Raw genomic sequence first — 56,256 nt, 5'->3', positions numbered from 1 at the left:
ATGCAAGGACATTCCATCCGCTACTGGATATGACAACAGATAACTCCCAGGCCAGTATGGATGAATTTGCGGGCGCACTTCATCAGGTGCTCGCTGAAGGTCAGGTGGGGCAAAATCAGTACGATAACAGTGATACCTCTGAAGCGATGGCAATAACGTTGACGCAGGTAAAGCTGCACAAACTTATTGAGAAATATGTTCCGGATGACAAGCGGGAGCAGGCGACAGGCATTGTTGATGAGATGATTGACGGTAAAGTGGCATTTCCGAGAAGAGCGTACGCGGCTGGGGCACAGCAGATGCTGGATATCGCGCACCAATATGGCACCCGTGAAATCGTGGCGGATGCACGTGATTATCTTAACCAGCTAAAGAGCGGCACCGCGCGGCCACAGAATGAGCTGGCCAGAATGTTCGAAGCGACAAAATTGGGCAGTGACATGAACGCCATCTTCAGCGTGTTTGCCGATGCGATTCGTTCTACCCCGAATCCGGGCAACAAAGCACAACCCTCAATCAATGACGCCCTTAAACAGCTGGAGGTTTATCGCCAGCAGTGGCAGACGTTCGCTGATAAATACATAGCTTAAACAGTGACGATCCTGCGGCTGGCGGCTCTCTCGTGGCAATAAAGGCCAGCCTGAGAGCCGCGTCTGCAAGATAACTACGATGGGGCTGTTTAGTCAGATGAGACACTCTGATAAACCCGGCTAGAAACAAAAAGCACTCATTACACATTTACAAATTTAAATGTGTAAATATAATGGCACCTCTTACTTATCAGAGGAATTTTTGTCATGCCGTCACTGTTTACCCCCCTGAACCTGGGCGATCTCACACTTCGTAACCGCATCGTATTGCCGCCACTGACGCGTTGCCGCAGTGATCAGCCGGGCAATATTCCCGGCGATATGATGGTGGAGTATTACCGTCAGCGTGCCAGCGCGGGCCTGATGATCACCGAAGGCACTCAGATTGAACCTCGCGGGCAGGGTTATGCATGGACGCCGGGGATCCACAGCGACGCCCAGATCGCGGGCTGGAAAAAGGTTACAGAGGCGGTACATCAGGAAGGCGCCACGATTTTCTGTCAGCTCTGGCACGTTGGTCGCGTCTCTCACAATGAACTTCAGCCGGGTAATCAGGCACCGGTCGCCCCTTCGGCCATTGCCGCCGATAACGTGCGGGTGTTTATCGAAACCGGACCCGGTAAGGGGATATTAACTGCACCCAGCGAACCACGGACACTGACCAACGCGGAAGTAAAAGAGATCGTGGCGCTTTATCGACGTGCGGCAGAAAATGCAAAAGAGGCCGGTTTTGACGGTGTGGAACTGCATTCTGCCAACGGTTATCTGATTAACCAGTTTATTTCGGAGCACACCAACTTCCGCACGGATGAATATGGCGGCTCAGCAGAGAATCGTCTGCGCTTCCTGCGTGAAGTTGTTGGGGCGGTCAGCGCGGTATTTGGCAGCCATCGCGTTGGCGTGCGGTTTGCGCCGCTGTTTTCGAGTACCGACGAAGAACGCGTCTATCTTGGCCTGGTTGAAAGCGATCCCCAGGCGACCTACATCCGCGCCGCGCAGCTGCTGAATGAACTGGAAGTTGGCTATCTTTCTATTGCCGAAGCAGACTGGGATAATAGTCCGGATACGCCAGAAAGTTTCCGGATTGCGCTTCGGGAAACATTCCGCTCTCCGATCATCTATTCTGGTCGCTACACGGCGGAAAAAGCACAGCGTATGCTGGATAAAGGCTGGGGTGACCTGGCGGGTTTTGGCCGCTCGTTTATTGCGAATCCCGATTTGCCGGCACGCATTAAAGCAGGTTTTCCGCTGAATCCTGTTGATCACGCCTCCCTGTATGGCGGCACTGAGAAAGGCTATACTGACTATCCTGTTTTTCAATCCTGATCTTATGTGAGGCGGCATGTCCCCCGAAAATGCCCTGAAGTTACTATCCAATCCGACCCGGGTGGCAGTGCTGAAGTGGCTTAAAAATCCTGACGAAGCGTTTGCCGGCTATTCGCAGCTCTATCCCTTCGCTCAGTATGGCGTCTGTGCCACCCTCATCCAGGACAAGGCGGGCTTATCACAGCCCGCTACTTCGTTATGTCTGAAAGCCCTGCACAATGCGGGACTGGTCGAAGCCAGCAAAGTAGGAAAGTGGACCTATTATCGCCGTGCTGAACCGCGTATTCGTGAAATAACCGACGTGGTGACACAATCGCTACAGGCGCTTTAAGGCGCCTGCCGTTTCAGCACTTCTCTGTTTTCTCGTCTGCGAATGCAGAGCCTTCACACTTATAGTAAACGCCTGCACATATCCCCCGAATTTCTGACTCGTCTTCACCCACGCGGCTTGACGAAGCTGCCCGCTTAACTTAAAACTAAAGCCGTCAGGGGAGTCTCGCCAGAGAGACTGAGAGGCTAATAGCGCAGCGCGCGGCTTAGCGACCCTTAGAACCTGACCCAGTTGATACTGGCGTAGGAAGACGGGTATCGCATCCGATACTTGCCGCAGGCGCGCGTTCGCGACGCCTTTGCCTATTCCCTCTGTATCACGGGTCGTCGTTAACCGATAACGAGGCCATAGTGAAACATCTCATTCTTAATCACTCTCTTCCTATCCGGTGGGCACAATGAGCCGCTGGTCTGTGCTGGGCAGCGGCGTTGCCGGGCTGTGTGTCGCCACGTTACTGCTGGAACGGGGAGAAGCCGTTGAAGTCATTACGCAACCTGACTGTCGTGCCGCCTCGCACTGGGCGGGTGGCATGCTTGCGCCCTGGTGCGAAGCAGAAAGCGCGCCGCCACAGGTCATCGAATGGGGCCAGCATGCTGCCGGATGGTGGACGAAACGCGTCGACGGCGTGGAGCAGCAGGGCACGCTGGTGGTTGCGCCACCGCGTGACAATCGTGAACTGACGCGCTTCGCCAGCATGACGCAGCAGCATCAGTGGGTCGCGCCCGGTGACATCGAACCAGCGCTGGAAAATCGCTTTACCCGAGGCCTGTTCTTTGCCGCAGAGGCGCATCTTGATCCGCGTCGCGCACTGCAGCAACTGCACGTCAAACTGCAGGAAGCTGGCATACCTTTTCACAGTGGTAAACCCGGCGGCAAAATCATCGACTGCCGCGGCATCCATGCTCTTAATCAGCAGCCCGCTCTGCGCGCCGTGCGGGGCGAAATGCTGATCCTGCATACGCATGACGTTCAGCTCTCCCGTCCGGTCCGTCTGCTGCATCCGCGCTTTCCCTGCTATCTGGTGCCGCGTGCCGGAGGCCACTTCATGCTCGGAGCCACCATGGTCGAAAGTCACGACAGCAGCCCGATCAGCGTCAGGGCGATGATGGAGCTGCTGAGCGCGGCTTACAGTCTGCATCCGGCGCTGGCTGAAGCACGGATCGTAAAGAGCGGCACCGGCCTGCGTCCCGCCTACCGCCAGAACCTGCCAGAAGTCCGCTATGAAAATGGCCGTTTCTCGTTAAACGGGCTGTACCGCCACGGCTTTTTACTGGCCCCGATTATGGCTGAAAAACTCATGCTGCAACTCACCCAGGAGATGACTCATGCGAGTTCAACTTAATGGACGCACGATTGAAACCAGCGCCATAACGCTGGCGGAACTTATGGCGGAGCAGCAGATCGACCCGCGTACCGTCGCCACCGCGTTGAACGGTGAGTTTGTGCCGCGCAGCCGTTATGTCAGTCAGCAGCTTGAAGCGGGTAGCCAGCTGGAAATCCTGTCACCGATGCAGGGAGGTTAAACATGTTCTATCAATTCATTCCACAATCCCGTTTTCTGCTTGGAACTGCCGGTTATCCGTCACCGGACATTCTGCATCAGGCGATCGACGCATCAGGTGCGGAGATTATTACCGTCAGCCTGCGTCGTGAAGGCAGCCAGGGCGGTGCCTTTCGCACGCTGTTGCAGCAGCTCAACAAACGGATTCTGCCGAATACCGCGGGCTGCCATACGGTGAAAGAGGCGGTGACGACGGCACAGATGGCGCGTGAACTGTTCGACACGCCGTGGATCAAGCTGGAGGTGATTGGTCATGCCGACACGCTTCAGCCCGATCCCTTTGCGCTGGTTGAAGCCGCGCGGATCCTCTGCGCTGACGGCTTCCAGGTCTTTCCCTACACCACCGAAGATCTGATTGTCGGTGAGAAACTGCTGGAAGCGGGTTGTGAAGTGCTGATGCCCTGGGGTGCGCCGATCGGTTCCGGCCAGGGGCTGCGCAATATCGAAGGGCTGCGTTCTATGCGGGCGTGGTTTAAAGATGTGCCGCTGATAATTGATGCGGGCATCGGTGCGCCAGGTCAGGCGGCGCAGGCGATGGAGATGGGCTTTGACGGTGTGCTGCTTAACACGGCGGTGGCAAAAGCGCGCGATCCGGTGCGGATGGCGGGTGCCTTTGCTGCCGCGATCCACGGCGGGCATGAGGCGTTTGAGGCGGGATTGATGGAGCAGCGCGACATGGCGTCAGCTTCCACACCAATTTTTGGTCTGGCACAGTTCTGAGGAGCAGCAATGGATCGTTATCAGCGTCAGACCATGTTGCCGGAGATTGGTGAAGCGGGGCAACAGCGCCTGAGGAGAGCAAGGGTGCTGGTGGTAGGCGCGGGCGGACTTAGCGCGACACTGTTGCCGTTACTGGCCGGCGCGGGCATGGGGTTTATTCGGCTTTACGATGGCGATCGGGTTGAGCTGCACAACCTCCACCGGCAGACGCTGTTTGGCGTCGGGGATGTGGGTCAGCCCAAAGCAATCTGTGCGCAGCGCGCGCTGGCGCAGCGAAATCCTGACTGCCACGTTGAGGCGCATCCCCAGATGTTGAGCGCCAGTCAGCTGCCACAGGCGCTGGAGGGAATCGATCTGGTGGTGGATGCGGCGGATAACTTCGCCATCACCTATCAACTCTCCGACGCCTGCTCTCCGCGTGGTCTGCCGCTGATCTGCGCCTCGGTGCTGGGTCGCAAAGGCTATGTCGGTGGATTCTGCGGCGGTGCGCCCGGTTATCGTGCGCTGTTTCCTCAGTTGCCGATGGCTTCGGGTAACTGCAACACGGCTGGCGTAATGGGGCCTGCGGTAGCGACGCTGGGCGCAATGCAGGCGCAGATGGCGCTGAGCGTGTTACTGAAACTGACGCCGTCGCCGCTCGGCTGCATGATCCACTGCGACTTTGTGGCCTGGCACATCAGGCAATTCCGCTTTGACGATGCACCCGAACCCGATGCGCCGGGCATCCCATTTATCGATAAGCCGATGCTCAGTGAGGACGATTGCATTGTGGAACTGCGCAGTCCCGAAGAAGCGCCGGTCAGTGTGGCCGAACGGGTGTTACGCATTCTGCCGCAGCAGATAGCGGCCTGGCAGCCGCCGTCCGATCGGCGCGTGGTGCTGGTGTGTACCAGTGGCATGCGTGCTGCTCAGGCGGCAGAGAACCTTGCCGAACGGGGGATCACGCGGCTGGCGCTGATGGCGGCAAACACGCTGTAGCCTGCCGTTCTAAACAACCTCGACCAGCTGGAACGTCTCGAAAATCAGCTCCATTTCCTTATGGAAATAGCCTTCACGTTCAAAGTAGCGCTGATGCTCCTGCCGCCAGTGGTCGAGGCTGAGATCGCCTTCACCCTCCAGCATCGCCATTTCTGGCGTGACGCGGTCAAAACGCGTCAGGAACAGTCCGGTGGTGCGGATCACGCAGGCGGGCTGCTGATCGCCATTCAGAACAATGCTGTGGCCGCCTGGCTGCGGCAGTGCTTCCTGATCCTGCCAGCTGCGTAACGAACCACAGGTGGCGACCTTCTTTCCGGCAATAATCAGCGTTGCCAGCTCGCTGGCTAATTCCGGGGAATCACCAAATGCATCTGCGAAGGCACCAGGATATTTGTCCTGCAGTTGTTCCAGCGTCATCGACATACGAAAATCCTTAATGAAATAAGCGCCTGACCGGCGTGAATAGTGGCCAGCGATGCCGTTAAAATGATGTAGCAGCGGTATAAATGCTGTTGATAGCGCTACAGCTTACCCGGCCTGCTCATGGGAAAACAGGCTTAATTTTCAGGAGATTGGGTTTGCGTGCGTGCGGTATGGCAGAGAAGAGATACAGTCTGGCGCGGCCAGCTACAGCCGCGCATAAAAATTAACAAATCAGAAAGCTCGCCCAGTGTTCAATGTCGTCACCGCTACTGATATCGGGTTGCACCAGACCGTTCACCATGAAGGTTGGTGAAACGTGAATACCATTCTGGCGGCTATATTTGCAGTGCCATTTAATCGCATTCTGCAGATCGGGCTGATCAAATGCGGCGCTGGCATCCACGCCGCTGTACTCTTTCAGTCGGGCCAGAATCTGGTTCGGCGTCGCATCCCGGTTCGGGCCGGTGCAGTGATCGGTAAACTCAAACTCTTCGCGATGATCGGCGACGGCCTTCATCACCTTCTTCGCCGCCTCTTTACTGCCGCTGGCGGCGGCAAGGATATAACGCACAATTACGCCGGAGTAGAGGTGCCACGGCTGTGATTGCAGGCGAATCTTCAGGGTCATCTTCTCTTCACCCACGTGCGCCAGTAACGCGTCGAGTTTATTGAACGCGCGTACCGAAAAAGGGCAGGTGGGTTCCAGAAAGACTTCAAAAATTGCGGGACCGTGGCCCCAGCTCAGGACATCCGCATGCTGACTCATCGAAAACTCCTTAAAGATAAACAAAACGGGAATTGTCCTTACCCTGGCAAATCCTAATCACATCAGCCAGTTAAGAATCAGCTGGAATTGTTACAAAAAACAGCAATCAGCGGCTGACCCGCGCGTAACAGGCGACAGCCAGGGCCATTAATCGTTAGAATTATCGACTTTGGCATTCTCAACAGCTGGCCCTGCTTCGTCACTTGCGAGAAGCTATAGTTATCTGCAGAGTTTGCTCACCCGAAGGGTAAAGCCATTTCTGCTTTTTGCCTGCTGATCGTCTGCCTGGGGCCGATAAGCGTCAGAAGAGGTTGATTTTGTATACCGATCTTACCTGGAAAATTCTCCATCGCGTCATTAACAAGACGATCTCTGACATGCTGGATGAGCAGCAGAGTATTGACGTGTTATCACTACGCGCGCGGCTGCATGAGCTGGCTGAAAAAGAAGAGGATGAGGTCATGGTGCTCTGTTACTGGCAGGCGAGTAAAATTCTGCTTCGACTCCCCACCACCGTAACAGCCAGTCAGTTGATGGTTGCTGCACGTCACGCTTTTCGCACACCGATGGATCATGATCCGATCTGAAAGGTGCCTACCCTGCAATGAATCTGACTTAGCTTCTGGCAGCTTTTCACCTTATTCTTCTCCTGAACGCGGTTTTCCCTAATCTCTGTTAAAATTATCCCTCTGCGCAACTTTGCAGGATGCATGTTCGGGAGAAGCTATGTTGTGGATTTGGAATGCCCTGATTGTTCTGGTCACCGTTATCGGCATGGAGATAACGGCTGCGCTGGCGCACAAATATATTATGCATGGCTGGGGTTGGGGCTGGCATCTGTCACATCATGAGCCGCATAAGGGCTGGTTCGAGGTTAACGATCTCTATGCGGTGGTGTTCGCGGGCCTGTCGATTTTACTTATTTATCTGGGCAGCACGGGCATCTGGCCGTTGCAGTGGATTGGCGCAGGGATGACGCTCTATGGCCTGCTCTATTTTATCGTCCATGACGGTCTGGTTCATCAGCGCTGGCCTTTCCGCTATGTGCCACGCCGGGGTTATCTGCGCCGGCTTTATATGGCGCATCGCCTGCATCATGCCGTACGCGGCAAAGAAGATTGTGTTTCGTTTGGTTTTCTCTACGCGCCGCCGCTGTCAAAACTGCAGGCGACGCTCAGGGAACGTCACGGCGTTAAACGGGGCGCTGCCAGAGATAAGCCGGGCGCAGAGCAGGACGCGCCATCCGGGAAGTAACCGCCTGACCGGATGCCGCCACCAGCATGGCCAGTTTCTCTGGCGTGCTGGTGGACTGACGTTGTTGCCACGCCTCTGCACCCGCCTCAACCACTTTCATACCAATCTTACGATAAACCTGTTTTGCTGTCGCAATCGCCCACGCTGAACGCAGCGGTAAACCGGGCAACCCAGCCGATGCCGATCGATAATAGGGCTCTGCCGTCTCCACCAGCCGGCGGGCAACGCGGCTGAGTGCCTGACGATTGCGCGGATCGGCCAGCGTCTCCCGCGTCAGCCCCTCTTCAGCCAGCCACTCTGCGGGCAGATAACAGCGTCCCGTTTCAGCATCTTCAACAATATCGCGGGCAATATTGGTCAGCTGAAACGCCAGACCGAGATCGCAGGCGCGATCCAGCGTCGCGTTGTCGCGCACGCCCATAATCTGCGCCATCATCAGGCCGACCACACCCGCCACGTGATAGCAGTAGCGCAGCGTATCATCCAGCGTCTGATAGCGGGTCTCATGGACATCCATCGCAAAGCCTGCCAGGTGATCAAAAGCGTAAGCAGGCAGAATATCGTGCGCCATCGCGACCTCCTGAAAGGCGGCAAAGGCGGGCTCATGCATCTGCGATCCGGCATAGGCCTGACGGGTTTTCATCTCCAGCTGCGCCAGGCGCTGTTCGGCGGATTGCGGTGACGGCGTATCGTTGCTGAATCCCAGCACCTGATCGTCAATGACATCATCACAGTGACGACACCACGAGTAGAGCATCAGCACACTGCGTCGGGTTTTGGCATCAAACAGTTTCGATGCCGTGGCAAAGCTTTTCGAGCCCACTTCCATGGTTTCTACGGCATGATCAAGTAGTGACGGACTATTCAAGCCAGATCCTCCAGCATTAATCCTGCGGTGGCCCTGGCCGAACCAATCACCCCTGGAATGCCCGCGCCGGGATGGGTGCCCGCGCCGACCAGATAAAGATTATTGATGTTCTTATCGCGATTGTGGGGCCGGAACCAGGCGCTTTGCGTCAGAATCGGCTCGACCGAGAATGCCGAGCCCTGATACGCATTCAGTTCATCGCGGAAATCAAACGGCGTGAACATGCGGTGCGTCACCAGCTGGCTGCGCAGGCCCGGCATGTAGTGCTGTTCCAGATAGTCGAAGATGCGATCGCGCAGACGTGGTCCTTCAACCGCCCAGTCGATATCGGCGGTGCCGAGGTGCGGCACCGGTGCCAGCACGTAATAACTGCCGCAGCCAGCGGGTGCCAGTGACGTATCGGTCACGCATGGCGCGTGAAGGTAAAGCGAAAAGTCCTCTGACAGAGCATCTTTGTTAAAGATCTCATCAATCAATTCACGGTAGCGCGGGCCAAAGCAGACCGTGTGATGCGCGAGCTGATCGTGATGATGACTCAGTCCAAAATAGAGTACAAACAGCGAGTTGCTCATGCGCTTGTTCTGCAGAGATTTTCCCTTTGCCACAGCGGCCGGATGCTGACTCAGCAGTTCGCGGTAGGTGTGAACCACATCCGCATTAGAGGCAACCGCGCGGGTCGGGAATACCCGACCATCTTTCAGGTGCACAGCGGTAATTTTATTTTTCTGCGTCTCAAGTCGGGCTACGCTGGCATTCAGCTCCATTTCGCCGCCCAGATCTTCAAACAGTTTCACCATGCCCTGTACCAGTGCGCCCGTGCCGCCACGCGGGAACCAGACGCCCCATTCACGTTCCAGCGCATGAATCAGGGTATAGATTGACGAGGTGGCAAATGGATTTCCGCCTACCAGCAGCGAGTGGAAAGAAAACGCCTGACGCAGATGCTCATCTTCAATATAGCTCGCCACTTTGCTGTAGACGCTGCGCCACGCCTGCAGTTTTGCCAGCTGAGGCGCGGCACGCAGCATGTCGCGGAACGACAGAAACGGCACGGTCCCAAGTTTCAGATAACCTTCCGCAAACACCGCACGGGAATAGGCCAGAAAGCGACGATAGCCTTCAACGTCACGCGGATTAAATGCGCTGATCTGCGCTTCCAGCGCGGGCTGATCGTTGTCATAACTGAATACCTTGCCGGACTCCCAGCAGAGGCGATAAAACGGTTTCACCGGCAGCAGTTCGACATAGTCCGAGAGCTTTTTGCCTGCCAGGGTGAACAGCTCCTCAATAGCACTGGGATCGGTAATCACCGTCGGGCCGGCATCGAAGGTAAAGCCCTGATCCTCGTAGACATAAGCGCGGCCGCCAGGCTTGTCACGCTGCTCCAGCAGTCGCGTAGGGATCCCTGACGCCTGAAGGCGAATGGCCAGCGCCAGACCCCCAAAGCCTGCACCAATTACTGTCGTTCTGTTCATTGCATCGCCTGTTGACGGTGAGGAGTCATAATAGCCTGTAGCGCAGCCAGTACGGGAACCGGCGGCTTGCCGCTTAAGATGCGCAGCCGATCAGACACAGTGAGTTTTCCCGCATAAAAACGGGCAATCAGACCTTCGGGAAGGCCGTAAAAACGTTGCATAACCTGCCAGCGCTGGTCTGCCGGACCCGCCAGAAACAGCATCCGGTTCAGCATGCGGAAGAAGCGCTGCTGCTGCCAGGTGTGACCGGCAAACTGCTCAATGGTGGCGTACAGGGTCTCTGAGGTGAACGACTGCATCTGCGCCAGCCGGTCAGCCAGTGCGACCGCCAGTGGCAGCGAGTAGCCGGTGGTAGGATGGAATAACCCGGCACGCAGACCGCTGCAGGGCAGATCGCGCGTCCGCCAGAATGCGTCCACGTCGCCGGTCAGCGTAATCGGTAACGCACCCTGTTCTTCACGCAATAGCTGTTTTAACTGCCAGCCCTGCTGAGCGGCATAGTCACGGATATTCTGACGGGCACGATCGCCTTCCAGCGTGGCGTTATCAATATAGTGGGTATCTTCAATCAGCAGCGTATCCGCCGAAAAGGGCAGGCTGTAGACAAAGCGATAGCCTGACTGCTGGTCCACGGTCGCGTCCATGATGACTGGCGCGGTCAGGCCGTGGGGCGCACTGAGCTGCCACTCCTGACCCACAAACGCCTGGAAGCCCATGCGCAACGCCGCATCGGATTGGTAGCCACGACCATCGATCACCGCGTCAGTTTCCAGTACCCGGCCATCCTCCAGCGTGACCGAGCGTGAAGCAATGCTCGCCACGCACGTATTCAGTAGCAGGTCAGGCGCAAACCGGTCGCGGATGACCTGCGCGAAACGCTCTGCAGTGACACAAAAATAGCCGCTGTTAAGGGAACGGTTTCGTTGCGGAAAGCGCACCTCATAACCGGGCCAGTGATGAACCACCAGCGGGGCAATCCAGTGATGCTGTGTGACAGTGAGGTCTTCCGCATGAAACGACCAGGTATGATGCGCGCCAGGCTCACTTTCTGCATCAATAAGCAGCATACGCAGTGAAGGACGCTGCTGGCGCAAACGCAGGGCGATTAAGCCATTAGCCAGCCCTGCGCCCACCAGAATCAGATCATACCGCGGCATAATCTCTCCTGGTGATGACCGGTTTGCGGGTGTGCATCGCCTGTTCGACGATGTCCGCTGCGAGGGCGCTACCGCCCGCCTGACAAAGCGCATCGCGCAACGTTTTCATCTGCTGGCCGTAGCTTTCATCAGCCAGCAGGGTCTGAAGCTGACGGGCCAGCGCGTGGCTGGTCGTGAAGCGTGAAGCGCGACGTCCGATACCGTGCCAGACCACTCTGGCCGCGACGCCTGGCTGATCAAAGGCCAGCGGAATCGCCAGCAGTGGCGTCAAATGGTTAACGGCATCCAGCACGGTATTCATGCCGCCGTGGGTAATCGCCAGATCGGCCTGCGCCAGTGCGGCAGCCTGATCGGCAAAATCGACCACCTGAACATGGCTTGACAGCGCCAGTTTTTCCGCCTGAAACGATGACAGGCGACCGCAGTGCGCCAGCAGCAACTGCGCGTCGATCTCATGACAGGCGCGAACGATGGTTTTAAACAGGCCGTAGCGATGTCCCTGCAGCGTACCGAGTGACGCAAAAATGCGCGGTTTATCGCCGTGCGGGAAGTAGCGTGGCTGCGACGCGGCAGACGCTGTTACCGCTGCACGCAGCGGACCCACCGAATGAAAGTAGTCGGGCAAAGACTGTCGGGGGAAATCGAGTTCCGGCATCAGCTGGCTGATCTGCGCCAGGGGTGAAAAGCAGTGATGCAGCTTTTCCCGTGGTGTTAATCCCATCGCATGGGCGCTGCGGGCGATAACGCGATCGTGACGGCGCATCAGCCAGTCATAAATCTTTTCACTGGCGCGATAACGTTCGCGTGTCTGATCGGTATTTGCATAGTCAAACGGCATCACGGCCAGCGGAAAATCGGGTTCACGATTCAGTGGCAGCGCACAGGCCACAGAGACGTAGGGCAGGTTCAGAGACTCAGCTGCCAATGCACCGGCTGGCTCCATCTGATCGACGATCACGCCATCAATCGCCAGCGTCTTCAACACCACCGGTAGTTCACGGCAGAGCATCTCTGTGCTGCGGGCCATCTCATTGATTAATTTAAGCATCGACGGACCAAGAGGATGCGCTGCCAGCTGCAGGGTGTGCGCAAGACTGCCTGCCGGATGCGAGGCGAGACCCAGCGGGAAAAAACCGATCCGGCTGTCAGTAAGTAGTGCGCTGACATCCGTCTGCTGGAGAAAGGTAATCTGATGTCCGCGTGCGATTAAGGCCTGGCTCAGATGCGCAAGCGCCTGGACATGGCTATAAAAGGGCGGTGCAATGACCGCAAAGTGGCTCATGCAGCATCCTTAACTGACGGCAGCGAGTTTTTTCTCAAACCAGGCCTGAACAAAATGATGAGTGGCATAACCGTCCTGGCAGGCCGAAAGCAGATGCTCGCTGGCACAGCGCAGGTGATCGCGCAGTCGCGTTTCAACTGCCTGGGGTCCCAGCAGATTAACCAGCGTCGATTTCCCGTCATCCTGATGGGCATCTTTGCCGGTATCCGCCATGCCGTCGGTGAGATCGTCTAACAGCTGAAAAGCCTGACCAAGATTCAGCGAGAAGCGATGCAGTTGTTCGCGCGCCTCTTTTGGCGTTTCCGCCACAATAGAGGCCATCTGCATAGAGGCGCAGAAAAGAGTGCTGGTTTTAAAATGATTGGTCATCAGAATCGCGTCGGCACTGCGTGGCTTGTCGCCTTCTGATAGATCCTTGAACTGACCCTGCACCAGCCCCTGCATCCCGACCGCGTGGGATAGCTCCGCGACCGCATCGGCTCTGGCGGCTGCCGTTAAGCCTTCAGCCATTGCCACCACGCCAAACGCTTTACTCAGCAGCGCCACTGCGGCCAGAATCGCGACATGTTCACCATACTGGCAGTGAATGGTCGGTCGTCCGCGACGCAGCTGCGCATCATCCATGCAGGGCATGTCATCCAGAATCAGGGAGGCGGCGTGCACCATCTCAACTGCGCAGGCGAGATCCAGCAGCCCGACAGGGGTGGCGCTACAGCCGAGATCGCGCGCGGCCAGCAGCAGCAGCAGCGGGCGAATGCGCTTTCCCGGTGCCAGCGCACCCTCGCGCATTGCCGCGCCGACTAAATCACGTTCATTCTCAACCGGTAAAAGCTGATCAAGCCGTTGCTCAATGTCGTTCAACAGGCTGGCTGCATCACTGTGGCTGAAATTGACGTGTTGTTCTGCACAGACCGTCATCATGGCTGTCCTTATCTACAGAGGAAGTCACAGCAGGTCGAAATGATTCGATGCCATCTTCAATAATCGTACCCGGCTGCCACAGCATAGTTGGCAGGTTTTCAAAGAACGGCGGGTAAATCTATTACAACTAAGCGTAGCTTACAGTGATAAAAATGTCGGCGAATTCAGCAGCATTCCGTGTTTTGACGCGCCATCCTGACCACGATATTGCCTGAATCAGCCCAGCAATGCGCGCAACTGTTTCATCACGCTGGCGACATCCTCATCTGATAAGGCGCCATCTTTAGCGAAGCGCACAATCCCTTCCGAATCAATCACCACGACGGACGCGCTTTCCGGCTGAAGATGCCAGCTATGGGCAGTGACGCCACTGCTGTCGATAATAAATTGCTGCCAGGGTGCTGCTTTTTTGCTGGAGGCGATGCTGCGCACCACAAAAATGGCACTGCCGGGCAGGGCATCATCGGTATTTACGATGGTGGTGGTCTGGAAGCGGTCACGCGGCAACCGGGCATGCTGAATGGCTTCGATTAAGGAGGCACTCTGATCTTTGGCGGAAAGCCGGCCAGCCACATGAATCACCAGACGCACTCTTCCGGTCAGTGTCTGACTGTTCCAGCGCTGATAATCGATGTCACCCTGATTCAGCACCATTTCGCCTTTATCGGCAATGTAAACCGGCGGGACAGGCTGACCGGGTGTCAGAGTGTGGGCAGTGGCAAAGCCGGAAAACAGCAGGGCAATCATCAATCCATAATGGCGCACGGGTTCCTCACTTCTATTCGTTTTGCGGCGGGCGAGGCGAGCTATCTCATCAGCAGGCAGAAGATTAGTACCACATCTATGTTTCAGATCAATAAAAGCATTAAAGATTTGGGCTGAAAATGCAGGGAATAGTTTGTTAACAGGAGGTGGAAAATGAGTACGGCACTGATGACCTTACCTGAGTTTGCTCGCTACATTGGCATTGCTACGCCGACGCTGGCGCGTGCCTTTTGCTGTCGGGGATCGCTGGCGGGTGTGCCGCTACCGCAGGCGCTGGATGATGCACCGCTGACACAGCGCCACTGGCTGCGCGACGATGTACGTCAGTTTGATCATGCTTATAAGCGGGTGCAGGCGATGCAGCAACGCCATACGCTTTGATCTGTGTGGAACCAAAAAGCGCGGGAAACGTCCCGCGCTATGTTATGCAACGTTGTCTGGCCTGACCAAAAAGCAGACCAGATTGGCATCCCTGTCGCCCGTGATCTCCATGCTGCTATTCAGCCCGCTCACCGCATCGCCACGACTGAGTCGCTGATCGCCAATGCGAATAATCCCTTCCAGCACGGTCAGATAAGCCACAAAGCCCGGCATCGAGGGCACGTCCACCGTCTGGTTGCGCTCCAGCAGCGTATCGTAGATATAGACTTCCTGGCGCAGTTCCAGCGGGGCGTCAGACTCTTCCGGCCCGGCCAGTTCGGTCCAGCCGTTAGTCATGATGCCCTGATCGCGCTCCAGTACCTGAGTCATCGCTTCACCGCCTGGCTGTGAAGGCCGGATAACGGCCTGCAACAGCTCTGCCTCATACAGCGGCACTGACTCTTCGTACTGAACGCCATCACCGGCATTCACCACCATCACTTTTTTTGCAGAGAGCTGAGTACGTTCGCCGTTGCTGTCCTGATGCTGCATTGAACCGCGCCACAGGTAGGTAAAAACTTCTTCATCCTGATGCTGCTGCATCGGGAGCCGGGCATCCAGTTTCAGCGACATCAGGTCAACAGTGAGTAACGGGCTAAGCGCCTCGTCAGGTCGCTGACGACGAACGGTAAAAGGACCGTACTCAAAGAGTTGTTCAGGATTAGCTCGCACAATGTTCATGATTTATTCTCAGATAAAGGAAGGCATAACAACGATAATAGACCTCAGGCGCAGAATGAGAAGCCGGATGATTTGCCCGGCTTCGTCAGTTATTTTGAATAAAAAATCATGCGGGGTGCCACTGGCTTATTTGCCCTGTTCGTCGCTCTCACCCAGGAAGAAATACCAGAGTGGGATCGACAACAGTCCGGTAAAGACCGTGGAGTAGAGCAGGATCATCATCGCCTGGGTGATATACATGGTCAGTGACCAGTGGCTGAAGGGGATCTGATACTGATCAATCACGCCGCCAATCATCGCATTCGCCATCACTGAAATCACAATCAGGGCCAGCAACGTGACGCTGCGAAGAAAATAGCGCATCTCTTTGCGCTTTCCGGCGAAGCGTGACTGGACGATAGCCAGCGGCGATTGCTTATCTGGCGCAATGTCTTCCGGGATGACCGACGCACGCTGCGCGCTGCGCCAGCGCTGAATATCCAGCAGAATCAGCGCCACCAGGCTGATGCCCATAACAGGCAGCGCATAACCCAGCGCCAGCGTCACTATCAGGCTGGTGCCCTGTGCATAGCGCGGCAGTGCAAGCCAGGCGGACAACAGCGTCTGCGATGGGCTGAGCTGGGGAAGCGCCGGGCGGCGAATCCACCACATGCGGTAGCCCAGCACAATCATCGCACAAAGTCCAAAACCGAACAGGGCCAGAATCAGCTGATTAGGCAGACCAAACAGTACACCCATGTGCGCATCAACGCCCCAGCGGGTCAGTTTTGCCACCAGCGGGAAGCTGGCGAATTCAACGCGGTCGACCACACTGAAATCAGCCGGATTGATTGAAACCGCATCAACCTGGCTTGGCCAGCTGCGATCAATCTCCGACACTGTCCAGGCCTGTTCTGCGTTTTTAGGCTGACGCAACTCCAGTTTGGCGGCGTGCAGTCCGGCCTGGCGTGCTGCTGCCAGCGCCTGATCCCAGCTGGCATTTGATTGATTCAGGACCACCGGCGCGGCGGTTCTGGCTGGCATGGCCATGCCGGACATCGTCATTCCTTCCATCGCACCGCGATGGTCAGCATGCGGATCGGCAGCCTCAGCGGGCGCGTCACCGTTTAGTGCGGTGTTAACCTGCGGCGTTTTCCAGCCAAAGTCGCTGCGCATCTTTTCGATATTGTTGCCTGCCCACTGTGACCAGGTCAGTCCGGTTACCGAAAAGAAGACCAGCCCGATAGCCAGCAGCAGGCCCAGCGTAACGTGCCAGTGACGCGTTGCCGCAAAACCGCTGCGCACTTTTCTGCGGGTGCGCGGTGGGCGGGTGCCTGACCATAAAACGATCCCGCCCAGCGCGGCGACCCACAGCCAGGAGGCTGCCAGTTCGCTGTAGTTACGGCCAAAATCGCCCAGCAGCAGGCCGCGATGCAGCTGATCCAGCCACATGCGCAGCGGCAGCACACCGCTGGTGCCATACACCGTCATATCGCCTTTCACCTGCAGCGTGTAGGGATCGATAAACAGCGATCGCGATTCTGATGGGCCAAGCTGAGGCTCAGCAAACTGCACGCGGGTTGTATCCTGCGGACCCGGCGCGGGACGCACGGCATAGATACGTGCTGATTCACCCGCTCGCGCACGTGCGGCGGCAATCTGGGCTGACAACGGCTGCGCCTGACCCTGTGCGTCGGTGGTCAGGGCATCGTGGTAGATCGCCTGTTCCAGCTGCGGTGTCAGAACATAGAGTGTGCCGGTGAGCGCGGCGACAAAAATAAACGGCGCGATAAACAGGCCGATGTAAAAATGCAGGCGGCGAAACAGATTAAACAGCGTGCCGCGCGGTGCAGGGATAATTTCCTGAGAAGAGGACATAGCATTCCACACTTTTCAAAAGACACAGGCGACTGGGTGACGTTGTCACACAATCGAATCAGTAAGCAGTGAGTGTGACGCGAAAGCAGGTGGCGCTCGGGGTCGGTGGAGACGCAACATCCATCGCCACGGGGGCGGATTAATTGCAGAGGGCGGCGGGGCGCGGCTGATCAGGCTCATCCACCAGATGAACGGGATAAAGACCCAGAGCATCAGCGGTACATGCACCAGTAAATCGCAGTAGCCACAGGCAAAACCAGGATCCATCATCATCCCATGGTCCGCCATCGACATCATCTCGCTGTGATGATGCATCATCGGCATCTCTGCGCTCATGGCAGATGCACGTTGCATCGTTTCGTGATGCACAGCCAGATTTTTTGAAATCATCGGGGCAACAAACAACAGCAGCACGGCCAGTATCGCAATACCGGCAGTGAGTCGATGTCTGAGTGAAGATTTCTGCATGATTTCAACGGGCGCAAGGGGTGAAAATGACGGGCGGCAGTGTAACGCGAAGGGGATAAAAGGGTTAAATAAAGTGGCATCTGTTGCGAAAAAATTCGCACTCTTTGAACATATTCACTTTAATTCCAGCATCATTTAACTTAGATGTTACCCGTTAAATACATACAAATAACATTGATGGGTCGGTTGCATTAAACCAAACCCATAAAGGACTGAAGATGAAAATTGTAATGCTGGATGGTGACACACTGCCTGTCTCTCTGCCGACCGGGCAACAACAGGCTGCCTGGGAGATTCGCGCGCAGACACCGGTCAGTGACATTGTCTCTGCGCTTTCGGGTGCGACGATTGCGATTACCAATAAGGTGCCGTTGAGAGCCGATACCCTGGCGCAGCTTCCGGAACTGCGCTTCATCTGTGTTGCGGCGACGGGTTATGACTGCATTGACCTCAACGCGTGCCGTGACCGCGGCATCGTGGTCAGTAATGTGCCCGGCTACTCTACCCAGAGCGTGTCGGAGGCGGTGATCGCCGCCATTTTCGCCCTGCGTCGTCAGATAATGGCCTATGCCGTTAATACCCGCCTCGACTGGCGGCAAGCGCAGCACTTCTGCCTGCATCATCAGCCGATAGGAGATATTGGCGGCGCCACGCTGGGTATCGCGGGCAAAGGTCATATCGGTCAGGCGGTCGGCAGGCTGGCCCAGACGCTGGGAATGAAGGTGCAGTACGCGGAGCGCAAAGGCAGTGAACGGGTGCGTGAGGGCTATGTCAGCTTTGAGCAGATGCTGACCACCAGCGATATTATTTCACTGCACTGCCCATTAAGTGACAGCACCCGTCAGATGATTGACCGTAAGTCGCTGGCGAAAATGAAACCGCATGCGCTGCTGATTAATACCGCGCGCGGTGGACTGATTAACGAGGCGGATCTCGCTGAATCATTAAAGCAGGGGCAGATTGGCGGCGCGGCGCTGGATGTCCTGAGTAGCGAACCACCCTCTGCAGATAACCCGCTACTGGCAGATTTGCCCAATCTGCTGCTGACGCCGCACATTGCCTGGGCGAGCCGCAGCGGCGTAGAAAATCTGGTAACTGGCGTGATGGCCAATATCGCGGCCTTTATTCAGGATGAGCCGGTTAATGTGGTGAGCTGAGCGGGGTGGAATGGTTTTTTAAGGCCCGCCATTCGTTGATATTCAGAGCAACCTCGTAGAATTCAGGAAAAGCGTTTTAGGGGTTCAATCATCAGAGTATTGATTTCGTTATTTCAATCCGTACCTGAAACGTTCGTGCGCTACAGGATTTAGCGCCTTTCACTGGCTGAATCAGCCGTTGTCAGCGCTTCAGGAACAGAAAGGATTCTGGTCAGTGAAAAAGAAAAACAGCGCGCCCACGCCCCATGCTGCGACATTCCGGCAATTTCTGACTCAGCCGGATATTGCCCGGGATTTCCTGTCGCTGCACCTGCCGCCGGAACTGCGCGAATGCGGCGATCTCAGCACATTGAAGCTGGAGTCGGGGTCGTTTGCCGAGGATGACCTTCGGCAATACTTCAGCGATGTGCTTTACAGTCTTAAATTATGGCTGGCAATGGATATAGCCATGTACTCATCGAGCATCAGTCATAACCTGACAAACATATGGCATTTCTGCTGATGCGCTATGCCGTGGCTGCCATGCAGCCCCACCTTGAAGCTGGGCATAAGAGATTGCCGCTGGTGATACCCATAACGTGGGCAGATGCACTCGCTATCCTTATTCGACCCGATGGCTGGATGAGTTCGACGACCCGCTGCTGGCGGACAGGCTTTACAGCCATAGTTTTCCGCTGGCCGATGTCACGACGATTCATGACGATGAGATCATGCAACACCACAGCATGGCGGCACTGACCCTATTGCAGAAACGTATCCGGCAGTGGGATCGGGCAGAGCTAATGGACAGGCTGGTATCCATTTTGATGGCAGGCGATCACTTTTCATCGCAGGTGATATCACTGGTAAACTACATTGTGCAGGCGGGCGAAGCATCAGACGTCAAAACCTTTGTACTGGAGCTGGCACAGCGTGTGTCCCAACACGAGAACGCACTTATGACTGTCGCACAACAGCTTGAGCAGATAGGGCTTGAGAAGGGCATTGCACAAGGTCGCATCGAAGGTAAGGAGACCGGGTTTCAACGAGGAAGGCAAAGCATGCAACTCAGAATTGCCCGCACTATGCTGACGAGCGGTATGGATCGCAATACCGTCATGCCGATGGCCGGACTTATAGAAGATGAGCTGGCAAAGATTTCGCCTTAAGAATTTTTTGAGGGCTGGTTAACGCTGCCGACTCAAATCGCCAGCGTACTGCACTGAAGATATAAAATCAGCTTGCCGGAATCATGGGAACACTATCGTTTTCATCACGGCAAGCCGGTTATTTGCGCCCTCAGAATCAAAATATCGAGCGTCCCAGCTTTTCCGTCAGCAATTCCAGCATAGCGGTACCCGCCAGCGAATTACCGGCACCGTCCAGCCCGGGTGACCAGACGGCAATGCTCATCTCGCCAGGGATGACGGCAATAATTCCGCCACCTACGCCCGACTTTGCAGGCATTCCGACACGCCACGCGAATTCGCCTGCGCCATCATACATCCCGCTGGTGATCATCAGTGCGTTAATCTGCCGTGCCTGACGCGGTGTAATCATCTGGCTGCCATCCAGTGTTTTACCCTGATTAGCCAGATAGACGAAGGTGCGCGCCAGTTCAACGCAGTTCATCGACAGCGAGCAATAGTGGAAATAGGTCTGCATGACGCTGGTGACATCGTTATCGAAATTACCAAATGACTTCATCAGCCAGGCGATCGCGGCGTTGCGGGCAGAATGCTCAAATTCAGAGCGGGCAACGTGGCGATCATAATTGATATCAGGCTGCTGGCTCAGCTGGCGCACAATTTCCAGCATTCGCTGGCGCGGTGCCGTCAGGCGGGTTTCCAGAAGATCGCAGATTACCAGCGCCCCGGCATTAATAAACGGATTACGCGGCTTACCCAGCTCCAGCTCCAGCTGCACCAGTGAATTAAATGGCTGGCCTGATGGCTCTTTGCCCACCCGCTGCCAGATTTCACTGTCGTCATAGCGGGTCAGCGCCACGGTCAGCGATAGCGCTTTGGATATCGACTGAATCGAAAAGCGCGCCTCCGCATCGCCCGCCTGAAAGAGGGTACCGTCACGCAGGCAAACGGCTATGGCCAGATTGTCGGCCGCGACATCAGCCAGCGCGGGGATATAGTCAGCGACTTTTCCCTGATGGACCAGCGGACGCACCTGATCCAGGATTTCCTGCAGCAGAGCATTATTCAGTTCAGACACGCACTTTTCTCCCGTCGGTTTTCACTGACCAGCAATGCGCTATGCATTTGCGCCCGGCCAGTCATCTGTTATGAGTCGCTGAGCCGTATTTTCAGCTGATGGGTTTTGACTGGGCTGCCAGCGGAGCCAATACCATCTGTAACAGGCTCAGCAGTGCCAGCACGCTGAAGGGCAGCGTCCAGTTACCGCTCTTCTCATGGAGCACGCCAAAAAACAGCGGGCCCAGGGCTGCCAGCGCATAGCCCACACATTGCGCCATGCCTGAAAGTTGTGAGGCCTGACGGTGATGTGTGGCGCGCAGATTAAACAGCGTGAGGCAGAGCACCAGTGAAGCTCCGGCGCCCAGTCCGGCCAGTGTCAGCCAGATCACCGCCCAGTGCGGATTAAGCAGCAGACCTGACATACCGAGGAAAATACCCGAGGAAGCAATGAATGCAGTGAGCCTGGCATCTTTTACCCGCTTCAGCGCAATCATACAACCCAGGTTAGCGACAATCGCAATCGCCTGATACCAGAACAGCAGCCAGCCTGCCTGCGCCTGAGTGAAGCCATTATCCTGAGCAAATACGGCAAACCAGTCGATCAGGGTATAGAACGCCAGCGATTGCAGTGCCATAAAAAGGGCGATTTGCCAGCCACCGGCTGAGCGCCACACATGACGAGGTGCACCCGATTCGTCAGCTGGCGCTAAAGTTGACTGCCGCTGACGTAAAAGCGGCAGCCAGGCGAGCAGCGCAACCAGTCCCGGCAGCGCCCAGACAACCAGTGAGAGTCGCCAGTCCGCCGTTGAGAGCTGGCTCAGTGGCACGGCAATGCCGGACGCCAGGCTGGCGGAAATCGACATGGTGGCGGCGTAGAGGCCAATGTATCTGGCGGTATGGGCGGTGAAATCGCGCTTAATCAGCGGCGGCAGCAGTACGTTAGCAGCGGCAATGCCTGCGCTCAGCAGCAGCGTTCCGCTCCATAACGCCGCTTCAGCGGGCAGCCAGCGCAACAGTGAACCGGCAGTAATCAGGCACAGTGCGCCCCACAAACTGCGTTCCAGCCCGACCCGATTTCCCAGCCAGGCGGCGGGGGGGGCGAGCAGGGCAAACAGCATCAGTGGAATAAAGTTAAACAGGCCTGCTTCGCTGGCGCTGAGGCCAAAAGTCTGGCGGATATCCTGCAGCACCGGGCCGACGGCGGTAATCGGTGCACGAAGATTCGCTGCGGTGAGCAGCAGGACGAACAAAAAAAAGCTGGCGCTGGAAAACGCAGCGAGGGGTTTAGCTTGCTGTTGTACAGGCATCATGGCAGGGATCATCACATGCAGCAGTGTTGCGGGGGCGTTGGTTGACGTTAACGCTTACGCATCAGAATTGATGTCTGGGCGCTACTTTACTGACCGGTTAGCGGCCTGTAAAGCCTTGTTATGTGATGAAATAGCGTAAATGCGATCTCGCCACAGCGATCGCTATATAGCTGATTAGTGGAACTCAGGCTCGGGGAAGTGACCGCAGTCGTTCTGGCTGGGATTAGAGCCGGGCTGGCAGGTCTGCTGCCGGGTTTCGGCTGCGGGAACCGGTTTTTCAGCGTGCCACGGGGCGCTACAGGCACTGAGAAGAGAAACCACAATCATCACACTGACTACGCGCATATCCGCTCCTTATTAACCGTCATGAGCAAGGTCACGTCGGTGATCGGCGGTTGGCAGGTCAGGGACGTCTTACCTGAGTGTGGTCGCTAAGGAGATATTGTCAATTAAAACAGCGCAAACATCAGCGCTACAGGAAAACTCATCGGCCAGGTGGCACCCACCAGAAAGGCGCTCAGCAGTTTGATGCTCAGCTTATCTTTGGCGATGAAGAAGGTGATCAGCGTCGCGACCAGTGCAACAACGGCATAGAAAATTAGCATACCCTGGTACAGTGTCATTGATATCTCCGCAGCGTCATTATGGTTTTCGCTGCGCATAATGCGGAGTTTTGTGATCCAGATCAAGCGAATCAGGATTTAGCATCTAAAGAAATTATCGGTCAATGCGGCTGATTTGCTCTCTGACTTCCATGAAGATAACAGGCGATTTCAGGCTGAAAACCGTGCCGGAAAATGTCGGTCGGACCTTTGCTGTTGCCGCGATCCTGTCTGAACAACCCCTGGCGAACGATTGCTGACTGACCGTGGCCAGGACGTAAAAAAGCCCGCGATGGTGGGCGGGCCTGATATTGAAGTGCATGACTACACAGCGTGCGCGTTTTAACTCTGACGATAGAGCGCCATCACCGCTTCCAGATCCGGCGTGCGTGGGTTGCCGCCGGTGCAGACATCATCCAGTGCCGCCTGCGCCAGTGCAGGAATATCTGCCTCCTGCAAGCCGGCCTCACGCAGCGAACGCGGAATGCCCACATCGCGGCAGAGCTGACGAACCGCAGCGACAGCTGCTTCCAGGGCTTGATCCAGCGTCAGCGTGTCGACCTGTTTAACTCCCAGGGCGCGAGCGATATCGCGATATTTTTCGCCTGTTGACGGCGTATTCCACGCCATAACCTGTGGCAGCAGAATGGTGTTCGCCACGCCGTGCGGCACGTTATAAAAGGCACTCAGCGGATACGCCATACCCTGCACCAGACCGAGCCCAACATTGGAGAGGCCCATACCGGCCACATACTGCCCCAGCGCCATCTGCTTAACAGCATCAATATTTTCCGCCACCGATTCACGCAGCGAGTGGCTGATAATTTCAATGGCTTTGAGGTGCAGCATGTCAGTCCTGGGCCAGGCACCGCGCGTTATGTACCCTTTAATCGCATGAGTTAATGCATCAATACCGGTGGCAGCTTTCAGCGAGGCGGGCATGCACGCCATCATCTCCGCATCTATAATCGCCACTTTTGTAATGTCATACGGAACGACACAGATAAACTTGCGACGATTCTCTTCGTCGGTAATGACACAGTTAATGGTGACTTCTGCCGCGGTACCTGCCGTCATCGGAATTGCGATGGTGGGCACGCACGGATGACGGGGTGGGCTGACGCCTTCCAGGCTGCTGACATCTTCGAATTCAGGATTGTTGATAATAATGCCGACCAGCTTTGCTGGTGTCCTGCGGTGAACCACCGCCGATGGCGATGAAGGTAGCACCTGATTCCCTGAACACGGCGGATAGTCGGATTCGGTACGACCTTATCGTAAACCGCCCAGGCAAGCTGAAGCTGTTCCAGCAGGTCAGTGACCCGCTTCAGCGCACCTGCTGCAACCAGCGCTTTGTCAGTGACAATAAGCGCTTTACGCATCCCGCGACGTTATACCTCTTCATGCAAATGACGTAATGCGCCAGCACCAAACCAGGCGGTTTCATTCAGAATCATACGTTGGACCATCAAAACATCTTCTGTTAACAACTGGTTTTCTACGATCCGTGATCCGCTGTGCAGGCTCTGCACATAACCTCTTAGTTTCAGGTAAGGACATTTAATAAAAATCAATGGATTAGTCAAAAGTGATGCGCGCATTTCATTCAGACACGACTTTCGTCTGATGGGGTTGCGATGAGGGGCGGTGAATTATGCACATCGTCCGTTGTATGCAACACTTCTTTATCGCAAATCCGTCCGCCCATGAGGAATGAAGCCATGACCCGATTCGTAATGAATAAGAAGGATGATCTCGTCGACAGCGCGTTAGATGGCATGATTTACGCCAGTCCGTGGCGCAATCTGGTGCGGCTGCAGGTCGATCCCCACATTCGCATCGTGATGCGCAGGGACTGGAAAAAACAGCAGGTCGCACTGATCTCTGGTGGCGGTTCCGGCCATGAGCCTGCCCATGTTGGTTTTATCGGTAAAGGAATGCTGACGGCGGCCGTCTGTGGCGATGTGTTTGCCTCACCCAGCGTTGATGCGGTTTATAACGCCATCATAAATCTTACCGGTGACGCAGGATGTCTGCTGATTGTGAAAAACTACACTGGCGACCGACTCAACTTTGGGCTGGCGGCTGAAAAGGCCCGCAATGCAGGGTTCAGCGTCAATATGGTGATAGTCGGTGATGATGTGGCCTTACCAGATAATCCTCAGCCACGCGGTGTGGCAGGCACGCTGCTGGTGCATAAAGTGGCAGGTTTTGTCGCCGAACGGGGTGATGATCTGGCGGTGGTAACCGAGGCTGCAGAGGCCGCCAGTCGAGCTATCGCCACCATGGGGGTAGCACTTTCCAGCTGTCATCTGCCGGATGAACAGACCGGCCAGCGGGTGCCCGACGGCAGCGTGGAAATGGGGCTGGGGATACACGGCGAGCCGGGCGTTGACGTCATGCCGACTCAGAACAGTCAGCAGATTGTGCAGCATCTGCTGGAAAAGATATCGACAGGCAAGGATCAGCCCTGTGCGCTGATGGTGAATAACCTCGGCGGGATGTCGGCGCTGGAGATGAGCCTGGTCACACGCGATCTGATTGAGTCGCCGCTCAGCCAGGGCAGCCGTTATCTGATTGGCCCGGCATCGCTGATGACCGCGCTGGACATGAAGGGCTTTTCCGTTACCTGCATGACGCTGACGCCGCTGTTCGAAGCGGCGATCTGCGCCCCGGTCGAAGTGACCGGCTGGGTTCCGGTGGTTGAGATCACATCGCTGCAGCCGGTTAACGCGTCCCGGGAGACGACAGCGCATCCGGTGCAACCCTCCGAAAACCCGGCAGTCGCTGCTTTTGTGAACCGCATCTGTGAAACGCTGATCGCCAGTGAAAGCGAACTGAATAAACTGGATGCGCAGGTGGGTGACGGGGATACCGGCTCGACCTTTGCTGCTGGTGCGCGTCAGATACAGCGTGAATGCGCCGAAAACCAGCTGCCGCTGAATGTTCTGCCCGACCTGCTCGCAGTAACGGGTGAGCGACTGGCGACGGTTATGGGCGGTTCCAGCGGCGTGTTGATGGCTATCTTCTTCACCGCCGCCGCGCAGCACCTGTCGGAAGGAGATGACTTACCGGTCGCTTTACAACAGGGTCTGGAAAAAATGAAGCAGTATGGCGGGGCTAAACCGGGCGATCGCACACTGATTGATGCGCTCCAGCCCGCGATTGAGGCGCTGGTAGCGGGCAAACCGCTGGCAGCCGCAGCAGATGCGGCGCAGCAGGGTAGCGATGCAACCGCCAGCATGGGAAAAGCAATGGCAGGCCGATCATCTTATCTCAACAGCGCGAACCTGAATGGCGTGCCCGATCCCGGTGCGGTTGCAGTTGCCAGCGTTTTCAGAGCATTAAAAACGCTTTAGCTAAATTACGGTGCTAAACGTGTCTGCAAAAAGGCCAGTAACTGGCGGTTTATTTCGCTGCGCTGACGGTGCTGCGGGTAAACCGCATTAAGGGAGAGCGGTGGTGGCTGGCAGCCGTCCAGCACCGTCACCCGTTCACCCCTTTGCAGGGCTGACTCACCGATAAAAGCGGATAGTAATACCAGTCCGAGTCCCGCCAGGGCGGCATCACACAGCACGTCGTCATTGTTACTCACCATGGGGCCCTGAACCGCCAGCCATTTCGCTTTGCCATTAACCTGCAGTTCCCAGCCATTCTGTCCTTCCCGTCCATAGCGCAGACAGGCGTGTTGCAGTAAGGCGTCGGGCTGCTGCGGCGTGCCGGCCCGCTGCAGGTAGTTAGAGGAGTGCAGCAGATTACCCGCTTCAGCTCACCCAGCGGGCGGGCAATCAGGGTGGAATCTGCCAGAGTGCCGATGTGAATCGCCATATTGAGGCCCTCGCCAATTACATCAACATAGCGATCGGCTAGCTCAATCTGAAACGGCAGTGCCGTATGATGGCTCAGAAACTCCGCAATCAGCGGTAACAGGTGGCTCATGCTAAACGACATCGGCAGATTGATGCGGAAGGTACCGCGCAGCGCCTGCTGCTGCTTTGACACCGCCAGTTCGGCTTCCTGAATCTCATCCAGAATGCGCTGAGCATGTTGCGCAAACAGCAGACCCGCATCCGTCACTGACAGTGTTACGTATCAGCAGATGTACGCCTGATAACGCTTCCAGCGCGGCCATGCGGCGGCTGACAAGCTGTTTCGATAACATCAGCTGCTCAGCTGCTGCAGTGAAGTTACCAGCATGTATCACGGCGATGTAAATCCGGAGATCTTCAGTCTGCCTGGTGTCCACTTATCGATGACAGTGACGAGGTTTCAGGCGAAAACTCAGCTGCAGGTGTTAACTTATATCGGGTAATGCGTCGCAGAGCAACGCGTCAGCACCCTCAGCCAGCGCGACAGCGATCATAGATTTGCCGTTTCGCAATATTTAAACGGGCGGTCAGCCGGGCTAATCGCGTTAAAGCCGTTATAGTAAGCAGGCAGTGATGTAATCCATCCGGAACTAACCTGATAAGGAGTGGCTGGTGAAAAAATTACTCTGCGTAACGGTGCTTGCCGTTTTGCCAATAACCACGCTGGCAGCGTCGGTGTTTACGCTGCAATCACAGGATTTCAGCGATAATGCGCTACTGGATAAAAAGTTTGCCGGTGCCAATAAAAGTAATCCTTCCTGCACCGGTGAGAATATCTCTCCCGAGCTTAACTGGTCTGCGATTCCGGCGGGTACCCGCAGTCTGGCTCTGCTGATGACCGATCCGGTCGGGGCCAAAGGGTTGGGCGTGACACATATGGTGGCCTATAACATTCCGGCCAGCCGTTCGTCGTTCGCGCAGGGTGCGCTGACAGAGGGCAAGGACTATACCGGCGGAAAAAATACCCCCGGGACACTGCACTATTACGGGCCTTGTCCACCGAAAGGCAGCGGCCTGCATCACTATAACTTTGTGCTGATCGCCACTGATTTGCCGGTGGGCCAGCTGAAGGCGGGGTTAACTCAGGCAGAGCTGGTGGCCCAGCTGAAAGGTCACGCCCTGGGCGCGGCCAGCACGGTCGGCCGCTTCAGCAACGAATAAGCATTGAGTTTTCAGAGGCAGCGACCTGTAGCCTGCCTCTGCGCGCAGCGGGTCAGTCGCCGCTGAACATCTCACGGATGCGCATCGCGATGTGATCGGTATGGGTCTCCAGCGCGAAGTGACCGCTATCCAGCAGCTCGACCACCGCCTGTGGATTATCGCGCTGCCAGGCCACGGCGCCGGGTGGAATAAAGAAAGGATCGTGTTTGCCCCAGATCACCAGCGTCGGGAGCTGCTGCTGGCGAAAGAATGCCTGAAATTCCGGGTAGCGTTTGAGATTGCTGGCGTAATCCAGGAACAGTGCCTGCTGAATATCTTTGTTTCCGGGACGCTCCATCAGCAGCGTGTCCAGCGTATAACTTTCCGGGGCGATCTGCTGCGGATCGCTGACCCCATGCAGATACTGCCATTTAACCCCTTCGGCTGTCAGGATGGCGTCGCGGATCACCTCACCGTTTTCCTCGCTGGGTTCCGCCCAGTATGCGCGAACCGGTGCCCAGGCGTCTCCCAGTCCCTCCAGATAGGCATTACCGTTTTGCGATATCAGCCCGCTGACGCGATCCGGATAGGCCAGCGCGAGCCTCAGGCCTGCAGGTGCGCCATAGTCGAAAACATACATTGCGTAGCGTTTCAGCCCGAGTGCATCGACAAAGGCAGTCAGCGTCTGACCCAACGCGTCGAAGGTCCAGGAGTAGCCACGCTCAGCGGGGACGTCAGTAAAACCAAAGCCGGGCAGGTCGGGCGCAATGAGATGGAATTTATCTGAGAGCAGCGGGATGAGGTTGCGGAACTGATGAGAAGATGTGGGGAAGCCGTGCAGCAGTAGCAATACCGGCAGTGATGGATCGCCCGCTTCACGATAGAAAACATTAATGCCGTCGGCCTGCTGATAACGATAAGAAACAGAATGTGTGTTCATGATATTTTCCTGTAACTTGTTAAATGATGTTTATAGGGTTACAAGGGCTTATTATGCAGCGATAATGTAACCTGTCAAATTGATATTTAGTGGTTACATCAGGACGTCTGTAACTACTCATCTGCTTTTTTATCGGTTACAGTGGTGTCAGAAGATTTCAACAATGAGGGCGACATCATGGCAGAAACGCAATCACACTCCGGCCAGGGGCCGTGGTTTCTGGCCGATCATCCGGCGCTGGATTTTATCAACACAGAAGCTATCGCAGAGGGGCGGCCACACGATTTCTGGCAAAGCGATCGGGATGTTGAAGCCTGGCTGCAACAGGCCGGACTGCTAACCGACGGATCTGCGCCGCAGTATGAGCCGGGCGCGCTGGTGCAGGCCGCACGTCAGTTACGTCAGATTGTTCGTGACGCTGTGCAGCAGCATAAAGCAGGTGAGAATGTGAGTACCGAGGCGCTGAATGTCTGGCTGGGCCAGGCGACGAGTCACCTGCAACTGAGCGTTGAGCCGGGTTCGCTGACTATCCGGCGCGTTTACGCCAGCCAGAACGTGAGGCAACGGCTGGGACAGGTTGCAGAACAGGCTGCAATGCTGCTCACGCAGGAAGACTTCAGCAGAGTCCGCGCCTGTGAACATCCCGACTGCACTCTGTGGTTTTACGATCGCACCAAAGCGCATCGCCGTCGCTGGTGCAGCATGGCGCTGTGTGGCAATCGGGCGAAAGTCGCACGGTTCAGGGCTGTCAAATCCAGGGCGGAGTGAGTTCCGGCGGCAGATAAAAAAAACACCCTGCAGAGCAGGGTGTCAGAAACGTTATTTAGCCGCGGTCGTGGCGGGCTTTTGCCGTTTACGCAGCTTATCAATCAGTCGATGCGCTTCCGCTTTAGTTGCTACCGCAGGTGAGGAGCCGGTCAGCGGCTGACGCGCCGTTTCACGTACCGTCAGAATGGTCACCAGGCCAATCACGCCTGCGCCCATCATGTAGTAAGCGGGCATCATGTTGTTTTTGGTGGTATCCACCAGCCACGCGGTAATTAGCGGTGTCGTACCGCCGAACAGTGAAACCGACAGGTTAAAGCCGATAGCCAGTGCGCTGTAACGAATATCCGTCGTAAACAAGGCTGGCAGCGTCGAAGGCATGGTGCCGCTGAAGCAGGTGTGTAGCACGCCCAGAATCAGCAGGCCGCCAAACACCGCCCACATGTTACCGGAACCAATCAGCATAAAGCTCGGAATGGCGAGCAGGATTAGGCCTACTGCACCAAAGCCAATCACCGGACGACGACCAATGCGATCGGTCCAGCGCCCCCACAGCAGCGTCAGCGGCATCATCACGAACATCGCCACCATCACCAGCAGCAGACCACTCAGCTCTGGCAGTCCCAGCACGCCAGTCAGGTAACTCGGCATATACGAGGTCAGCATGTAGTTAGAGACGTTGAACAGCAGCACCAGACCGATACATTTCAGCATAGGCGCACGATACTTGCTCAGCATCTGCATCAGCGTCAGGCGCGGTTTGCTCTGCTCCAGCGCTTCCTGCTTTTCCATGTGTTGCTGGAATGCCGGCGTCTCTTCCAGCTTCAGACGCACATAGAGGCCGAACAGACCCAGCGGCGCGGCAATAAAGAACGGCACACGCCAGCCCCAGGACATCATCGCCTCGTTCGACATCACGGTAGTCATCACCGTGACCAGGCTGGCACCCAGCAGATAACCGCCAATGGTACCGAACTCCAGGAAGCTGCCCATAAAGCCACGGCGTTTGTCGGTGGAATACTCCGCGATAAAGGTCGCTGCACCACCATATTCACCGCCTGTCGAGAAGCCCTGAATCAGGCGCGCGACCAGCAGCAGAATCGGGGCCATAATCCCTATCGACGAATAGGCCGGGATCAGCCCGATGCAGAATGTCCCGATCGACATCATAATCATCGTCATCGCCAGCACTTTCTGGCGGCCGATGCGGTCACCCAGCGGGCCAAACACCAGGCCGCCAATCGGACGCACCAGGAAGGCCGCCGCAAACGTACCAAAGGTGGCAATCAGCTGCACCGCGTTGTTGGCATCCGGGAAAAAAACTTTGCCGATGATGACGGCAAGATAGCTGTATACGCCAAAGTCGAACCATTCCATCGCGTTACCGAGTGCCGCTGCGCCAACTGCGCGTTTCAGCATGTCGTTATCGATGACGGTAATGTCGTCAACAGTCAGCTCTTTGGGCTTCCTGTTCCAGAAATGTTTCTTTGGGTGTTCAGATGATGTGTTTCTGGTGTTCATATTCTCCTCAGGTACTTCAATGAAGGAGTCTTATAGCTTTCGCAGCCGCAAATAATGTTCAGAAGAAACCGTGGAAATGAAAGCTATAAGAAGCCGAATAATTTGTAAGTGAAGCGGCAGAAATCGCAGCCGGTAAACCTTAGACTACGAATGTAAGGTTTTGCAAGTTTTCAGCCGAAATAACTGGCTTTGCTGGCAAAACCAGCACACTACACTTACTCACGCCTGCTTACGCTCATAAACATTTGGTCATATCCCGCGTTTGTGGCTCAGATGCTGTCTGGTTCTGATTTCATCAGCCACGCCTGCGCTCATTAATCAGTTTCAAGCCGTTAATACGATCCAGCGCCTGCAACAGCTGTTCCGTGCTGGCGGTCAGGCTGATGCGAATATAATCCCGCCCGGCGGGGCCGAATCCGTGACCCGGTGCCACCAGCAAATGACACACTCTCAGTAACAGGCTGGCGAACTGCTCGCCAGTAAAACCGGGTGGCGCAGGCAGCCAGAGGAAAAAGGTGCCCTGACGAGCGCGCACCGGCCAGTGCATCGCTGCCAGCCTGGCCAGCACCACGCGCCGCCGCTGGTGATAAGGATCAGCCAGACGACTAAGTTGCTCAGCAGAGAGCGACAGCGCGGTGATGGCGGCATCCTGCACCGCGCCAGACACCGTGCTATAGCTGTGAGTATGCAGTTTTTTAAAAGCCGCAATAATCGAGGCGTTTCCCACCGCAAAGCCCACACGCCAGCCTGCCATTAACGCGCTTTTCGACAGGGTGTAAATTTCCACCCCCCAATCTTTAGCATCGGGCTGGGTCAGCAGACTCAGCGGCTGCTCGTCCGACTCACTGCCCAGCGTGGCGTAAGCGAAGTCATGGATCAGCGGAATATGGTGCTGGCGGGCGAAAGCCAGCACAGCAGCGAACAGCGCAGGTGTCGCCAGTGCACCGGTGGGATTATGGGGATAGTTGAGCATAACCAGACCGGCGCGCGCGGCAATCTGCTCCGGCACCAGAGAAAAATCGGGCAGAAAAGCGTTGCGCGCCTCCAGCGGAATGCCATAAAAATCGGCACCAGCCTGGCGTGCTGCTGAGCGATAGATTGGATAACAGGGATCGGTGGAGATTAACACCTGGCCCGGGTTGAGCAGGGCGCGTGGAAAGCCATTAACGCCAATGTGTGCGCCCTGAAACAGGGCAACTTCGGTATCGGGGTCGAGTGTGACGCCATAGTGACGCTGGTAAAAGTCTGCGATAGCCTGACGCAGGGCAGGCTTGCCCCAGAAGGAGGGATACTCATGATTTTCCGGCCGTGCCGCGGCAGCCTGTAAGGAGTCGATGACCGCAGGTGGCGTGGGCTGGCGTGGGCTGCCCGATGAGAGATCGATAAGCGATAACTGTAATGCATCCAGTTCTGCTGCCTGCTTCTCAAGTAAGCTGAAAAGATTCTCTTCCAGCCCTGCGACCAAATCTGAAGTTGCAAACTCCGCCATAACCGTCCCGCAATAAAGAGTGTGAAGCGGAAAAGAATGACACAGTCAGGTTTCATTTCTTTAGCAGAAATAACGCTGAAGATTGCAGGTATCTGGATATTCAGCCTGTGACTATCGTTAGCATAAATAAGCCAAAGTCGTGGCCGGTTTTGCCTGTTCCTGATTGTAAGGGCTGTGATTAAATCAATCGCTCTCACAATAATGAATCAGGAAGGACTATGCGCATTACATCACGGGGAATTATTTTTTCACTGGCGGTTGTCTCGATTTTTATCTCTGCTGCGCAAGCCGCAGACCAGAAGAAAATACGCATTGGTTTTAATCCGGGTCCGTATAAAGAGCAGTTTGAAAAAGGCGTGGCGCCTCTGTTAATTAAGCAGGGATATAAGCTGGAATATAAAGACTTCAGTGATGGCATTCAGGTTAATGATGCTGTTCATCGCGGCACGATTGACGCCAATATCATGCAGCATCCGGTCTATCTGAAGTCGGTTAACGATCGGCTTGGCATCGATAACGTCGGTATTGTGCAGGTGCCGACCCCGCCAATGGGACTCTATTCTGAACGCGCAAAAACGCTGACTCAACCTGCGCCAGGCAGCACGGTCTCTGTGCCGAACCAGCCCTCAAATGAGTATCGGGCTGCGCTGTTACTTCAGATCATAGGCTGGCTTAAAATCAGCCCGGAGAGTGATGCCGCAACCTTCTCGCAGAAAAACATTACGGAGAACCCCTACAAAATTGTGCTGAAAGAAATGGATAATGCCCAGCAGGTGCGCGCACTGCCTGATGTGGATTATGGTGTTATTCAGGGTAACTTCGCGGTCTCCAGTGGGCTAAAACTCAATTCCGCGCTAAAACTGGAAGCACCAACCAGCCAGTTTATTAACGTGGTAACGGTAGCGGGTAAAAATAAGCAGGCTCAGTTTGCCCGAGACATTATTGCTGGCTATCACTCGCCGGAATTCAAAACGTATATCACCAGTAATGCGCAATATACGGGCTATCTGTTGCCAGACTATTTCAAATGAGTCAGGCGGCCATTGTGTTTCACCAGGTCAGCAAAATTTTTGCACGTAACGGGTCAGAAGTGCAGGCGCTGCAGGATATTAATCTGCACATCAATCAGGGCGATATTTTTGGCGTTATCGGCACCAGCGGTGCCGGAAAAAGTACGCTGCTGCGCCTGATTAATCATCTGGAAACGCCGACAACCGGAACGGTGGAGGTGCAGGGTGAAGCGTTACCGGGGATCAGCAAAAAGCGGTTAATTGAAGTTAAAAAGCAGATTGGGATGATCTTTCAGCACTTTAATCTGCTCAATGCCCGTACCGTATTTCATAACGTGGCCATTCCGCTGATATTGCAGGGGCGGAGTAAAGATTTTATCGCCACCCGCGTGGCGGAACTGCTGGCGTTTGTAAACCTCAGCGACAAAGCCAACAGTTACCCGGACGAACTCTCCGGCGGTCAGAAACAGCGGGTCGGGATTGCCCGTGCGCTGGCGACCAACCCTGCCATACTGCTGTGCGATGAGGCGACGTCGGCGCTGGATCCCCAGACCACGGTGCAGATTCTGCTGCTGTTACAGGAAATCAATCAGCGTTACGGCATCACCATTGTGCTGATCACTCACGAGATGTCGGTAGTGCAGAAAATCTGCAACCGGATGGCGGTGATGGCGCACGGGCGCATTGTTGAACAGGGCGATGTCCTGAGCCTATTCGCCGAACCGCAGCAGGCGGTGAGCGCCAGCTTTGTGCAGTCGGTCATTCACGATCGCCTGCCACAGCAGACGCTTGAATTACTCAGCGAGCATCCGGCAGCCGACGCCTTGCGGCTGGAGTTTGTCGGCAGCACGGCACAGCAACCGGTGATCAATCAGCTGATCCGCAATTATGAAGTAGAGGTGAATATTCTGTTCGCCAGCATGACGGAGGTGCAGCGCACCATTCTGGGTTTCATGATTGTGCAGATCAAAGGTGAACCCGCGCAGCGCGAGGCGGCGATTCAGTTTCTCATCGCGTCCGGAGTAAAAATCAGTGATGTCTGAACTCTTTGAAACGGCTGTAACCGGCGATCAGTTCATGACGGCGATGCAGGACACGCTGCTTATGGTGGGGCTGTCGCTGGGCTTTGGTTCGCTGCTGGGGCTGCCGCTGGGCATTATTCTGGTGGTCTGCCGTCCGGGCGGAATACAGCCGCAGCGTCTGGTGCATCAGTTGCTGAACCCTGTCGTAAATATCATCCGTTCGCTGCCGTTCATTATTCTGCTGATCACTATCCTGCCGCTGACGCGCCTGCTGGTGAACACGACGATTGGCACGGCGGGCGCCATTGTGCCGCTGGTGATCTTTATTGCGCCTTATATCTCGCGGCTGGTGGAAAGCGCGTTGCTGGAAGTTGACGAAGGCATTCTGGAGTCAGCCAACGCGATGGGGGCCACCACACTGCAGACTATCTGGTATTTCATGCTGCCGGAGGCCGCTTCTTCACTGGTGCTGGCGCTGACCACCGCCACCATCGGACTGCTGGGCGCAACGGCGATGGCGGGCACGGTGGGTGGTGGCGGCATCGGTGACCTCGCCATTACTTACGGTTATCAGCGCTTTGACGCCTTTGCCACGATTTCGACCGCGCTGGTTCTCATCATTTTTGTCCAGCTTCTGCAAACCCTGGGGACGCGTATTTCACGCCGTATCCGACGCGAGTAAACCATGAAGAAGAATGATTTAGCGGTAATGCACTGGGGCACCTATCACGTCACCACCGACGGCGATGCGCTGACTTCGGTCAGGCCGGTGGCGTGGGACCGTAATCCGTCCGCTATCGGGCAGTCGCTGCCGGGCGCAGTGCAGAGTGAAACCCGGGTCAGAAATCCGGCTGTCAGGCTCGGCTATCTGAACAACAGAAGCGCTTCACGCAGCGGACGCGGTAAAGAGCCGTTTGTTGAGGTCAGCTGGGAAGTGGCGCTGCAGCTGGTGGCGGAAGAACTGGCACGGGTGAAAACCGGGCATGGCAATGAAGCGATCTATGCCGGTTCATATGGCTGGTCCAGCGCCGGGCGATTCCATCATGCCCAGAGCCAGCTGCACCGCTTCTTTAACCACTATGGCGGCTACACCGCCAGCTCCAACACCTACAGTATTGCAGCCGGTGAACGTACGCTGCCACACATCATCGGCAATCTGGATGAGTTACAACGTCACCATACTCACTGGCCGGTGCTGGCAGCGCATTGCGAACTTTTTGTGGCGATTGGCGGATTGCCGCTGCGCAACGCGCAGGTTAATGGCGGTGGGGCTAATGATCATGCGCTGGCACACTGGCTGACCACACTGAGGCAGAATGGTACCCGCTTTATTAACATCAGTCCGGTCAGAAACGATCTCGCTGGGGTGGCGGATGCGGAGTGGCTGGCAATCAGGCCCGGCTCCGATACGGCGTTGTTGCTGGCCATCGGTCAGGTATTGATTGCGGAATCTCTGCATGACGCGGCCTTTGTAGCGCGCTACACCGTGGGTTTTGAAACCTGCGCGGCTTATCTGCAGGGTGAGCATGACGGTCTCGTCAAAACGCCCGAATGGGCCGCGCCGCTGACCGGGCTGGCAGCCGACCAGATTCGCGGGTTAGCACGGCAGATGGCGGCTCACAAAACGATGGTCAATATTGCCTGGTCAGTGCAGCGTGCGCGGCAGGGCGAGCAGGCGTTCTGGGCCACCGTCGCCATCACTGCGCTACTGGGGCAGATTGGCACGCCCGGCGGCGGACTGGGGTTTGGTTACGCCTCAACCAATCTGGCGGGTGCCGCCCGGCGACAGTTCTCCGGGCCCCGACTGCCTGCCGGCCATAACGCAGTGCAGCAGACTATCCCGGTAGCACGCATCGCTGACATGCTGCTTAATCCCGGCGGTCTCTATGCGTTTGACGGACAGCAGCTGGCCTATCCAGACATCCGGCTGGTCTACTGGGCGGGCGGCAACGTCTTCCATCATCATCAGGATATCAACAAGCTGATACGCGCATGGCAGCAGCCGGATACCGTGATTGTGCATGAGCAGTTCTGGACGGCGCAGGCCAGATTTGCCGATATCGTGCTGCCCGCCACCACCTCGCTGGAACGTGAGGATATCGGCAGCGCCAGCAACGACGGCTTCATTATTGCCATGCCACAGCATCTGCCGCCGGTTGGAGCGGCAAAATCGGATTACGCCATCTTTGCTGAGCTGGCGCAGCGGCTCGGTTTTGCTGATGTCTTTACTCAGGGGCGCGATGAGCGCCAGTGGCTTAAAGCCATCTACGAAGACTCCCGGCCACGCGCAGCGGCGCAGGGCATCGAACTACCGCCGTTTGAGACCTTCTGGTCACAGGGCGTGGTGGAATATCCCGCGCCTGACACACCGCAGATCCTGCTCAAGGCCTTTCGCGATAACCCGGAATTAGCCCCGCTCAGTACGCCATCGGGAAAAATCGAACTCTTTTCGCAGCGGGTGGCTGACTTTGGCTATGAAGAAGCGCCCGGTTTTGCCTTCTGGTATCAGCCGGAATATCAGGCTCAGCAGCAGGAGAAGCAGCAGTGGCCGTTGCATCTGCTCTCAAGCCAGCCGCGAACCCGGCTACACAGCCAGTACGATCATGGCCGGGTCAGCCGGGCCACTAAAATTGCCGGGCGCGAGCCGCTCTGGATGCACCCTGAGGATGCGGCTGCGCGCGGCATTGAGGAGAACAGCATCGTGAAAGTGTTTAACGGGCGCGGCGCGCTGCTGGCGGGCGTGCATCTGACGCAGGATATCCTGCCGGGGGTGGTACAGATGTCGACCGGGGCCTGGTATGACCCGCTCGAACAGCAGGAGGGCAAGCCGCTGGATAAACATGGCAACCCTAATGTGCTGACCCAGGATCGGGGCAGTTCACGACTGGGCCAAGGGTGCAGCGCACAGACCTGTTTTGTAGAGATCGCGCTTTATCACGAGACCCTGCCTGAAATCACTGCATGGTCGCCACCGGAATTTGTGATCCCGACCACAGAGTAATCTGCGGGCGGGGACTTCAGGGACGGTGGGATATTCCCATCCGCCGCATATCCATAGCAGGATTAGTTGGTAGTTAACGCATAACTGAAATGGCAAGGTAAAACCATTCTATGCCAACAGAGTGTTAATCATGAGTGCGTTAACCCCATCAGAATTGCCGGTCATTGATTTCGCATTATTGTCAGGTAATCAACAGCAGCAGCGACAGGTTCTGGATAAATTAAGCCAGGCCGCGCGTGATGTCGGTTTCTTCTACTTAATTAATCACGGTATCGACCGTGAATTACTGGATGAGGTTCAGCGGGTCGCGCGGACGTTTTTTGCTCTGCCGCAGGCAGATAAAACGGCGGTCGCGATGGCCAACTCACCGCATTTTCGTGGTTACAACCTGGCGGGCGTGGAAATCACCCGCAGCCAGCCCGACTATCGTGAGCAGTTCGATATTGGCGCAGAGCGCGAAGCGCTGCCTGTCACCGCCGATTCCCCAACCTGGCAACGGATGCAGGGGCCGAACCAGTGGCCTGAAGCCTTGCCTGAATTGCAAACGGTGGTGACCCGCTGGCAGCAGCAAATGACTGCCGTCGCGCTGGAACTGCTGCGCGCCTTTGCCGAAGCGCTGAACCTGCCACGTAATGCCTTCGATAATCTTTACGGCGACTACCCCAACGAACACATCAAACTGATCCGCTATCCGGGCCGCACCGAGGGTGAATCACGTCAGGGTGTAGGCGCACACAAAGATTCGGGTTTCCTGACCATGTTGTTGCAGGACGACCAGCCGGGCTTGCAGGTTGAAGTGACGCCGGACAACTGGATCGATGCCTCACCTTTGCCGGGCGCGTTTGTGGTTAACATTGGCGAACTGCTGGAGCTGGCGACCAACGGCTATCTGCGCGCGACGGTACACCGCGTGGTGTCACCGCAGCAGAACAATGAGCGGTTATCCATCGCCTTCTTCCTTGGCGCACAGCTCGACGCTGTCGTGCCAATCTATCAGCTTCCCCCGCAGATGGCTGAGCTGGCGCAGGGACCGAGCAGCGATCCCCTTAACCCGCTCCTGCGTGAAGTCGGCTGGAACTACCTCAAAGGCCGGCTGCGTTCGCATCCGGAAGTCGCCCAGCGTTTCTATCCCGAACACAACACCCACTAAAAACGACGACTGATAACGATAAGAGATAAATGATGATGATTAAAAAGCGCTTTCTGGTTCTGGCTGGTCTTTCGCTGCTGATTGCTCAAAGTTTACAGGCTGCACCGCTGCGCGTGGCGGCCGATCCGCTCCCACACGCGGAAATCCTTGAGTATGTCAAAACTCTGGATCCGAAACTGGATATCAAAATTGTTGAGCTGAGCGGGGGTGTGAATGCCAATGAACTGCTGGCATCCGGGGATGTCGATGCCAACTACTTCCAGCATCTGCCTTATTTAAAAGATCAGGAGAAAGCGTTGGGGAAAACCTTTGCCGTGGTCGCCAGTGTGCATATTGAGCCGCTGGGGATCTACTCGCGTAAGGTGAAATCGCTGGCGGCGTTGCCAGAGGGCGCGAGCATTGCCGTGCCGAACAACACCACCAACCTGAGCCGCGCACTGTGGCTGTTGCAGGACAAAGGCGTGATTAAACTCAACGCGCAGGGCGAGGCGGGTTCGACGCTGGTGACGCCGAAAGATATCAGTGAAAACCCGAAGAAAATTAAAATTGTTGAGATCGAATCACCACAGCTGCCACGGTCACTGGATGACGTTGATGCCGCCATTATCAACGGCAACTATGCACTGGAAGCGGGTCTGAATCCGGCGAAAGATGCGCTGGGGCTGGAGTCCGCGGCGCATAACCCTTACGCCAACCTGCTGGTGACCACGCCTGAACTGGCGAAAGATCCGCGAGTGATTCAGCTTGCGAAAGATCTGCGCTCGCCGCAGGTGGCGGAGTTCATCCGTAAAACCTATCAGGGCTCTGTGATTCCGGTCGCGGACCAGCAGCATGATTAAGCTCAGTCATCTCAGCAAACACTACGCTGGCACACCTGCGCCAGCGTTAGTCGATATCTCTCTGACCATTGAAGAGGGCACCATCTTTGGCATCCTGGGCCGGAGCGGGGCGGGCAAAAGTACGCTGCTGCGCTGCCTGAACCGGCTGGAGAGTCCCTCCAGCGGGCGGATTGAGATAGATGGTCAGGATCTCGCCACATTGAGCCTGGCGCAGCTGCGTCAGCAGCGCCAGCAGATGGGGATGATCTTCCAGCACTTCAATCTGCTGCATTCCCGTAACGTGCAGGACAATGTCGATCTGGCGCTGGAGATTGCCGGTGTGCCCAGGGTGGAGCGCCGCCAGCGGGTCACCTCGCTGCTGAAACTGGTGGGGCTGGAGTCCTTTGCGGCCGCCTGGCCGTCACAGCTCTCCGGTGGACAGAAACAGCGCGTCGGCATCGCCCGCGCGCTGGCCGCCCGACCGCGTTATTTGCTGTGCGATGAGGCGACCAGCGCGCTGGACCCCGAAACCACCACCTCGATTCTCGATCTGCTGGCCGATATTCAGCAGCAGCTCAATATCACAGTTGTGTTGATTACCCATGAAATGGCGGTAGTAAAGCGTATCTGTGACGGTGCGGCGCTGCTGGAGAATGGCCAGCTGGTCGAGAGCGGCACGCTGAGCCAGATTATGGGACGCGAAGAGGGACGCCTGCGCAAAATGCTGCTGAAGGATGGCGAAGCGGACCGTGCGTTTATTGAAAAATATCAGCGAGAGGCATTAACCCGATGCGTAGCATGAGTAGCGATCGGTTTAAGGAACTGCTGTTGAACGCCACAGGCGAAACGTTATATATGGTGCTGCTGGCGGCACTTTTTACGGTTGCGATAGGTTTACCGGTGGGCGTGCTGCTGTTCCTGACCCGTCCTCAGGGCATTCTGCCTAACCGCGCGATTTCACTGCTGCTTAATACGCTGGTCAATACCGGGCGCGCGCTGCCGTTTGTGGTGCTGCTGATCGCACTGATCCCTTTTACCCGCCTGCTGGTGGGCACCACCCTCGGCAGTACCGCCGCAATTGTACCGATTACGCTGGGCGCTTTTCCCTTCTTTGCCCGCATCGTGGAGAACGCGCTGGATGAGGTCGATCGCGGCCGTATTGAGGCGGTAGTCTCAATGGGTGGCACCCTGTGGCATATTGTCAGCCGCGTATTGCTGCCGGAAGCTCTCCCTGCGCTGGTGGCGGGCATTACCCTGACCATTGTGATGCTGATTGGCTTCTCTGCGATGGCGGGCGTGGTCGGCGGTGGCGGATTGGGCGATCTGGCAATTCGCTACGGCTATCAGCGCTTCGATAACCAGATTATGGCGGCCACCATCGTGGTGCTGCTGGCGCTGGTGATGCTGATTCAGAAACTCGGTGACCGCCTGGTACGTTCGCTGGCTTATCGGCGTTAAGGGGCAACGATGTTTCGTGTAATGTCGCCGAAAGGCTATCTGCAACGGTCAGGACTCCGGTCTGAAGTGGGGGAGATTATCCGGCCGCTGTCCTCACATGTTCATATTCTCACGTCGCCGCACGCCTGGCAGGCGGTCAATCCGGCACTGAGCATCAGTCTGGAACAGGCGGGTATACGCTGGCAGCTCGACATTCTAAGTGGTGAGTGTACCAATGCGGCGATTTCGGCCCTGCAACAGCGGGTGCAGGCAGAGGGCGCAACCCTGATACTGGCAGTGGGCGGTGGGCGGGTGCTGGATTGTGCCAAAGCGGTCAACGATGCCCTGCCGGATGTGCGGCTGGTCAACTTCGCCACGCTGGCCGCCACCTGCGCGGCCTGGTCTCCGCTGGCAATTATCTATAACGAGCAGGGCGGGCATCTTCGCAGTCAGCCCCTTAACGCCATGCCGGAATGGATTCTGGTGGACAGCGAAGTGATTGCCCGCAGCGACGTTCGCTACCTGCGATCAGGTATTGTTGACGCGCTGGCAAAATGGTTTGAGTTTGAACCTTATCAGCGACAGATGCCGCACCGGATGGCGCTGGATCTTAAAGTCGCCGCCGCCTGGCAGGCGGTGACGGTGCTGAAACAGTGGGGTGAAACGGCGGTGGCCGATAACCTTGCGCAGCAGGTGACCGCGGCGCTGGAGAAGGTGATTGAAGCCAATATTGTGCTGGCGGGGCTGGCGAACAGTATTCAGGACGCAATGGCGACGCCCGGCTTTGCCCATGTTATCCACGACCGTCTGACGCACCAGCCGGAGTTGCATCACTGGCTGCACGGCGAAAAGGTCGGTTTCAGCCTGCTAATCCAGTCCTGGATTGAACAGCAGGGCAAACAGGTCGAGCCGGAACTGATGTCGCTGCTGCGCCGTTTCCACTCGCCCCTGACGCTACCCGCCACTATCGACGCCAACACCATGCGTCAAATCGCGCAGCAAATCCACTTTCCCGCCGCCAGCCTGGCGCATCTTCCGTTTACGTTCGGCCCTCATCAACTGGAGCAGGCTCTGCTGGCGACGGCTGCGTTTAAACCGTAAATGCGGTTAGTCAGAAGAACAGACATTGTCGCTTGCTAACCTACCAATAGTAACTTACCTTTAGTAGCTTAATGGCTAATCAGGTAAGGTGACAACGATGCATGCATTAATAGTGACTTCCCATCCTAATAAGGATGCGCATTCCCATCACGTGGCGGACCAGCTGGCGCAGGGCATAATCTCGACAGGGCACCATACGGTTGAAAAGGCCGATCTGGCGGCAGAAGGGTTTGATCCGCGCTTCACGCTCGATGATCATCGACGTTTCAACGGTCAGGCTATGGCATCGCCCGAAGTGCTGGCGGAACAGCAGCGACTAAACCGCGCCGATGCGCTGGTGCTGGTCTATCCGATTTACTGGTGGTCATTCCCGGCACAGCTCAAAGGCTGGATCGACAGGGTGTTTATCCAGGACTGGGCCTTCAGCGAACAGGATGGCCGGATAATTAAACGCCTGGGCCATCTGCCTGTTCATCTGCTGGCGATTGGCGCGGCGGATACCCGAACCTTTCTGCGGCGCGGCTATTTCACCAGCATGCGTAATCAGATTGAAAACGGCATCTTTGACTATTGCGGTGCGCCGGTGGTGACCAGTGAGCTGTTACTGATCGGCGATGAAGGTTATCCTGAGTCGCACTATCAGCTGGCGCAGGCTTTGGGCCAGCGTCTGTTCGCCCATCAGGAAAAACATGACCGTTGAAAAAACATCCCGTAAGCGTCTGTCACGCGAGGCCCGACGCAGGCAGTTGTCAGACGTTGCGTGGCAGATAATACAGACGGAAGGCAGCGAGGCGCTGACGCTGGCACGGGTCGGCGACGCTGCGGGAGTCAGTAAACCGGTGGTGTATGACCATTTCACCACCCGTCATGGGCTGCTGGCGGCGTTGTATGACGATTTTGATCGCCGCCAGGGAGAGCGGATGAATGCGGCGATGGATGCCGCGCCGATGCAATTACCACATAAAGCGGACGTGCTCGCGGCCTGTTATGTCGATTGTGTGATGACGGAGGGGCGCGAAATCCCGGAACTGCTGTCCGCGCTCAGTACCTCACCGGAACTGGCCGACGTCAAACGCCATTATCAGCTCGATTTTATCGCCCGCTGTCAGCGCTGGCTTGCGCCTTTTGCTGGCAGTAATGGTATTGCGGAAGCCGGCATGTGGGGCCTGCTGGGGGGCGCGGATGCCATCGCAGGCGCGGTGGCACGTGGCGATATCAGCAAGCCGGAAGGTCAGCAGGCGATAGCGGCTATGGTGATGGCGCTGGTGGCGGGCAGTCTGACGTCAGAAGCGGATTAGGATAAAAAAGGCGGTCCGCAGGCCGCCGAATCATTCAACCACACCAGGCGTTGTGTAAGCAGTGGCAACGTACAATGATGATCGTTTAGCCTTTTACCCCGCCCACGGTTAATCCGCTTACCAGCCAGCGCTGTGCCAGCAGAAACACCAGGGTGACAAGTCCTTAGTGCCTGGTTCATCAGGCTATTAATCGAATTTCATCCGCGAGGCTTTCAGGTTAATCACCGCCAGCGCACCCACCAGCAAGAAGATCAGCGTGGCAATCGCCACTGCCAGACTAAAGCCCTGCCCGCCTCACCCGACTGGAAAGTGCGGCCCAGCAGCACCTGTTGCGCCCGCTTAAAGGTAAGATGGTTACTACTGCTGATACAGCTTGATACCCTGAATGAGCTGAACAGCCACGGCGCCCGCCGCGTTCTACTGGAGATCAACAAATATCACCGTTACAAGTTCGCCCATTTGGATGAAGGCTTTGTTAGCGCGTTGCTTAACCATCCTGACGTGCCGGAACTGATCCGCATCAGCCCGCTGACGCAGCGCGAATGGCAGGTGCTGGGGTTGATCTATTCAGGCTACAGTAACGATCAGATCGCCGGTGAGCTGGCGGTGGCGTCTGCCACGATCAAAACCCCTATCCGCAATCTCTATCAGAAGCTGGGCTTGTCACATCGCAGTGAAGTGATGAATCAGATGCAGTCGCTGCTGAAAATGATGGGGTATGTCTGAGGGTATTGCGGGCATGGGTTAATTGCGGAATATCGCTGGCGCGATGGATTATCAGCATCACGTTTATTCTGGCGTCTTTATCCAGTCTGCATCTTAAAACAAACCGCTGAGCGGATTGCTGCACCAGATGAGAGACGTGATTACCCACCAGAAGTAGCCGGTGAAATGAGTTAATCCTCTGCCGGTCGTTTCTGTCAAAAGCCGTTACGACCGAAGACTATTGCGGGAATAAGCCTGTCTGAAAATATAAGCAGAAAGATATATAGCTAAACAAATTCTGTGTGCAAGCGTAACCCGCGCTATGTTAATATTTGTTCGCTTATTTAGCTCTCCTGCCGTGCGTAGTATTACTGGAACGCAGTATGACCGATAAATACCACCTTCATCATGACGTCGATGTGCTGCTTCTGCTGCGCCACATCTGCCAGATCGCCTTAACGCTGTTTATTCTGCTGAGTCTTCATCCTTCTGTTGCGCTGGCCGGGATAAAGGATAACAAGGCTAATCGTATCGTCAGTGGCATCATCAGTTTTACCCACTGGCAAAATTTAAATAAACCGCCTGAATTATGTGTTTTTACTTCAGCACGCCATCTCTCTTTGCCGGAAAACAGCACCGCTGCAGCAGCGATGTTTACCGTTGTCTATCTTGCGGGTGCAGGTGAATTAGCGTCGCATCGCTGCGATGCCCTTTATTTCGGCGATCAGACACCGCAGCAGCAGGTGGGCATTATTGAGCAGCTGAAGGGAAGAGCGGTGCTTACCCTGGCAGAGAACAATGCGGAATGCACCGTGGGTGCCGCTTTTTGCCTGATTTTTCAACCGGACCATACGCACTTTTCCGTTAATCTCGATTCACTTACCAGAAGCGGTGTCAGAGTGAATCCGGATGTGCTTTTGCTCTCCCGCGAGGGGAGTGAATGAAATGAGATTCGATAAACTAAAGCACGAGAAATCATCCATCCGCAATAAACTGCGGAAAATAAGCACTATCAATTCGGCGGTGATATTGCTGTTGTGCTGGTTGTTGCTCTCATCGACGTCGCTGCTTTTTATTAAAAATTATGAGAAACGAAACCTCGAATTAATCGGCTCAACGCTAAGTACCACGCTCACCGCGGCAACCGTTTTTGCCGACAGCTATGATGCGCGTAATAAAATCGAACGGTTTGGCAATGAGGGCATGTATGACTCTGCAAAGCTGGTTACCCGCGATAACATCGTTATGGCTAAGTGGAATGCACCGCGGGAACAGACGGGCTGGTTTTCACGGTTGCTGCGTGAGTGGATTTACCTCAAACCGCTTAACGTCGATATCACTCATGCTGACGTAGTTGTCGGCACCCTGACGCTGGAAGGCACCGTGACCGGCGCGGTGAGTTTCCTTCAATACTCATTCATGATCCTCTCTGTCGGGATGCTCTGCGTCCTGATTATTTCACTGATGCTGAGTGAATTTCTGCATCGGGGTATTATTGCGTCGCTCCGCATCATTACCAGTTCGATTCACTACGTGATTCTTTCGGGTGATTTTTCCCTGCGTATTCCGGGTGGCCCGAACAGAGAATTTCAGCTCTTTTCCGATGATCTGAACTCCCTGCTGATGGAGATGCAGTCACTCAAGGCGTCGCTGCTTCGTGACAATCGCTCGCTGGCAGCTAAAGCGCTGTCCGATCCGCTGACCGGTCTTGCCAACCGCAGCGCCTTCTCTGCTCGCCTGACTCAGCGCCTTGACCAGCCACATGAGCACGAACGCTTTGCGCTGCTGTTTCTCGATGGCGATCGCTTCAAAAGCATCAATGATAACTGGGGTCATGCCGCCGGAGATGAGGTATTAAAAGCGATAGGTTCGCGTCTTTTATCGCTGGCGACTGAACAGGATTTAGTCGCGCGTTTAGGTGGGGATGAATTTGCCATGCTGGTCAGCAGCCGGACAAGTGAGGCGCAATTACAGCAGCTTATACAGCGCATTAATGACACCATCGGTGAACACATTCTTATTGCAGAGGGCATGCCGGTTACGACCTCGGTGACCATTGGCTACGCGTGGTCACAGCCTGGTGATGCGGTTGAATCGATCCTCGAACGTGCCGATATGAATATGTATAAAAATAAGCGAAAAAATAGGGCGTAAACATGAAGAAAAACCTTTCCCTGCTATTGCTTACGCTGGCGCTGGTTGGATGTCAGTCGAAAGCGCGTTTCAGCGACGCGCAAATCGCAGCGATGAAAAGCGCCGGATTCACGCAAAATATGGAAGGCTGGGGGTTAGGCTTATCCGATAAGATCCTGTTTGGTGTAAATGAATCAGAGCTGACACCCTCCAGTAAGCTCACCATTCAGAGGATGGCGAAAAATCTGGCCTCGACCGGTATTAAACATGTGCGCATTGACGGGCATACCGATAATTACGGTAAACCCGATTATAACCAACAGCTGTCGCTAAAAAGAGCGAACGCGGTCGCGGCTCAGTGGGCGGAAGGCGCGGCGATAGCGCGTGAGAATATTGTGACGCGTGGATTGGGCATGAGTTCACCGGTTGCCAGCAACAACAGCGCGCAGGGGCGTGCGCAGAACCGGCGTGTGGCCATTATCATCACCGCGCCGTAATTTTTCAGTGACCGCATAATTTTGCGGCCCACATTTAACATAGCGGATCGCCTGATTACCCATAGCGGGAAGCATCGCTGAAAAGGGCACGGAACAGGGGATGTGCACGGTGGGATTCCACCGTGCATTTTTCCTGTCAGCGATAAAAGGCTGGTCTGGCTGGCATAGTAACCGGCACGATCCCGCCGGACGTCTGCGCCGAAACGCAGGCATCGGCGGCTACGGCAGCAGCATAGCCATCCCACGCGGAGGGACCGGTCATCTCACCGCTGATAACGTTGTTGATAAAGGCCTGTAACTCCACGTCATAGGCATCAATAAAGCGCTTTTTCCAGTCCGTCAGAATGGTGGTCGAGAGCCTGGCCGCGCTGCGCAGTTGCACCGATACCGGCTCCGGCAGGCGGGCAATGCCGCTTTCACCCACCACTTCACACTGAATGTCGTAACCATATTCACAGTTCACGAAAATTTCGACATCAATGCGCGCACCTTTGACGGTCTCCAGCAGTACGATCTGCGGGTCACGCAGGTGGGACGACGCCTTGCGGGTTTTACGCGGGAAGATCACCTGCACGCTGGCATAGTCATCATTCAGCAGCCAGCGCAGCACATCGAGTTCGTGGATCAGCGTGTCGGTGATCGCCATGTCGGTGGTGTAGCTGTCGCCCACTTCCGGGTTGCGGTGCGCGCAGTGCAGCATTAACGGCTCACCAATCTCGCCGCTGTCGATCACCGCTTTCAGTGCACGATAGCCACTGTCGTATGGACGCATAAAGCCGACCTGCACAAGCTGACGTCCCGCTTTGATCTCCGCCTCCACGATATTCATACAGCCCTGCGCGGTAACGGCCAGCGGCTTCTCGCAGAACACCGCTTTGCCTGCCTCAATACAGGCCAGCACAAAGGCTTCATGCGTCGGACCCCAGGAGGTGACCAGCACCGCGTTAACCTGCGGGTCGTTGATCAGATCAATCGCATTGTCATAAATGCGCGCTTCCGGCGTCAGTTCCTCAACAATCTGCTGACAGTTTTCGCGGTTGATGTCGTTGAGTGCCACCACGCGCGCATTCTGTAACACGGCACTGCAACGGCGGATATGTTCGCGGCCGATTGCGCCGGTACCGATAACACCAAGGTTAATGGTCATAATAATTCCTTACGCTGAGTGGTTTAACAGCTGGATGCTGTTGCGAATTTCGCGGGTGATGTCCGTTTCCTGCCAGCTGTTCATCACGGAGGAGAATGGCTCAAAGGCGTAAAGGCCGGTGTAGCCCATCTTCTCCAGCCGTTCGACCTGCTGTTTGCTGTGCAATCTGTCATCAGCACTGAGCATGATGCGCTCTTCGTCTGTTAACTGACTGACCGGGCGCGGGTCGGTAACGCCGGAGAGGTGTACCAGACCGATTTGCTGAATGTCGATTTCCTGCTCAAAGGTCTGCTCCGCATCCTCAAACAGATGATGATGGAAGGTGTCGATTAGCAAGCGGAACGGCACGCCCGCTTCGCGGATTAGCGTCTGCGCCTGGGTTGCTGAACGCAGTGAGCTTTGTGGAAAGCCGAGAGGCTCAACCAGCCCCTGAATGCCTGCGTCAGCAAATAGCGAGGCCAGCGTTTTCAGCGCCCTGATCGTATCGGCGGCGCTGATGGGCGTACCGTCATTAAGCGGGCAGAGCACCAGCGACGCTGCGCCGACGGCCTGCGCATCGCTTAACAGCTGGCGCGCGCGTTGCAGCACCTCTTCATTCAGCTGGTTAAACGGGTAGAGCGCGTTGATGGTAACAATCCGGATACCTGACTCACGCGCCAGCGCGTTAACCTCATCGCCGCTAAGATCGTCGGTGACGCGTCCGCCGGGCATATCATTGCGCAATTCGACATTGTGAATACCGAGCTGGCTGACCAGTTTAAAAAACTGCGGGATACTCAGGCTGGGCGCTATTTTACGATTGACGCAAAAACGTGCATTGGAAATATTCAGGCTCATAACGGTTTCCTTAAATTATGGGTGCGGTGTTAAGGGCGATCGGGTCGTCATGCCTCGTGACGTTTTTTATTTCATTCACAGCGAGCAGGGTTATTTGTTGCCGTTATAGAGCGCATAGAAATAGTGCTCGACCTGCTCAAGACTTCTTCCCCGGGTTTCGGGAATAAACTTCACGACAAAAACAGAACCGCCGATGCCGATTGCGGCGAATATAAAGAAGGCACCGGCCAGACTAAATGCGGCTAATAACAGCGGGAAGGCCATGGAGATAGCAAAATTCGCGATCCACAGCGAGAAGACCGCGCCGCCCATACAGATGCCGCGCATCCTGGCCGGGAAGATTTCCGACAGCAGCAGCCAGGTGACCGGTGACAGCGCACCCTGCTGGAAGCAGAGAAACAGCAGCATCCCCGCCAGCACCAGATAAGCCCGAACCAGGTTTACTGTGCCGTTGAGATATTCCGGCATCAGCCAGCAGACCAGCCCGATAAAGAACAGGCAGCAGGTGCAACCCATCTGCCCGATTAACACCAGCGGGCGACGGCCCGTTTTGCCGATTAACCAGATGCCAGCCAACGTCATCACCACTGAAATCACCCCGTTGGCGATGGTGGCGAACAGTGCGGCATCGTTGCTCAGCCCGGCAGCGGTGAGCATGGTCGGCGCGTAATACATGATGGTATTGACGCCGGTCAGTTGCTGAATCGCGGCGATGCCGACGCCGAGCAGGAAGATTTTCATCAGCCAGGGCGTCGCGAGATCGCGCAGGCGGCCTTTACCCCGCTGGCGGTTCTCTTCGATGGTTTCTTCAATCTCTTCCAGTTCCCACTCAACATCTTCAGCGGCGCGGGTTTTTTCCAGCACCTCACGCGCAGCCTGGCTGCGGCCTTTCATCACATGCCAGCGCGGGGTTTCAGGCATAAATATCATGCCGATCCAGAGCAGCGCGGCGGGGACTATCGACAGCGCCAGCATCCAGCGCCAGGTATTTTCGCCGCCCCAGATATCGTTAAAGGTGGCGTTTGAGATATATGCCAGCAGCTGACCGCTCACGATCATCAGCTCCTGCAGGGTGACCAGCTGGCCGCGTTTATTGGCGGGGGCGATCTCTGCGATATAAACCGGCACGGTGGCCGCGGCACCGCCCACGGCAAAGCCCAGGAACAGGCGCGAGGCGATCATCCAGGTGACATCCGGCGCAAGGGCAGAGCCGATAGCGCCAAAGGCGAAGATCAGCGCCAGCGCAATGATGATGCGGCGTCTGCCCAGGCTATCTGCCAGATGACCGGCCGCCAGCGCGCCAAAGGCCGCGCCAAACAGCAGGGAGCTGGTGACCAGCCCGGTGGTAAATGGGGTAAGATGCAAATCGCCGCGCATAAACAGTAGCGCGCCCGAGACCACGCCCGTGTCATAACCAAACAGCAATCCACCCAGGGTGGCGACCAGCGCAATAATCTTCACAAAAGGCTCGGTGCGGGTGGCGCTATTTGGACCGGAGGCCGGGTTCGACGAGATATAAAGTTCTTTTTCCATGAAAACTCCTGGTAATAACAACAAAGACAAAACGTCAGAACATGAAGAAGCTATCACCCTACTGATATTTTTATTTCGGGTTAAATTATATTTGAAACTTAGTTTTCATTATGTGAGTTCAAGCCTTCCGCGCTCTTTATTTTGATGGGATTCCATCAAATCGAAAATAAAGCCATTAATTTTAAAGGTGTTATATATGGGAACAGACGATTGCGGATATTTCAGGCAGGGGGAAATGGGCAAGAATGCCGGGCCGTAAAGAACAGATGAACAGGGTCAGGATGAAATATCCTAACCGTATTAATCAGAAATAAGCCGGTTTCAGCGAATGGCGAGGGTGTTCAGTGCCGATAATAGCGCGTCCACTTTTGGCAGAAACTGTTTGCGGCGTGGCCACACCACGCTCAGTGTCAGCCCGTCGGGTTGTAACTGCGGCATAATAGTTTCCAGTTCACCGGCGGCCACGGCGCGCTGAATCAGCCATGAGGGCATCTGCGCCACACCCAGCCCGGCAATGACTGCCTGAAGCTGTGCATCGACGTCGCCCAGCGCCAGCCGGTAGGGCACGTCGCGCCAGTGGGGCTGACCATCTTCGGTGGTAAACAGCCAGGGTTTGGTTGTGCCATCCACGCGCTCATAAAGAATGGCAGGATGGTTCAGCAGCGCTGCTTCATTTTCAGGACGGCCCTCCCGGTCAAGATAGGCGGGAGAAGCACAGAACTGCATCTTCTCGCGACCCATGTTACGCCAGCCCAGTGAAGCAGGCAGGTCGGGTGCACCGCCGATCCGAACTGCCACATCCACGCCTTCCTCAAACAGATCAACAAAGCGATCGGACAAACTCAGGCTAAGTGCCAGCTCCGGATTGTGCTGGCAAAAGGGTATCAGCACTGGCATGACGTTGAGTCGTCCAAAGGTGGTGGGTACCGCCAGACGAAGACGGCCGGAAGGAATGGTGCGCTGGGCGGCCAGCACCGCCTCGGCTTCGGCCAGATCCTCCAGAACCCGCAGACAGGTCTGATAATAGGCGCTGCCCGCGTCGGTCAGATTCAGGCTACGCGTGGTGCGCTCCAGCAGCCGCGAACCTAAGCGCGTCTCCAGGCGGCTGACGCTTTTGCTGACCGCCGAACCGGTCACGTGCAGACGTTCAGCCGCGGCGGTAAAGCTGCCGCACTCCACGCTGGTGACAAAGGGCAGAATATCTTTGAGGCGATGATCATGCATAGATTGATGAACTCAGGTTGAGAATGCTGTGAATAATTGCCAGAGATAAGAACTGAATTCTCTATTAGGCTTAGCATTACGCAAAACGAGGAGAAATCAAATGAAAAAGCACGCTTTGATTGTGGGCATCAGCGGCGTTATTGGTCGCGCACTGGCAGATAAATTACAGCAGGAAGGCTGGCAGGTCAGTGGTCTGTCACGCGGACGTGGTGCGGTACCTGAAGGCGCCACCAGCCTGACAGCCGATCTGACCGATGCAGATGCTGTCCGTGACGCACTAAAAGATGTCAAACCGGACGCGCTGTTTTTCAGCGTCTGGGCGCGTCAGGAAAATGAGAAAGAGAACATCCGCGTTAACGGCGGCATGGTTCGTAACGTGATTGAAGCACTCGGCGACCGTCTCAAAGGTTCGCACGTTGCGCTGGTGACCGGACTGAAACACTACCTGGGTCCGTTTGAAGCGTATGGGAAAGGTGCCGTGCCGGTTACGCCGTTCCGCGAAGAGCAGGGGCGTCAGCCGGTCGATAACTTCTACTATGCGCAGGAAGATGAAGTGTTCGCGGGCGCAGAAAAGTATGACTATCGCTGGAGCGTGCATCGTCCGCATACCATCATCGGCTATGCCGTAGGCAACGCGATGAACATGGGGCAGACGCTGGCGGTTTATGCAACATTGTGTAAAGAGAAGGGCTGGCCGTTAATCTTCCCGGGTTCGCCGGAGCAGTGGAACGGGATAGCAGACATGACTGATGCGGGTCTGCTGGCTGAGCAGCTGCACTGGGCGGCAACGTCACCGAACGCCGCGAATCAGGATTTCAACGCGGTCAATGGCGATGTGTTCCGCTGGAACTGGATGTGGCCAAAACTGGCTGACTATTTCGGCATCGAAGCCGCAGAGTACCCGGCGCAGATGATGCCGCTGGAAGATCGCATGCAGGAAGCTGAGAGCGCATGGCGGGCGATTGCAGAACAGCATCAGCTGCGTGAGGCCGATGTCACTAAGCTGGCTTCATGGTGGCATACTGATGCCGACCTGGGTCGTCCGATGGAAGCCTTTACCGACATGAGTAAGAGCCGCAAAGCGGGCTTTACCGGCTACCGCAGTACGCTGGACGCCTTCACGCAGCTGTTTGATAAGCTAAAAGCGGAAAAAGTGATTCCGGAATAAACCCCGCAGGCACCGCATCAGGTGCCTGTTTCGTTTCTGGCAGATAGCTATACTCTGACACCTAATCAGTGAATGGAGGAGTGGATCCTATGGCGACATGTTTCATTATCGGCGCAGCAGGCAAGGTGGGCCAAAAGCTGACCCGTCAGCTGAGCAGCAAAAGTCACACTGTCACGGCATTGCATCGCAAGCCGGAACAGGCTGAGACCCTGCAGGCCGCTGGCGCTAAGCCTGTCGCAGGCGATATTCAGCAGCTGAGCGTGACGGGGCTGGCAGAACTGATGGCCGGTCACGACGTGGCGGTCTTTACCGCGGGTGCGGGCGGTGCCGGTATCGCGCTGACCAATGCCATCGACGGTGAAGGGCTGAAGCTGGCAGTTGCCGCCGCAGAGCAGGCTGGCGTGTCGCGTTTTATGCTGGTATCCGCTTTTCCGGATGCGGGCCGTGGTAAAACGCCATCTGAGGGATTTGAGAACTACATGCGGGTGAAGCGTCTGGCGGATGCGGAGCTGGTGGCGAGCAAGCTGGAGTGGGTGATCCTGCGGCCTGGCACGCTGACCGATGAAGCAGGTACGGGCCGGGTGCATGCAGACCTTGCTATCCCCTATGGTGAGATCCCGCGCGAAGATGTGGCGGCGACGCTGGTCGGTCTGATTGAGAATCCGGCGATTAAGTATCAGATTATCGAACTCACCAGAGGTGATGAGAAGATCGATGTGGCGTTGCAGCGGTTGCAGCGGGGTTAACAGGGTCCGATAGCGGCGCTCTACTTTACCTGGGAAGGCAGGGCTGGGTTAGTGCTTTGATCGAGGTTGCTCAGGGAACGCGGTCAGATCGGAGAGACGCAAAAGCCGTCATCCATGACACGCTCGTCCCGCACCATCCCTGGTGCGGGACGCTTTCCTCCTCTGACCGTGCTCCCTGCGCGTTGAGTTTTTCTTTGCTGCAAGTCTGATACTGATTCAGGTTCCAGGCATTCTCCCTGCGCAGACTTTATGACAGCCAATAGCCCTAACTTTTTCAACAAAAAAGCCCCGGATCCGGGGCTTTTTTTTATCTGACGCAGGTATTACTTAACGCATTTCGCGCAGTGTGCGCGCTCAATATGTTGGAAGAAGTCATTACCTTTGTCATCGACCAGGATAAAGGCAGGGAAGTTCTCGACCTCGATTTTCCAGATCGCTTCCATTCCCAGCTCAGGATACTCCACGCATTCCAGACTCTTGATGCTCTGCTGTGCCAGCACCGCGGCCGGGCCACCGATGCTGCCCAGATAGAAGCCGCCATGTTTATGACAGGCATCCGTCACCTGCTGGCTGCGGTTGCCTTTCGCCAGCATGATTTTGCTGCCGCCGTGGGCCTGCAGCAGATCAACATAGGAGTCCATGCGGCCTGCGGTGGTCGGGCCGAGTGAACCGGACGCATAACCTTCAGGTGTTTTGGCCGGACCGGCGTAATAAACCGGATGATCTTTAATGTACTGCGGTAATCCTTCGCCGTTATCGATGCGCTCTTTGAGTCTGGCATGAGCAATGTCGCGCGCCACGATAATGGTGCCGGTCAGTGACAGGCGGGTAGAGACCGGATACGCAGAGAGCTGTGCCAGAATCTGCTCCATTGGGCGGTTAAGATCAACCTGTAACACCTCACCTTCGCCCTGCTGACGCAGTGCTTCCGGGATCAGGCGGCCTGGGTTGGCTTCCAGTTTCTCAATCCAGATACCTTCGCGGTTAATCTTCGCTTTGATATTACGGTCAGCCGAGCAGGAGACGCCCATGCCGATCGGGCAGGAGGCACCGTGACGCGGCAGACGCACGACGCGGATGTCGTGCGCGAAATATTTGCCGCCAAACTGCGCGCCAAGGCCGAGCTGCTGCGCCGCTTCCAGCAGTTCCTGCTCAAGCTGAACGTCGCGGAATGCCTGACCGTGCTCGTTGCCTTCGGTCGGCAAGCCGTCGTAATAGTGTGTTGAGGCGAGCTTAACGGTTTTCAGTGTGCTTTCAGCCGAAGTGCCGCCGATAACAAACGCAATATGGTAAGGCGGACAGGCTGCGGTGCCGAGGGTGCGCATCTTATCGACCAGGTAATTTTTCAGCTTGCCGGGGCTTAGCAGTGCTTTGGTTTCCTGATAGAGATAGGTTTTGTTAGCGGAGCCGCCACCTTTGGCGATACAGAGGAATTTATACTCATCGCCATCGACGCTGTAGAGGTCGATCTGCGCCGGCAGGTTAGTGCCGGTGTTTACCTCTTTATACATATCCAGCGCGGCATTCTGTGAATAGCGCAGGTTGTCTTCGATGTAGGTGTTGTAGATACCCTGTGACAGTGCGGCTTCATCACCGCCGCCGGTCCAGACGCGCTGGCCCTTTTTGCCCATGATTATCGCGGTGCCGGTATCCTGACAGGTCGGCAGCACGCCTTTGGCGGCAATTTCAGAGTTTCTTAAAAACTGCAGGGCGACATATTTGTCATTGTCGCTGGCTTCCGGATCTTCAAGGATGGAAGCTACCTGCTGCTGGTGGGCCGGACGCAGCAGGAAAGAGGCGTCGTGGAAAGCCTGCTGACTCATCAGGGTCAGCGCCTCCGGGTCGACTTTAAGGATTTCCTGACCCTCAAACCCGGCGACCGAGACATGCTCGCGGGTCAGCAAATAGTATTCAGTATCTTCGTGGGACAGCGGAAAAGGGTTCTGATAGACAAAAGGTTTGTTCGACATTTTTTCTCACTTAATGACCTGCTGAACCTCCGCGGCCAGGCTGCGGGGCGCAACATCACAGGCGAATTCATTGTTTATTATGTTTCCCCGCGGCGGGTGCGGCGGGGAAGTGAAGGAATGGTATCTTATAACGCGTTGATCTGCATGTTGTATCCGTCAGAACATCCACACCATCCACGGATAAGCAATCACCATCATGGAGACCAGGAAGATGGCACCGAAGATGGTGCCCAGACGCCAGTAATCTTTAGTCGGCAGATAACCACTGCCGTAGTAAATCGGGCTTGGGCCAGTGCCGTAAGGGGTGATGATGCCCATCACACCCAGAGAGGTACACAGCATCAGGCAGAAGACCGGCATATTGATGCCCGGGATTGAAGCTGCAATGGTCAGCATGGCCGGTAACAGAGCGGTGGTATGCGCGGTGGTACTGGCAAACAGGTAATGCAGCAGGAAGAAGGCGATTAAAAGTACTACGGCTGAAATCTGTGGGTCATAACCCTGCAACAGCATGCCGCCTTCTTTCCCCAACCAGGCGATAAAGCCGACACGGGCCAGACCATCAGCCAGCGCCACTAGCGTTGCGAACCAGGCAAAGGTGTTCCAGGCCGGTTTATTGCTGGTAATGTCGTTCCAG

General features: G+C 56.1%; 54 protein-coding genes, 6 pseudogenes and 1 riboswitch (2 of these 61 cut by a window edge). Of the genes and pseudogenes, 32 read left to right on the top strand and 28 right to left on the bottom strand.

Going from position 1 to position 56,256, the window contains the following annotated elements:
• The 7 genes from QSK07_RS13910 to QSK07_RS13880 all read left to right on the top strand — a co-directional run.
• Positions 1-590, top strand: partial view of a hypothetical protein gene (locus QSK07_RS13910; protein ID WP_285721498.1) — the 3' portion only. The gene continues 139 nt to the left of window position 1, outside the view; only the last 590 of its 729 coding nucleotides appear in the window; its start codon lies beyond the left edge, outside the window; the stop codon is at positions 588-590.
• Between the two features lie 207 nt (positions 591-797).
• Positions 798-1,916 carry an alkene reductase gene (locus tag QSK07_RS13905; RefSeq protein WP_285721499.1) on the top strand — a complete coding sequence of 373 codons (1,119 nt, stop codon included), beginning with the start codon at positions 798-800 and terminating at the stop codon, positions 1,914-1,916.
• Positions 1,917-1,932: 16 nt separating this feature from the next.
• Positions 1,933-2,247, top strand: coding sequence for an ArsR/SmtB family transcription factor (locus tag QSK07_RS13900; RefSeq protein ID WP_013196130.1), 315 nt, complete (start codon positions 1,933-1,935; stop codon positions 2,245-2,247).
• A gap of 146 nt (positions 2,248-2,393) precedes the next feature.
• Positions 2,394-2,513: riboswitch (TPP riboswitch) on the top strand.
• Positions 2,514-2,644: 131 nt separating this feature from the next.
• Entirely contained in the window at positions 2,645-3,589 is a 945-nt protein-coding gene (locus tag QSK07_RS13895) for an FAD-dependent oxidoreductase (protein ID WP_285721500.1), read from the top strand.
• Positions 3,573-3,770 carry a sulfur carrier protein ThiS gene (thiS, locus tag QSK07_RS13890; protein ID WP_033784985.1) on the top strand — a complete coding sequence of 66 codons (198 nt, stop codon included), beginning with the start codon at positions 3,573-3,575 and terminating at the stop codon, positions 3,768-3,770. Before QSK07_RS13895 ends, thiS begins: the two co-directional genes overlap by 17 nt.
• Before the next feature lie 2 nt (positions 3,771-3,772).
• Positions 3,773-4,528: a thiazole synthase gene (locus QSK07_RS13885; RefSeq protein WP_275221705.1), complete on the top strand. Its 756-nt coding sequence runs from the start codon at positions 3,773-3,775 to the stop codon at positions 4,526-4,528.
• Between the two features lie 9 nt (positions 4,529-4,537).
• The gene (locus QSK07_RS13880) at positions 4,538-5,506 is read left to right on the top strand and encodes a HesA/MoeB/ThiF family protein (protein WP_285721501.1); all 969 of its coding nucleotides are present in this window, start codon (positions 4,538-4,540) and stop codon (positions 5,504-5,506) included.
• Between the two features lie 9 nt (positions 5,507-5,515).
• Here QSK07_RS13880 and QSK07_RS13875 read toward each other — a convergent pair whose 3' ends face one another.
• Positions 5,516-5,929 carry an ASCH domain-containing protein gene (locus QSK07_RS13875; protein WP_098050201.1) on the bottom strand — a complete coding sequence of 138 codons (414 nt, stop codon included), beginning with the start codon at positions 5,927-5,929 and terminating at the stop codon, positions 5,516-5,518.
• Between the two features lie 223 nt (positions 5,930-6,152).
• Complete coding sequence (locus QSK07_RS13870) at positions 6,153-6,695, bottom strand: DsbA family protein (RefSeq protein WP_285721502.1); 543 nt, start codon at positions 6,693-6,695, stop codon at positions 6,153-6,155.
• A 317-nt stretch (positions 6,696-7,012) separates the two neighbouring features.
• Here QSK07_RS13870 and QSK07_RS13865 point away from each other — a divergent pair, with 317 nt between their 5' ends.
• The gene (locus QSK07_RS13865) at positions 7,013-7,282 is read left to right on the top strand and encodes a hypothetical protein (RefSeq protein WP_098050199.1); all 270 of its coding nucleotides are present in this window, start codon (positions 7,013-7,015) and stop codon (positions 7,280-7,282) included.
• A gap of 139 nt (positions 7,283-7,421) precedes the next feature.
• Positions 7,422-7,949 (top strand): sterol desaturase family protein, encoded by a 528-nt coding sequence (locus tag QSK07_RS13860; protein ID WP_013196143.1) that lies wholly within the window; start codon positions 7,422-7,424, stop codon positions 7,947-7,949.
• Here the strand turns inward: QSK07_RS13860 and crtB are convergent.
• The 6 genes from crtB to QSK07_RS13830 all read right to left on the bottom strand — a co-directional run bounded on the left by crtB (position 7,888) and on the right by QSK07_RS13830 (position 14,399).
• Complete coding sequence (crtB, locus tag QSK07_RS13855; RefSeq protein ID WP_285721503.1) at positions 7,888-8,817, bottom strand: 15-cis-phytoene synthase CrtB; 930 nt, start codon at positions 8,815-8,817, stop codon at positions 7,888-7,890. The genes QSK07_RS13860 and crtB overlap by 62 nt on opposite strands.
• The gene (locus tag QSK07_RS13850; protein WP_275221709.1) at positions 8,814-10,292 is read right to left on the bottom strand and encodes a phytoene desaturase; all 1,479 of its coding nucleotides are present in this window, start codon (positions 10,290-10,292) and stop codon (positions 8,814-8,816) included. Before QSK07_RS13850 ends, crtB begins: the two co-directional genes overlap by 4 nt.
• A complete protein-coding gene (gene crtY, locus QSK07_RS13845) occupies positions 10,289-11,449 on the bottom strand; it encodes a lycopene beta-cyclase CrtY (protein ID WP_275221710.1) in 1,161 nt (386 codons plus the stop codon). The genes QSK07_RS13850 and crtY overlap by 4 nt, the downstream gene beginning before the upstream one ends.
• On the bottom strand, positions 11,436-12,731 hold the full coding sequence (locus tag QSK07_RS13840; protein ID WP_285721504.1) for a glycosyltransferase: 1,296 nt from the start codon (positions 12,729-12,731) through the stop codon (positions 11,436-11,438). Before QSK07_RS13840 ends, crtY begins: the two co-directional genes overlap by 14 nt.
• A gap of 9 nt (positions 12,732-12,740) precedes the next feature.
• Positions 12,741-13,649, bottom strand: coding sequence for a polyprenyl synthetase family protein (locus tag QSK07_RS13835; protein WP_275222120.1), 909 nt, complete (start codon positions 13,647-13,649; stop codon positions 12,741-12,743).
• Between the two features lie 219 nt (positions 13,650-13,868).
• Positions 13,869-14,399 (bottom strand): YtfJ family protein, encoded by a 531-nt coding sequence (locus QSK07_RS13830; protein ID WP_098050194.1) that lies wholly within the window; start codon positions 14,397-14,399, stop codon positions 13,869-13,871.
• A 171-nt stretch (positions 14,400-14,570) separates the two neighbouring features.
• Between QSK07_RS13830 and QSK07_RS13825 the strand changes: the two genes are divergently transcribed.
• Positions 14,571-14,798, top strand: coding sequence for a hypothetical protein (locus QSK07_RS13825; protein ID WP_033735577.1), 228 nt, complete (start codon positions 14,571-14,573; stop codon positions 14,796-14,798).
• Positions 14,799-14,840: 42 nt separating this feature from the next.
• On the opposite strand, the gene QSK07_RS13820 is transcribed toward QSK07_RS13825, so the two are convergent.
• The 3 genes from QSK07_RS13820 to QSK07_RS13810 all read right to left on the bottom strand — a co-directional run bounded on the left by QSK07_RS13820 (position 14,841) and on the right by QSK07_RS13810 (position 17,843).
• Positions 14,841-15,518 carry a pirin family protein gene (locus QSK07_RS13820; protein WP_285721505.1) on the bottom strand — a complete coding sequence of 226 codons (678 nt, stop codon included), beginning with the start codon at positions 15,516-15,518 and terminating at the stop codon, positions 14,841-14,843.
• 126 nt (positions 15,519-15,644) lie between these two features.
• Positions 15,645-17,375 (bottom strand): DUF2534 family protein, encoded by a 1,731-nt coding sequence (locus tag QSK07_RS13815; protein ID WP_285721506.1) that lies wholly within the window; start codon positions 17,373-17,375, stop codon positions 15,645-15,647.
• Positions 17,376-17,420: 45 nt separating this feature from the next.
• Positions 17,421-17,843, bottom strand: coding sequence for a DUF2946 domain-containing protein (locus tag QSK07_RS13810; RefSeq protein ID WP_285721507.1), 423 nt, complete (start codon positions 17,841-17,843; stop codon positions 17,421-17,423).
• A gap of 218 nt (positions 17,844-18,061) precedes the next feature.
• Here QSK07_RS13810 and QSK07_RS13805 point away from each other — a divergent pair, with 218 nt between their 5' ends.
• A complete protein-coding gene (locus tag QSK07_RS13805; protein ID WP_285721508.1) occupies positions 18,062-19,000 on the top strand; it encodes a D-2-hydroxyacid dehydrogenase in 939 nt (312 codons plus the stop codon).
• 214 nt (positions 19,001-19,214) lie between these two features.
• Positions 19,215-20,148 (top strand): annotated as a pseudogene (locus QSK07_RS13800) (Rpn family recombination-promoting nuclease/putative transposase).
• 136 nt (positions 20,149-20,284) lie between these two features.
• Here QSK07_RS13800 and glsB read toward each other — a convergent pair.
• From glsB to fucO, 5 genes and pseudogenes are all read right to left on the bottom strand, one after another.
• Entirely contained in the window at positions 20,285-21,205 is a 921-nt protein-coding gene (glsB, locus tag QSK07_RS13795) for a glutaminase B (protein WP_285721509.1), read from the bottom strand.
• Between the two features lie 91 nt (positions 21,206-21,296).
• Entirely contained in the window at positions 21,297-22,496 is a 1,200-nt protein-coding gene (locus tag QSK07_RS13790) for a CynX/NimT family MFS transporter (RefSeq protein ID WP_285721510.1), read from the bottom strand.
• Between the two features lie 174 nt (positions 22,497-22,670).
• Positions 22,671-22,841 carry a hypothetical protein gene (locus QSK07_RS13785; RefSeq protein WP_275221720.1) on the bottom strand — a complete coding sequence of 57 codons (171 nt, stop codon included), beginning with the start codon at positions 22,839-22,841 and terminating at the stop codon, positions 22,671-22,673.
• 104 nt (positions 22,842-22,945) lie between these two features.
• Positions 22,946-23,119 carry a GhoT/OrtT family toxin gene (locus tag QSK07_RS13780; protein WP_008924737.1) on the bottom strand — a complete coding sequence of 58 codons (174 nt, stop codon included), beginning with the start codon at positions 23,117-23,119 and terminating at the stop codon, positions 22,946-22,948.
• Between the two features lie 321 nt (positions 23,120-23,440).
• Positions 23,441-24,567: pseudogene (gene fucO, locus QSK07_RS13775) on the bottom strand (lactaldehyde reductase).
• Positions 24,568-24,819: 252 nt separating this feature from the next.
• On the opposite strand from fucO, the gene QSK07_RS13770 reads away from it, so the two are divergent.
• A complete protein-coding gene (locus tag QSK07_RS13770; protein WP_285721511.1) occupies positions 24,820-26,457 on the top strand; it encodes a dihydroxyacetone kinase subunit DhaK in 1,638 nt (545 codons plus the stop codon).
• Positions 26,458-26,462: 5 nt separating this feature from the next.
• Here QSK07_RS13770 and QSK07_RS13765 read toward each other — a convergent pair.
• A pseudogene (locus tag QSK07_RS13765) lies at positions 26,463-27,344 on the bottom strand (LysR family transcriptional regulator).
• 235 nt (positions 27,345-27,579) lie between these two features.
• Here QSK07_RS13765 and QSK07_RS13760 point away from each other — a divergent pair.
• Positions 27,580-28,128 carry a YbhB/YbcL family Raf kinase inhibitor-like protein gene (locus QSK07_RS13760; RefSeq protein ID WP_285721512.1) on the top strand — a complete coding sequence of 183 codons (549 nt, stop codon included), beginning with the start codon at positions 27,580-27,582 and terminating at the stop codon, positions 28,126-28,128.
• A gap of 52 nt (positions 28,129-28,180) precedes the next feature.
• Here the strand turns inward: QSK07_RS13760 and QSK07_RS13755 are convergent, their stop codons facing one another.
• Positions 28,181-29,047 (bottom strand): alpha/beta fold hydrolase, encoded by an 867-nt coding sequence (locus QSK07_RS13755; protein ID WP_285721513.1) that lies wholly within the window; start codon positions 29,045-29,047, stop codon positions 28,181-28,183.
• 177 nt (positions 29,048-29,224) lie between these two features.
• On the opposite strand from QSK07_RS13755, the gene QSK07_RS13750 reads away from it, so the two are divergent.
• Entirely contained in the window at positions 29,225-29,815 is a 591-nt protein-coding gene (locus tag QSK07_RS13750; protein ID WP_285721514.1) for a CGNR zinc finger domain-containing protein, read from the top strand.
• A gap of 51 nt (positions 29,816-29,866) precedes the next feature.
• On the opposite strand, the gene proP is transcribed toward QSK07_RS13750, so the two are convergent.
• Together proP and QSK07_RS13740 are read right to left on the bottom strand one after the other, a co-directional pair.
• Complete coding sequence (gene proP, locus QSK07_RS13745) at positions 29,867-31,333, bottom strand: glycine betaine/L-proline transporter ProP (protein ID WP_285721515.1); 1,467 nt, start codon at positions 31,331-31,333, stop codon at positions 29,867-29,869.
• A gap of 295 nt (positions 31,334-31,628) precedes the next feature.
• A complete protein-coding gene (locus tag QSK07_RS13740; RefSeq protein WP_285721516.1) occupies positions 31,629-32,822 on the bottom strand; it encodes an aminotransferase class I/II-fold pyridoxal phosphate-dependent enzyme in 1,194 nt (397 codons plus the stop codon).
• A 218-nt stretch (positions 32,823-33,040) separates the two neighbouring features.
• Here QSK07_RS13740 and QSK07_RS13735 point away from each other — a divergent pair, with 218 nt between their 5' ends.
• The 11 genes from QSK07_RS13735 (at position 33,041) to QSK07_RS13685 (ending at position 43,659) form a co-directional block, all read left to right on the top strand.
• Positions 33,041-33,853, top strand: coding sequence for a MetQ/NlpA family ABC transporter substrate-binding protein (locus QSK07_RS13735; RefSeq protein ID WP_285721517.1), 813 nt, complete (start codon positions 33,041-33,043; stop codon positions 33,851-33,853).
• Positions 33,850-34,875: a methionine ABC transporter ATP-binding protein gene (locus QSK07_RS13730; protein ID WP_285721518.1), complete on the top strand. Its 1,026-nt coding sequence runs from the start codon at positions 33,850-33,852 to the stop codon at positions 34,873-34,875. Before QSK07_RS13735 ends, QSK07_RS13730 begins: the two co-directional genes overlap by 4 nt.
• A complete protein-coding gene (locus tag QSK07_RS13725; protein ID WP_285721519.1) occupies positions 34,868-35,536 on the top strand; it encodes a methionine ABC transporter permease in 669 nt (222 codons plus the stop codon). The genes QSK07_RS13730 and QSK07_RS13725 overlap by 8 nt, the downstream gene beginning before the upstream one ends.
• A 3-nt stretch (positions 35,537-35,539) precedes the next feature.
• A complete protein-coding gene (locus tag QSK07_RS13720) occupies positions 35,540-37,855 on the top strand; it encodes a molybdopterin-dependent oxidoreductase (RefSeq protein ID WP_285721520.1) in 2,316 nt (771 codons plus the stop codon).
• A 130-nt stretch (positions 37,856-37,985) separates the two neighbouring features.
• On the top strand, positions 37,986-39,005 hold the full coding sequence (locus QSK07_RS13715; protein ID WP_285721521.1) for an isopenicillin N synthase family dioxygenase: 1,020 nt from the start codon (positions 37,986-37,988) through the stop codon (positions 39,003-39,005).
• 35 nt (positions 39,006-39,040) lie between these two features.
• A complete protein-coding gene (locus tag QSK07_RS13710) occupies positions 39,041-39,844 on the top strand; it encodes a MetQ/NlpA family ABC transporter substrate-binding protein (protein ID WP_033785173.1) in 804 nt (267 codons plus the stop codon).
• A complete protein-coding gene (locus QSK07_RS13705) occupies positions 39,837-40,625 on the top strand; it encodes a methionine ABC transporter ATP-binding protein (protein WP_098050176.1) in 789 nt (262 codons plus the stop codon). The genes QSK07_RS13710 and QSK07_RS13705 overlap by 8 nt, the downstream gene beginning before the upstream one ends.
• A complete protein-coding gene (locus QSK07_RS13700; RefSeq protein WP_285721522.1) occupies positions 40,613-41,281 on the top strand; it encodes a methionine ABC transporter permease in 669 nt (222 codons plus the stop codon). Before QSK07_RS13705 ends, QSK07_RS13700 begins: the two co-directional genes overlap by 13 nt.
• Before the next feature lie 9 nt (positions 41,282-41,290).
• Positions 41,291-42,361, top strand: coding sequence for an iron-containing alcohol dehydrogenase family protein (locus QSK07_RS13695; protein ID WP_285721523.1), 1,071 nt, complete (start codon positions 41,291-41,293; stop codon positions 42,359-42,361).
• 97 nt (positions 42,362-42,458) lie between these two features.
• Positions 42,459-43,061: an NAD(P)H-dependent oxidoreductase gene (locus QSK07_RS13690; RefSeq protein ID WP_285721524.1), complete on the top strand. Its 603-nt coding sequence runs from the start codon at positions 42,459-42,461 to the stop codon at positions 43,059-43,061.
• Complete coding sequence (locus QSK07_RS13685; RefSeq protein WP_285721525.1) at positions 43,051-43,659, top strand: TetR/AcrR family transcriptional regulator; 609 nt, start codon at positions 43,051-43,053, stop codon at positions 43,657-43,659. The genes QSK07_RS13690 and QSK07_RS13685 overlap by 11 nt, the downstream gene beginning before the upstream one ends.
• 85 nt (positions 43,660-43,744) lie before the next feature.
• Here the strand turns inward: QSK07_RS13685 and QSK07_RS13680 are convergent.
• A pseudogene (locus QSK07_RS13680) lies at positions 43,745-43,816 on the bottom strand (hypothetical protein); the annotation flags it as partial.
• Positions 43,817-43,845: 29 nt separating this feature from the next.
• Positions 43,846-43,953: pseudogene (locus QSK07_RS13675) on the bottom strand (hypothetical protein); the annotation flags it as partial.
• A gap of 69 nt (positions 43,954-44,022) precedes the next feature.
• Here QSK07_RS13675 and QSK07_RS13670 point away from each other — a divergent pair.
• The 4 genes and pseudogenes from QSK07_RS13670 to yfiB all read left to right on the top strand — a co-directional run.
• Positions 44,023-44,385: pseudogene (locus QSK07_RS13670) on the top strand (LuxR C-terminal-related transcriptional regulator); the annotation flags it as partial.
• A 362-nt stretch (positions 44,386-44,747) separates the two neighbouring features.
• A complete protein-coding gene (gene yfiR, locus QSK07_RS13665; protein ID WP_285721526.1) occupies positions 44,748-45,308 on the top strand; it encodes a regulatory sequestration protein YfiR in 561 nt (186 codons plus the stop codon).
• Between the two features lies 1 nt (position 45,309).
• Positions 45,310-46,518: a diguanylate cyclase DgcN/YfiN gene (dgcN, locus tag QSK07_RS13660; protein ID WP_275221750.1), complete on the top strand. Its 1,209-nt coding sequence runs from the start codon at positions 45,310-45,312 to the stop codon at positions 46,516-46,518.
• 2 nt (positions 46,519-46,520) lie between these two features.
• Positions 46,521-46,994: an outer membrane lipoprotein YfiB gene (yfiB, locus tag QSK07_RS13655; RefSeq protein ID WP_285721527.1), complete on the top strand. Its 474-nt coding sequence runs from the start codon at positions 46,521-46,523 to the stop codon at positions 46,992-46,994.
• A gap of 136 nt (positions 46,995-47,130) precedes the next feature.
• On the opposite strand, the gene iolG is transcribed toward yfiB, so the two are convergent.
• From iolG to QSK07_RS13635, 4 genes are all read right to left on the bottom strand, one after another.
• Positions 47,131-48,141 (bottom strand): bifunctional inositol 2-dehydrogenase/D-chiro-inositol 1-dehydrogenase, encoded by a 1,011-nt coding sequence (gene iolG / locus QSK07_RS13650; protein ID WP_285721528.1) that lies wholly within the window; start codon positions 48,139-48,141, stop codon positions 47,131-47,133.
• 9 nt (positions 48,142-48,150) lie between these two features.
• Entirely contained in the window at positions 48,151-48,978 is an 828-nt protein-coding gene (locus tag QSK07_RS13645; RefSeq protein ID WP_285721529.1) for a TIM barrel protein, read from the bottom strand.
• 90 nt (positions 48,979-49,068) lie between these two features.
• Complete coding sequence (locus QSK07_RS13640; RefSeq protein WP_285721530.1) at positions 49,069-50,511, bottom strand: sugar porter family MFS transporter; 1,443 nt, start codon at positions 50,509-50,511, stop codon at positions 49,069-49,071.
• Positions 50,512-50,832: 321 nt separating this feature from the next.
• The gene (locus QSK07_RS13635; RefSeq protein ID WP_285721531.1) at positions 50,833-51,735 is read right to left on the bottom strand and encodes a LysR family transcriptional regulator; all 903 of its coding nucleotides are present in this window, start codon (positions 51,733-51,735) and stop codon (positions 50,833-50,835) included.
• 100 nt (positions 51,736-51,835) lie between these two features.
• On the opposite strand from QSK07_RS13635, the gene QSK07_RS13630 reads away from it, so the two are divergent.
• Positions 51,836-52,903 (top strand): SDR family oxidoreductase, encoded by a 1,068-nt coding sequence (locus QSK07_RS13630; protein WP_098050164.1) that lies wholly within the window; start codon positions 51,836-51,838, stop codon positions 52,901-52,903.
• Between the two features lie 89 nt (positions 52,904-52,992).
• Positions 52,993-53,649, top strand: coding sequence for an SDR family oxidoreductase (locus QSK07_RS13625; protein WP_098050163.1), 657 nt, complete (start codon positions 52,993-52,995; stop codon positions 53,647-53,649).
• A 323-nt stretch (positions 53,650-53,972) separates the two neighbouring features.
• Here QSK07_RS13625 and fumA read toward each other — a convergent pair whose 3' ends face one another.
• Together fumA and QSK07_RS13615 are read right to left on the bottom strand one after the other, a co-directional pair.
• Positions 53,973-55,619: a class I fumarate hydratase FumA gene (fumA, locus tag QSK07_RS13620; RefSeq protein ID WP_285721532.1), complete on the bottom strand. Its 1,647-nt coding sequence runs from the start codon at positions 55,617-55,619 to the stop codon at positions 53,973-53,975.
• A 156-nt stretch (positions 55,620-55,775) separates the two neighbouring features.
• Positions 55,776-56,256, bottom strand: the 3' portion of a protein-coding gene (locus QSK07_RS13615) for an anion permease (RefSeq protein ID WP_098050161.1). 1,028 nt of this gene lie beyond the right edge of the window; the window shows 481 of its 1,509 coding nt (coding positions 1,029-1,509); its start codon lies off the right edge, out of view; it ends in the stop codon at positions 55,776-55,778.

The sequence above is a fragment of the Pantoea sp. QMID4 genome, assembly GCF_030270445.1.
Classification (GTDB): Bacteria; Pseudomonadota; Gammaproteobacteria; order Enterobacterales; family Enterobacteriaceae; genus Pantoea; species Pantoea vagans.
Note: the sequence above shows the minus strand (reverse complement) of the source record. Positions and strands in the feature narration are given on the sequence as shown.

What these genes read in the sequence shown, in the direction of transcription:
- QSK07_RS13785 (WP_275221720.1), bottom strand. Translation starts at nt 22,841, where the DNA reads ATGCGCGTAGTCAGTGTGATGATTGTGGTTTCTCTTCTCAGTGCCTGT.
- QSK07_RS13875 (WP_098050201.1), bottom strand. Translation starts at nt 5,929, where the DNA reads ATGTCGATGACGCTGGAACAACTGCAGGACAAATATCCTGGTGCCTTC.
- fumA (WP_285721532.1), bottom strand. Translation starts at nt 55,619, where the DNA reads ATGTCGAACAAACCTTTTGTCTATCAGAACCCTTTTCCGCTGTCCCAC.
- QSK07_RS13790 (WP_285721510.1), bottom strand. Translation starts at nt 22,496, where the DNA reads ATGATGCCTGTACAACAGCAAGCTAAACCCCTCGCTGCGTTTTCCAGC.
- QSK07_RS13735 (WP_285721517.1), top strand. Translation starts at nt 33,041, where the DNA reads ATGCGCATTACATCACGGGGAATTATTTTTTCACTGGCGGTTGTCTCG.
- QSK07_RS13780 (WP_008924737.1), bottom strand. Translation starts at nt 23,119, where the DNA reads ATGACACTGTACCAGGGTATGCTAATTTTCTATGCCGTTGTTGCACTG.
- QSK07_RS13900 (WP_013196130.1), top strand. Translation starts at nt 1,933, where the DNA reads ATGTCCCCCGAAAATGCCCTGAAGTTACTATCCAATCCGACCCGGGTG.
- QSK07_RS13710 (WP_033785173.1), top strand. Translation starts at nt 39,041, where the DNA reads ATGATTAAAAAGCGCTTTCTGGTTCTGGCTGGTCTTTCGCTGCTGATT.
- yfiB (WP_285721527.1), top strand. Translation starts at nt 46,521, where the DNA reads ATGAAGAAAAACCTTTCCCTGCTATTGCTTACGCTGGCGCTGGTTGGA.
- yfiR (WP_285721526.1), top strand. Translation starts at nt 44,748, where the DNA reads ATGACCGATAAATACCACCTTCATCATGACGTCGATGTGCTGCTTCTG.
- QSK07_RS13685 (WP_285721525.1), top strand. Translation starts at nt 43,051, where the DNA reads ATGACCGTTGAAAAAACATCCCGTAAGCGTCTGTCACGCGAGGCCCGA.
- QSK07_RS13720 (WP_285721520.1), top strand. Translation starts at nt 35,540, where the DNA reads ATGAAGAAGAATGATTTAGCGGTAATGCACTGGGGCACCTATCACGTC.
- crtY (WP_275221710.1), bottom strand. Translation starts at nt 11,449, where the DNA reads ATGCCGCGGTATGATCTGATTCTGGTGGGCGCAGGGCTGGCTAATGGC.
- thiS (WP_033784985.1), top strand. Translation starts at nt 3,573, where the DNA reads ATGCGAGTTCAACTTAATGGACGCACGATTGAAACCAGCGCCATAACG.
- QSK07_RS13640 (WP_285721530.1), bottom strand. Translation starts at nt 50,511, where the DNA reads ATGGAAAAAGAACTTTATATCTCGTCGAACCCGGCCTCCGGTCCAAAT.
- QSK07_RS13755 (WP_285721513.1), bottom strand. Translation starts at nt 29,047, where the DNA reads ATGAACACACATTCTGTTTCTTATCGTTATCAGCAGGCCGACGGCATT.
- QSK07_RS13730 (WP_285721518.1), top strand. Translation starts at nt 33,850, where the DNA reads ATGAGTCAGGCGGCCATTGTGTTTCACCAGGTCAGCAAAATTTTTGCA.
- iolG (WP_285721528.1), bottom strand. Translation starts at nt 48,141, where the DNA reads ATGACCATTAACCTTGGTGTTATCGGTACCGGCGCAATCGGCCGCGAA.
- QSK07_RS13905 (WP_285721499.1), top strand. Translation starts at nt 798, where the DNA reads ATGCCGTCACTGTTTACCCCCCTGAACCTGGGCGATCTCACACTTCGT.
- QSK07_RS13805 (WP_285721508.1), top strand. Translation starts at nt 18,062, where the DNA reads ATGAAAATTGTAATGCTGGATGGTGACACACTGCCTGTCTCTCTGCCG.
- QSK07_RS13885 (WP_275221705.1), top strand. Translation starts at nt 3,773, where the DNA reads ATGTTCTATCAATTCATTCCACAATCCCGTTTTCTGCTTGGAACTGCC.
- QSK07_RS13630 (WP_098050164.1), top strand. Translation starts at nt 51,836, where the DNA reads ATGAAAAAGCACGCTTTGATTGTGGGCATCAGCGGCGTTATTGGTCGC.
- QSK07_RS13750 (WP_285721514.1), top strand. Translation starts at nt 29,225, where the DNA reads ATGGCAGAAACGCAATCACACTCCGGCCAGGGGCCGTGGTTTCTGGCC.
- QSK07_RS13880 (WP_285721501.1), top strand. Translation starts at nt 4,538, where the DNA reads ATGGATCGTTATCAGCGTCAGACCATGTTGCCGGAGATTGGTGAAGCG.
- QSK07_RS13700 (WP_285721522.1), top strand. Translation starts at nt 40,613, where the DNA reads ATGCGTAGCATGAGTAGCGATCGGTTTAAGGAACTGCTGTTGAACGCC.
- QSK07_RS13835 (WP_275222120.1), bottom strand. Translation starts at nt 13,649, where the DNA reads ATGACGGTCTGTGCAGAACAACACGTCAATTTCAGCCACAGTGATGCA.
- proP (WP_285721515.1), bottom strand. Translation starts at nt 31,333, where the DNA reads ATGAACACCAGAAACACATCATCTGAACACCCAAAGAAACATTTCTGG.
- QSK07_RS13725 (WP_285721519.1), top strand. Translation starts at nt 34,868, where the DNA reads ATGTCTGAACTCTTTGAAACGGCTGTAACCGGCGATCAGTTCATGACG.
- QSK07_RS13850 (WP_275221709.1), bottom strand. Translation starts at nt 10,292, where the DNA reads ATGAACAGAACGACAGTAATTGGTGCAGGCTTTGGGGGTCTGGCGCTG.
- QSK07_RS13895 (WP_285721500.1), top strand. Translation starts at nt 2,645, where the DNA reads ATGAGCCGCTGGTCTGTGCTGGGCAGCGGCGTTGCCGGGCTGTGTGTC.
- QSK07_RS13740 (WP_285721516.1), bottom strand. Translation starts at nt 32,822, where the DNA reads ATGGCGGAGTTTGCAACTTCAGATTTGGTCGCAGGGCTGGAAGAGAAT.
- QSK07_RS13810 (WP_285721507.1), bottom strand. Translation starts at nt 17,843, where the DNA reads ATGCAGAAATCTTCACTCAGACATCGACTCACTGCCGGTATTGCGATA.
- QSK07_RS13860 (WP_013196143.1), top strand. Translation starts at nt 7,422, where the DNA reads ATGTTGTGGATTTGGAATGCCCTGATTGTTCTGGTCACCGTTATCGGC.
- QSK07_RS13815 (WP_285721506.1), bottom strand. Translation starts at nt 17,375, where the DNA reads ATGTCCTCTTCTCAGGAAATTATCCCTGCACCGCGCGGCACGCTGTTT.
- QSK07_RS13820 (WP_285721505.1), bottom strand. Translation starts at nt 15,518, where the DNA reads ATGAACATTGTGCGAGCTAATCCTGAACAACTCTTTGAGTACGGTCCT.
- QSK07_RS13625 (WP_098050163.1), top strand. Translation starts at nt 52,993, where the DNA reads ATGGCGACATGTTTCATTATCGGCGCAGCAGGCAAGGTGGGCCAAAAG.
- QSK07_RS13840 (WP_285721504.1), bottom strand. Translation starts at nt 12,731, where the DNA reads ATGAGCCACTTTGCGGTCATTGCACCGCCCTTTTATAGCCATGTCCAG.
- QSK07_RS13770 (WP_285721511.1), top strand. Translation starts at nt 24,820, where the DNA reads ATGACCCGATTCGTAATGAATAAGAAGGATGATCTCGTCGACAGCGCG.
- QSK07_RS13830 (WP_098050194.1), bottom strand. Translation starts at nt 14,399, where the DNA reads ATGATTGCCCTGCTGTTTTCCGGCTTTGCCACTGCCCACACTCTGACA.
- dgcN (WP_275221750.1), top strand. Translation starts at nt 45,310, where the DNA reads ATGAGATTCGATAAACTAAAGCACGAGAAATCATCCATCCGCAATAAA.
- QSK07_RS13825 (WP_033735577.1), top strand. Translation starts at nt 14,571, where the DNA reads ATGAGTACGGCACTGATGACCTTACCTGAGTTTGCTCGCTACATTGGC.
- QSK07_RS13690 (WP_285721524.1), top strand. Translation starts at nt 42,459, where the DNA reads ATGCATGCATTAATAGTGACTTCCCATCCTAATAAGGATGCGCATTCC.
- QSK07_RS13715 (WP_285721521.1), top strand. Translation starts at nt 37,986, where the DNA reads ATGAGTGCGTTAACCCCATCAGAATTGCCGGTCATTGATTTCGCATTA.
- QSK07_RS13705 (WP_098050176.1), top strand. Translation starts at nt 39,837, where the DNA reads ATGATTAAGCTCAGTCATCTCAGCAAACACTACGCTGGCACACCTGCG.
- QSK07_RS13695 (WP_285721523.1), top strand. Translation starts at nt 41,291, where the DNA reads ATGTTTCGTGTAATGTCGCCGAAAGGCTATCTGCAACGGTCAGGACTC.
- QSK07_RS13645 (WP_285721529.1), bottom strand. Translation starts at nt 48,978, where the DNA reads ATGAGCCTGAATATTTCCAATGCACGTTTTTGCGTCAATCGTAAAATA.
- QSK07_RS13870 (WP_285721502.1), bottom strand. Translation starts at nt 6,695, where the DNA reads ATGAGTCAGCATGCGGATGTCCTGAGCTGGGGCCACGGTCCCGCAATT.
- QSK07_RS13635 (WP_285721531.1), bottom strand. Translation starts at nt 51,735, where the DNA reads ATGCATGATCATCGCCTCAAAGATATTCTGCCCTTTGTCACCAGCGTG.